We start from the raw sequence: 57671 nt of genomic DNA, 5'->3' as shown, positions 1-57671 counted from the left end.
GCTCTCATCGAAGTCCTCGGCAGCCCCGAGCGGGTCGTGACTCTCGCCGACCGCGATGCCGCAAAGCACGACGTTGCGTTCAGTCCCGGAGGCAGCGGCAACCGCGACCACCGCCCTGTCCAGGAGGCGCTGGACCTGATCGCCGCGGGTGCATGGACCGCGCGGGTCGGCCGGAGCTTCCCACTCGCCAAGGCCGCGGACGCCCACCGTCTCGTCGCCACGGGCCACACCCACGGCAAAGTCATCATCCTTCCCTGACCCGGCCGACCGGCCATCCGACCACGACAACAATCAATTGGAGAATCCGAAATGCCTGCAGTTCTCGTCCACGGTGTACCCGACACTCACCGGCTCTGGGACACCGTCCGTTCCCACCTTCGACGCGAAGACATCGTGACGATCGATCTCCCCGGGTTCGGCGTACCCCTCCCCGCAGGATTCACGTCGACGAAAGAGGAGTATCTCGATTGGCTCATCAAGAAGATCGAAGAGATCGGCGAACCCGTCGACCTCGTCGGTCATGACTGGGGGTCTCTGCTCACGGGCCGTCTCGCATCTGTCCGGCCGGATCTGGTGCGGACCTGGACAGGCATCAGCGGGCCCATCGATCCCGAGTACCCGTGGCACTATCTCGCCAAGATCTGGCAAACGCCGGGCGAAGGCGAGCAGTGGATGGCGGACCTCGACCTCGCGGAGTTCGCCGCCAGCCTCCACGAAGCGCAGATGCCGCGCGACGCGGCAGAAGAATCGGTCCGGCATCTCGATGCCACGATGAGGGCGAGCATCCTCGCCCTCTACCGTTCCGCGATCGAGGTCGGGGCAGAGTGGAAGCCCGGCTTGAGCGATGTGACCGCGCCGGCGCTGGTGATCTGGGGTCTGGATGATCCCTTCCTTCCTCACCGTTTCGCCGATGAGCTCGGAAATGCCACACGCGCACGTGCCGTCTTCAAGCTGCGCAGCTCGCACTGGCCGATGATCGAGCGTCCCGCCGATGTCGCGCGCGAACTCGAGGCGCACTGGGCTCAGGCGTAACACCTCCACCTCGGGCACTCGGGTTCACACCCCCACGGCCTCCGTGCGAACGACGAAGTCGGCCGCCTGCGTCTGTGAGCCCGGGTGCCCATTCATTCATCAGCACCAGGCAGGAGTATCGATATGACGAATTCAGCAGGGACCCGGATCGGCGTCGGCCTCGTCGGGGCCAGTGCCGACCGGGGCTGGGGTGGAATCGCTCACGTGCCGGCGCTGCGAGCGCTCGATGCGTTCCAGATCCGCGCCGTCAGCACGACGCGTATGGAGAGTGCGAGTGCGACCGCTCGTCGGCTCGGCGCCGATCTCGCCTTCGACACGCACGAGGCTCTAGTCGTGCGGCCGGAGGTCGACCTGGTGGTGGTGGCGGTCAAGGTGCCCGACCACAGGCGGATCGTCACCGACGCGCTGGCCGCGGGCAAGATGGTCTACGCCGAATGGCCGCTCGCGCGAAACCTGGCGGAAGCGGAAGAGCTCGAGCGGCTCGCCCGCCAGAAGGGGCTGCGGACGGTCGTCGGGCTGCAGGGCGGCCTGCACCCGCCGATCCGCTTCCTTCGCGACCTGATCGCGCAGGGCGTGATCGGCAAACCACTAAGCACGAGCATCCGAGCGCACCTGACCGACGACATGTGGTTCGGCCGATACGACCCGTCGCTCGAGTACATGGCTCAGGCGGAGCACGGCGCGACGCTTCTGAGCATCATGCTCGGCCACGGACTCGAACCGCTCGCGCGCGTGCTCGGCACGTTCGAGAGTGTGTCCGCCGTCGTCGCCAATCAGCGCGGTGACGGCGTCCGTCTCTCCGATGGTGCGCCGTTGCCGAAGGACGCGCCCGACGAGATCGTCGTCGCCGGCGTTCTCGAAGGCGGGGTCGTCACGTCGCTGCATTACAGTGCCGGGCACCCTGCCGGCACGGCGACGGTGTGGGAAGTCCAAGGGACCGAGGGCAGCCTGCGTGTGGAGTCGGCGTCGGGCTACATCCATTTCACCGATCTCACCATCACACTGCGCCGCGGCAGCGAGCCCGCCCGAGTGCTTCAGGCGCCGCCTGGTTACGCGGCTCCCGACCTCCAACTCGACGCACCCGCGGCGGGGGTTGCTCGCCTCTATGCTCAGTTCGCTGTCGGCCTTCGCGACGGAACCGCCGAGGCCCCGGATTTCGCGGTCGCGCTCGAACGCCACCGGGTGCTCGATGCGATCACACAAGCCGCGGAAACCGGTCGTCGGCAGGATCTGGCCCGCCCCGACCGAATGAACTCCAATCTCTAAACCCGGGAGAGGCTCGGCAGCCGGACCCGAGGAGATGGCCGTACGCGGCGCCGACAGCGTCGCTCGCCCACCGCTTGCCCGCGCCCTGCAGCGCTCATCTACATCGCCTACTCGTGCCGATGTGCGCCCCACGACGCGGGCTCTGCGATGAGATCTTCCAGGCACTCGCACGGGGGGCGGAACTCAGCCTCCGCCGCGGCGATCGCGTTCGGGCGCAGCGCCTTCCTCGGTGCGTCACGTCCATCCAGGTCGGGGTGCAGCGAGGTCGTCCGTCCACGCGCGCGTCAGCCCGTGAAACAGCATTGATTCACGCGCGCTACGGTCCACCGGTTGCCTCCGGAGCGTAAACGTCGGTCGCTCCCGCGCAGGCAAAGCAGAAGGCCCGGAACCATGCGATTCCGGGCCTTCATTTTGTTGCGGGGGCAGGATTTGAACCTACGACCTCTGGGTTATGAGCCCAGCGAGCTACCGAGCTGCTCCACCCCGCGGCACAAGAGATAACTCTAGCACGGCATAGAACGGCTGGCCAATCGGGGCCGACACCCGCGCGTCCCGGGCGTGTCATCCGACGTTCATCCGGCATTCGCCTGGGCACGCGAAGGGGACAGGACGATCCTCGCGGATCCATCCTGCCCCGTCGCTGAGACGCGTCGCAGACTTACTGCTGCTGCTCGAGCTCCAGCAGCCGCTCGACCGCGTCGGTGAGCGCGTTGTCGGCCTCGGCGTAGGCGACCAGGTCGTCGGCTTCGAGGGCCGCCCGCTTCTCGTCGAGCGCCGTCTGCACTGCCTCGAGGGCCTGCGCGTAGGCGTCGCCCTCGGCCGGCGGCGTGGTGCCCGGCTGCTCCGTCGGCGGCGTGGTGGCGCCCGGGGTGGGCTCCTCCCCCGGCTCCACCGGCGTCACGCCGTCGTCGCCGGTCGGCGCGCCCGAGTCGCCCTCGAACAGCGAGTCGAGCGCCTCGGCAAGCGTGTCCTCGAAGGCGAGCTGGTCACCGAACGCGACCAGCACCTTGCGCAGCAGCGGGAAGCTCGTGCCACCGCCGGTCGACTGGACGAAGACCGGCTGCACGTAGAGCAGACCGCCGCCGACCGGAAGGGTCAGCAGGTTGCCCAGGCGGACATCCGAGTTTCCGATCTTGAGCACGTTCAGTTGATCGGCGATCACGGTATCCGTGTTGAACGAGTTCTGCACCTGGCCCGGTCCGGGCACCGTCGTGTCGGCCGAGATCTCCAGCAGCCGCAGCTTGCCGTAGTCCTCGCGCTTCGTCCCCGCCTCGGCACCGGCATCCGAATCCACGGACAGGTATCCCATCAGCACGTCGCGCTGGCCGCCTCCCGGGATGAAGGTCGTGAACATCGAGAAGGTCGGCTCGTCCTGCCCTGGCATCCGCATCGACAGGTAGTACGGCGGCTGCAGCACCTCGTTGTTCGCCGGATCGGCGGGCGTCGTCCAGGCGTTGTCACGCTGGTAGAACTGGCTCGCCGTGTCGACGTGGTACGTGCCGAGCATCGCCCGCTGCACCTTGAACAGGTCGGTCGGGTAGCGCACGTGGCTCATCAGCTCGCCTGACATCTCGCTGATCGGCTCAACCGTGGAGGGGTAGACCTTCTGCCAGGCCTGCAGCACCGGATCCTGCTCATCCCAGGCGTACAGCGTCACCTTGCCGTCGTACGCATCGACGGTGGCCTTGACCGAGTTGCGGATGTAGTTGATGTCGTCGATCCGCAGGTTCGGCTGCGGGTTGGTCGAGTCGCTGATCGCGCTCGACAGGCTCACGCCCGACGAGTACGGGTACGTCGCGCTCGTCGTGTACGCGTCGACGATCCACACGATCCGGCCGTCCACGACGCTCGGGTACGGGTCGCTGTCGACCGTGAGGTACGGGGCGACCTTCTGCACGCGCGTCTTGGGGTCGCGGTCGTAGAGGATCTGCGACTCCGAGTTCACGTTGTCCGAGAACAGGATCTGCTCCGACTGGAACTTCATCGCGTACAGCAGCTTGTGGAAGAAGTTGCCGATGTTCGGCCCGCCGTCGCCCTCGAAGGTCGTGCGCGTCTCCGTCGCGCCGTCCTGGCCGCGCGGGTAGTCGAGCTCGAGGGGGTCGGTGCCCTCCGGCGCGCCCACGATCGAGTAGAGCGGCGAGTTCTCGCCGAAGTACACCCGCGGCTCGTAGTCGAGCTCCGTCAGGAAGCCCGCCGAGGGGATGCTCCCCTCGATGAACACGGGCTCGCCCTCGTTTGTGCGCTCGTTGCCCTTCGCCGCGACGAGACCATAGCCGTGGGTGTAGACCATGGTGGTGTTCTGCCAGGTCTGCGCGCCGGCATCCAGGCCCGCCTGATCCAGTTCGCGCACGGTGACAACCGTGTCCTGCGTCTCACCGTCGATCTCGTACCGGTCGACGTCGAGCGAGTCGGCGAAGCCGTAGTACGGCCGGTACTGCTGAAGCTGGCGCACCGTCGGGCTGATGATCGCCGGGTCCATCAGGCGCAGCGACGCGGTGGTGTCGGCGTCGTCGCGCAGCTGCCCCGCCTCGACCTCGGTCTCGGCGCTGAACTCGGTCTTCTCGATCCCGTCGAGCGCGTACGCCGCGCGGGTGCCGTCGACGTTGCGCTGGAAGTAGTCCATCTCGAGCTCGCGCTCGTTCGGTCGCACCTGGAACGTCTGCACCGCCCACGGGTAGCCGACGCCCACGACGAGCGAGGTCACCACGAGCAGCGCGGTCGCGATGAGCGGGTAGCGCCAGCGCCCGATGACGGCGGTGACGAAGAACAGGATGGCCACGAGCGCGGCCACGACGGCCATGATCGTCTGACCGGGGATGACCGCGTTGACGCCGGTGTACGCGGGGCCGGTGATGCGCCCGTCGACCTCGACGAGGGTCTTGAAGCGGTCGAGGAACAGGCTGGCCGACTGCACAAGCAGGTAGACGCCCGCGATGACGGCGAGCTGGATGCGCGCGGCCTTGGAGATGCGCAGCTCGCCCTGACCGATCCGCACCGACCCGTAGAGGTAGGTCACGAGCGCGGTCATCAGGAGGCTGATCAGCACGACGGCCGAGAGGTAGCCGGCCAGCGCCGAGTAGAACGGCATCGCGAACATGTAGAAGCCGGTGTCGAGGCCGAACTCGGGGTCGGTCTGGCCCGTGGGAACGCCGCTGATCCAGAGCCAGGTCGTCTCCCACTGGGCGGACGCGGCGAAGCCGGCGAAGAAGCCGAAGAAGACCGGGATGCCCCACATCGCCAGGCGGCGCAGCGGCTCGACGACCTCCTGGTAGCGGTCGAGCTGCGAGCTCAGCCGCGCGTAAACGGGACGCAGCCGGTACGCGAGGAAGATCGCGAGCCAGACCGGCACAGCCATGCCGACGAAGCCGATGACGAACATCACCACTCGTGCGAGCCACTGCGTCGTCAGCACGCTCTCGAAGCCGAGCTGGTCGAACCAGAGGTACTCGGCGTAGAGGTTCGAGAACGCGAAGAACGCGACGACGAGAGCGGCGATCACCGCCAGCGTGATCGTGACGATACGTCGGAAGGGGGACGGCGCGGCCGCCCTGGGCGCGGAGGTCGTGGTCACCCTTGTGAGCCTACCCAGTGACTCTTATGGGCCAGCCGGGAGCGGCCGCCTGTTCGCGCAGGGAGGAACCGGCGCGGACCTCAGCCGCTGCAGGTGGGGAGGTCGGCCGTGTCGCCCGAGGAGATGCCCTCCAGCGCCTTCAGCGAGTCGTCGAGCGTCGCCACCGAGAACACGTGAAGCCCGTCGGGCACGTGGCCCACGACCTCGTTGCAGTTCGCCGCGGGGGCGAGGAACCACTCCGCGCCCGCATCCCGCGCGCCGTACAGCTTCTGCCGGATGCCGCCGATCGGGCCGACGGTGCCGTCCGCGGCGATCGTGCCGGTGCCGGCGATCTGCTCGCCGCCGTTGAGTGCCCCGGGCGTGAGCACATCCACGATCCCGAGCGCGAACATCATGCCGGCGCTCGGTCCGCCGACGTTGTCGAGCTGGATCTTCACGTCGAACGGGAAGTCGAATGCGGTGGTCAGCGTGATCCCGATGATCCACGCCTGCTCCCCCGCGATCTGCCCGTCCTCGGGGGTGACCTCGACGGAGCCGCGCTCGCCGTCGCGCTCGTACTCGATCTCGACGGGAGCGCCGCCGCCCTCCTGGATCAGCTCGCGCAGCTGCGTCGCCTCGGTGATCGCGGTGCCGTTCGCAGCCAGGATGCGGTCGCCTGGCTCGATGAGGCCGGCCGCCGGAGCGTCGTCGCTCGCGAGCCCCGCGACCTCGACGACCGCGCCGACGTCGTGCCCGAGCTCGCTGAGCGCCGCCGCCGTGGCCTCGGCCTGCGAGTCGACCATCAGCACCGCGTTCTGCTCCTCGCGCTGCTCGGTCGTCACCCCCTGCGGGAACACCGCGTCGAGCGGCACGACCGCGCGCGCGGGGTCGAGCCACGCGACCGCGAGCTCGAACCACGACGGGGTCCGCTCGCGGTTCCCCACCACCTGCACGGTGGTGAGATCGAGCGTGCCCTCCGTGGGGTACGTCTCGGCGCCGTCGATCTCGATGAGCGGCATCTCCTCGCCATCGGCCGACTCGGCCGTCCCGATCGTGTCGTAGACCGGGCCGGGACGCTGGATGACGTACGCCGTCGGCAGGAACGTCAGGACGACGAGCACGGCCACGGCGACGACGATCGCCCACATCCCCACGAGCGTGCGGCGCGGCAGCGACCGGCTGCGACTCGGGGTGGCGTCATCGAACAGCGTCACGTCATCTCCCTCAGGTCCCCGGGCAACGGCCCCGCGCCGTCGTTCGCGGGCGGCGTAAGAGTGCTGCGGCGAAGCCCCGGGTGGGCGAAGACGGGTGAGACTAGCGTAGTTCTCAATCGTGTGACCGGCTGAAAGGCGGCTGACGTGGCGGATGACGATCGCTCCCCCGAAGAGGAGTTCCAGGAGCTGATGCGCCAGCTGTTCGGGGCCTCCGGCAGCCAGGTGGATCCAGAGCAGCTGTCCCGGATGGACTTCTCGAAGATGGATCCCGAGCAGCTCGCCCGGCTGACGGGCATGCCGATCGACCCGGCGACCCTGTCGCAGGTGATGCAGAACCTGCAGAGCGCGTTCCGGACGTCCGGAAACGGCATCGACTGGGATGTCACCAAGCGCCAGGCGCTGCACATCGCGAACCAGGACGGCCAGAGCGTCACGGCCGGACAGCGCGCCGACCTCGACCAGGCGTTCCACCTCGCCGATCTCTGGCTGTCGGAGGCGACGACCATCGCCGACCTCGCCGAGGCGCCGCGCGCGATCACCCGCGGCGAGTGGGTCGAGAAGACGCTCGCCGTCTGGCAGGAGCTCGCCGAGCCGGTCGCCACCAGCGTCGCCGACGCCCTCACCGAGAGCCTCAGCCAGCAGGTGCCCGAGGAGATGCAGGGCCTCGTCGCGAACGCCGGCCAGATGATGCGCGGGATCGGCGGCTCGCTGTTCGCCACGCAGCTCGGGCAGGTCGTCGGCAAGCTCGCGCTCGAGGTCGTCTCGGGCGGCGACGTCGGCATCCCCGCCCTGCCCGCCGGCACCGCCGCGATCCTGCCGCAGAACTTCGCCGACCTCGGGCGCGGACTCGAGGTCCCGGACGACCAGCTCGCCCTGTACGTCGCGGCGCGCGAGCTCGCCCACGCGCGCCTGTTCCGGCACGCCAAGTGGCTGCGCCTCCACGTGCTCTCCCAGGTGACCGAGTACGCCCGCGGCGTGCACATCGACACCGAGCGCCTCGAGGAGATGGCGTCGCGGTTCGACCCGTCCGACCTCGACGAGCTGCGGGCCGCGCTCGAGAGCGGCGCCCTGCTGCCGCAGCAGACCGAGGCGCAGAAGACCGCCCTCCACCGCCTCGAGAACATGCTCGCCCTCATCGAGGGTTGGGTCGACGTCGTGACCGCCGACGCGACGAGCCGCATCCCGAACCTCGACCGCATCGCCGAGGCGATCCGCCGCCGGCGTGCGGTGGGCGGGCCTGCGGAGGACGCGCTCGGTGCGCTCGTGGGGCTCAAGCTGCGCCCCCGGCGCCTGCGCGAGGCCGCGGCGATGTGGCGCGCGGTGACCGACGCCGTCGGCATCGAGGCGCGCGACGCGCTGTGGGACTCCCCCGACTTCGTGCCCGAGGCCGCCGACATCGACGACCCCTCGCGCCTCATCGCCCGTCTCGAGGCCACCGCGCGCGGCGAGGCGCCGGCACGGGACGAGATGGACGACGCGCTCGAGCGCCTGCTTGCCGAAGCCGAGGGTGGAACTCCGGGACCGGATGGCGGGGCGGGCGAAGCGGACGACGGAGCCAGCGGATCCGAGGACGAGAACCCCGGCGAGGGCGACGACGCTCCCGAGGGTCCGAAGCCGGTCTGACCCGTCCACAGGCCGCCCCGCGTCCGCGGACCGGACCCGCCTGTGGAGAGCGGCCGCGCCGGGCGCGCCGGGCGCGCACCATAAACGCATGACGTTCCTTCGGCTGGATCCGGCACATCCCGCGCTGTGGCGCGACGCGACAACGCTGCAGCTGGGCGCGCATCCGGTCGTGACCGTGCGCGATCCGGCGCCCTGGCAGGAGCGGGTGCTCGACGCGATGGAGCACGGCGTCGACTCCGGCACGCTCGAGCGGCTGACCGCGGCGCTGGATGTCCCCGCCTCGGAACTCGAGCGCTTCCTTGTACTTCTCGAGGGCGCTCTGCACCGCCCGGCGGCCGCCCGATCCGTGCAGCTCCGTGCCGCCGACGGCGTCGACGCGACGACGTGCAGCGATGTCGCCGAGGCGCTCGGCGCCGCCGGGATCGCCGCCACCTGGGCGGCATCCGGCTCCCCGTCCGCGGGCGATGCGGTGGTGCTGATCGCGCAGCATCATGTTCCCCCGCACGTTCCAGCTCAGCTGATGGCCGGCGACGTGACGCACGTGCCCGTTGTGTTCGACGGCGGCGGCGTGACGGTGGGTCCGGTCGTCGAGCCGGGGCGCACCGCGTGCCTGGCGTGCCTCGCGGCGCACGAGCGCGATCGAGATCCCGCGTGGCCGGCGCTTGTCGCTCAGCTCGTGGCGCGGCGGCCCGTCGCCGTGCCGCGGGCCCGAGCGATGGAGGCGGGAATGCTGGTCGCCCGTCTCCTGCGCGACCGGACGGGCGACCGCGTCAGCGCGTCGACGTCCGTGCACTCGAGCGGGGACGCCCGGCGGGCGTGGCGCTCGCATCGTCCGCACCCGGAGTGCCTCTGCTGCCCGGCGACGGCCGTCCCTGAGCGAGCTGCGGGCCGATCTCGGCGAGGAACCTCGACGGCGCCCGCTCCCCTCGTCCCGCTGCCGACTGCCGAGCCCACGAGATCGACAGGGTTCGCGCGGCGCGCGTGATGCCGACGTAGGCGAGGCGCCGTTCCTCGTCGACGCCCTCGAGCGTCGAGGCGTAGGAGATCGGCAGGAGCCCTTCCGAGAAGCCGATGATGTGCACGTGCGGCCATTCGAGGCCCTTCGCCGCGTGCAGGGTGGACAGCGTGACGGTGCGCATCGACAGCTCGTGCTGATCCTTCGCCCGCGCCATGAGGTCGTCGGCGAACGAGCGGAGCGTGGTTCCCTCGGGCGCCTCCTCTGCCAGGCGCAGGATGGCGCTGCGCGCCTCCCACGCGTCGCGCACCGCACCGCCCGCGGCCGGCGCCTCGTCCTGATGCCCGAGGCCGCGCAGCGCCGTGCGCACCTCGTCGACGAACCCGTTGCCGTGCGGCGCCACCGCGGCCGCGCGGATCGCGAGCACCGCCTGACGCACCTCCGGCATGTCGAAGAAGCGCCTGCCGCCGAGCACCGTCGTCGCGATCCCCCGTGCCGCCAGCGCCTGCTGGATTCCCGCCGACTGCGCGTGCGAGCGGTACAGCACCGCGATCTCGTCGGCGCGGGCGTTCTGCATCCGGCGCGCGATGGTGTCGGCGACGCCCTCCGCCTCTGCCTGGTCGTCGGCGTAGGCGACGACCTCCGGCTTCGGCGCGGTCGACTCTCCCGCGCCCGACACGAGCGTCAGGGCTCCAGGGCGGCCGCGCATCAGCGCGTTCGCGACATCCAGCACGGCGGCATCCGAGCGGTAGTTGCGCTCGAGGCGCACGACCGTGGCGTCGGGGTAGCGGGTCGGGAACTCCAGCAGATACCGCGAGTCGGCGCCGATGAACGAGTAGATCGTCTGGCTCGCGTCGCCTACCACGCACAGGTCACGCCGGTCGCCGAGCCACAGCTCGAGCAGGCGGTTCTGCAGGGGCGAGACATCCTGGAACTCGTCGACCGTGAAGTGGCGGTACTGCTCCCGCACCGCGACGGCGACGCGCGGCTCCGCCTCGAGCATTCCCGCGCAGGCGAGCAGGATGTCCTCGAAGTCGAGCTGCCTCCGCTCGTCCTTGAGCTTCTCGTACTGCGTCATGAGCTCGACGAGCGCCTCGGTCCTGATGGTGCCCACGCTGCGGCCGAGGCGCCCGTACTGCTCGATCGAGCGCATGGTGACCTTGCGCCACTCGATCTGCGCGGCGACGTCGCGCAGGGTCGCGCGATCGGGACGCAGGCGCAGCGCGTCGGCCGCGTGGGCGAGCAGCTTGACCTTGTTGTCGACGATGCGGGGCGCCTCGTCGCCCGCGACCTGAGGCCAGAAGTAGTTCAGCTGCGCGAGAGCGGCGGCGTGGAACGTCTTCGCCGAGACCCCCTCGATGCCGAGCGCTCGCAGCCGTCCCCGCAGCTCGCCCGCGGCCTTCGTCGTGAACGTCACGGCCATCACCCGCTGCGGCGAGTAGGCGCCCGTGTCGACACCGTGCGCGATCCGGTGCGTGATCACGCGCGTCTTGCCGGCGCCGGCTCCGGCGAGCACGACGACGGGGCCGCGCAGCGTCGCGGCGGCCTCGCGCTGATACTCGTCGAGCCCGTCCAGCGCGCTCATCGCTCCTCCTCGTACCACCCGCGGATCAGCCCGTGGGCGATCGACGCGGGGCCGGGAAGGCCGACCTCGCCGTCGCCCGCGAGCGCGGCGCCGACCTCCTCACGGGTCAGCCAGCGGACATCCACGATCTCCGTGCCGTCGGGCCGCGCCTCGGCCGGATCGATCGCGGTCGCCTCGAACCCGAGCATCAGCGAGTGCGGGTACGGCCAGGGCTGGGAGCTCACGTAGCGGAGATCCGTCAGGCGGACGCCCGCCTCCTCGAAGAGCTCGCGGTGGATCGCCGTCTCGAGCGACTCCCCCGCCTCGACGAACCCGGCGAACGCCGAGTGCATCCGGCCGCCCCAGTTCGCGTTCGCCCCGAGCAGCAGACGACGGCGCTGCGGATCGGTGATCGCGACGATCACGGCGGGGTCGTTGCGCGGGAAGTGCTCGCGGCCGCACACCGTACAGCGCCGCGACCAGCCGGCCTGGCGCAGGGCGGCGGGCCCGCCGCACGTCGGGCAGAAGCGGTGCCCGGTCAGCCACCGGCCGAGGCTCACCGCCGCGACGAGGGTGTCTGCCTCCTCGGGAGAGAGCAGGGCGCCGAGGTCGCGCGGGCCGCCCCAGCCGCCCGGGGCCGCGACGGGCGCCGGCGCATCCGCGTCGAACGCCGCCACGAGCACGGCGGCGCCGAGGGACGTGCGACCGAGGAAGCCCCACTCCGCACCCTCGGGCACCTGGGCGGGGGCGAGGGCGTGAAGGCGGGCGGGCTCGCCCTCTGCCCGCGCCGCGACGGCGCCGTGGACGACGAGCACGCGCGTCGGGGCCTCCGAGCGGAGGTGCTCGAGCAGGCGCGGATCGTCGCGCTCGGCCGGGGCGCGATCGATCGCGGCGACCAAATCGGCGGCGGCGACGGCGGAATCCGAGCGGCCTGTCTCGTCTCGCTCCGCTGGCTCACTACGGCGCATCGAGGCTCCTGAACTTCATCGGAGGGAAGCGCGGCGTGCGCTCTCGCGGGCGTGGCGCGGGTGGTTCGCCCGTGCCTGCGACCTACCCTGAGGGCATGGCACGCTCTCCTCTCACTCTAGCGGCGGCCGCCACGGCGGCCGTCCCGGATGCCGAGGTGGTCGGCGCTCGACGGCTCACGGCCGGCGGTGGCGGACGGTTCGACTCCGCCGTCGCGACGCTCGTCGACGGCCGCGAGATCGTCGTCCGCGTGGCGAACGAGGACGACGTGGACCAGGAGCTCGCCGCCGAGGTCGTCGCGCTGCGGGCCCTCACGCCCGGCGTGCGGGAGATGCTGCCCTTCCAGGCGCCGGAGTACATCGGCGCGACCGGCATCACCGGCGGGCGCGCCATCGTGACGAGCTTCGTTCCCGGCTACCTCATCGACGCCGTCGAGCTGCCCCCGGGCGAGGGAGCCGCGACCTCGATCGGCCACGCCCTCGCCGCGCTTCACGCACTGCCGCCCTCCGTGGTCCGCTCGGCCGGGCTGCGCGAGCGCACCCCCGAGCAATCCCGCGCCGAGGTCCGCCGCGTCGTCGAGGCGGCCTCGCACAGCGGTCGGCTTCCCGTGCGGCTGACGGTGCGCTGGCGCGACGCCCTCGACGACGACCGCCTCTGGGCGTTCGAGCCGTCCGTGTGCCTCGGCGGCACCCAGGCCGCGTCGTTCCTGTTCACCGACGACGAGCGCCGCGCGCCCCGCGTCTCCGGCGTGCTCGACTGGCACGGCCTCTCGATCGACGACCCCGCGGTCGACCTGCGCTGGGTCGCCTCGGCTCCGGACGCGGCGCGGGACATCTTCCGCGCGTACGGCGAGGCCGCGCACCGCGCCCCCGACGCCGCCGTGCGCGTGCGCGCGCGCCTGCACGCCGAGCTCGAGTTCGCGCGCTGGCTCGTGCACGGGCTCGAGGCGCATCGCTCCGACGTCGTCGACGATGCCGCCGCGCTGCTCGAGTCGCTGGCGGAGGGTGTGAAGGACGACGTGCTGCTCGCCGACATCGACGACGAGGGCCGCACCGACATCGACGACGCGCTCACCGTGCTGGCCAACGTGCCGCAGCGCGCCGAGGCCCCGGCCGTCGACACGTCGATGCAGACCGACGCGTTCGATCCGGATGAGCTCACGCTCGGCCCCGACGCGTCGTGGAGCGACGAGAAGCGGGCGCGCTCGACGGCGGCGGCCCACGAGACGCAGCCGATCGACCCGTCCGAGTTCGTCGGGATCGCGACGACGCCGGACGGCTCCGCACACGACGGGACCGACACGGATGCGATCGCCGTCGCGAAAACCGACGACGCCGGCGACGATCAGACCGCCGAGACCCGCCGTTCGGCCCGCGCGGCGTTCCAGCGCTGGACCAGCTCATCCTCCGAGTAGACCCGGTCGCCGCGGATGACGAGGTCGTCCGCCACGTAGTACAGCGCGACGTCGATCCGCTCCAGGGGCACCCCGTGCCGCCGGTGGTAGGCGACGCGGTACAGCGCGAGCTGGAGCATCCGCTCCTCCTTCTCGGCCGCGGTGCGCGGGGCCTTGCCAGTCTTCCAGTCAACGATCTCGATCCGGCCCTCCCGCTCGTAGACCGCGTCGAGCTTGCAGATCACGATGTGCCCCGGTTCGCCGTCGGCGGCGGGCATCGCGAAGTCGATCTCGGTCTCGACCTCGAGCGGCTTCAGGTGTGCCCACTCGCTGCGCAGGAACGTCTCACGCAGCCGAGAGAGCGCCACCTCGTCCTCGGCCGACACCTCGGTCTCGGGGCCGATTTCGGCGAACGCGTCCTCGCCCCACAGCTCCTCGTCGCTCTCCCAGAGCGCGTCGTCGGTGGACGAGCCGGGGCCGACGATGCCGGAACGCTGCTCGACCCACTGGTGGAACAGCGTGCCGATGCGGGTCTGCGTGTACGGACGTTCGGGCAGCGGCCTGTCGATCTGGGACACCGTGCCGGCGAAGTCGGTCACGTAGTCCTTGAACCGCGACGCCGGGATGCGGGTCGGTGCGGCGAGCAGGCGCCCGCGACCGCGCTCCTCCCGCTCGGCGAGCAGGCGCGCCGCCTGCAGCGTGGGCTCGGCGGGCGCGGTCTCGCGCACAAGCTCGGCGGCCGCGGCGACCGGATCGCGCCGGTGCCCGAGGGGATCGAGCGGCCACTGCCGGGTGAGCGCCGTCCCCTCGTACGGGTTGTCGTCCTTGTCCACCTCGCGGATCGGCTCGAGGCCGAGCTCGTCGATCACGTCGAGCAGGTATGGGCTGGGCTTGCGGGGCGACTTCTGGCCGGCCCAGTGCGCGCCGGTCAGCAGCAGGTCGCCGCGCGCGCGGGTGACCGCGACGTAGGCGAGGCGGCGCTCCTCCTCCTGCTGATACGCGCGGTAGGCGTCCTTGAAGCGCATGAGCGCGCCGCCGTGAGGGTAGGCCTTGGTCTTGCCGGCGGCGAGCGAATCGAGCGCCGCCTTGTGACGCTTGACGGGGTCCTCCCCCGCCTCGACCATCGCCCCGGCGGGGTCCCAGGTGAACCGCGGGAGGGCGGCCGCATCCCCGCGCAGGGAGAAGGGGGCGACGCCGAAGCCGAACCAGCCGGACGTGTCGCTGACGCGGCTCGGCAGTTCGTCGTCGACCATGCGCACGACCGCGACTGCATCCCACTCGAGGCCCTTCGATCCGTGGATCGTCAGCAGCTGCACAACGCCGGGCTCGGGCGGCTCGGTGCGCGGCATGAGCTCGTCGGTCGACTCGGCCTTGTCGAGCCAGGCGAGCAGGCTGCCGATCGTGCCGCGCTCGTCGGCGGAGAGGAAGGCGCGCACCTCGTCGACGAACGCCCGCAGCTGCGTCGACGCGACGCGGGCGGGACCGCGCGTCTCGTTGGCGGCGAGCTCGATGTCGAGGCGCAGCTCGAGCTCGATCAGCCGGATCAGCTCGGGGATCGGCTGCCCCACCGCGCGGCGCAGGCGGGTGAGCATCTCGCCCGCCAGGCGCAGGCGGCGGCGTCCCTCCGGCGTGATGTCCTGCAGCAGCCGGTAGTCGTCGCGGGCCGTGCGGACGAAGTCGACCGCGTCGACGATCGACACCGCCTCATCCGCGCCCGCGGAGCCGCGCAGGCGCGCCTCGAGCTCGTCCGACAGCGGCGTCAGGCCGCCGTCCCGGCGGGCGAGCTCGGTCGCCAGGTCGTACAGGGCCGCCATGTCGGCGACGCCGATACGGAATCGGGGGCCGACGAGCAGCCGGATGAGCGCCGATCCGGCCGTCGGATCGTGAAGCACCCGCAGCATCGCCACCACGTCGGTGACCTCGGGCGTCGTCAGCAGACCGCCGAGTCCCAGGATGCGATGCGGGATGCCCCGGTCGCCGAGGGCCTTGGCGAAGGTCTGCATGTGCTTCTTCGAGCGGAACAGGATCGCGCCGGTGTGGGGCCGTCCCGCGCTGTGCGCCGCGCGCACCTCGGCGAACCATTCGGCCACGGCGGCGGCCTCGTCGTCGACCGTGAGCTCGAACCGGGACGACACCCGCCCCTCGCCCGCCCCGGGGCGCGGCTCGAGTTCGGGCACCGTGAAGCTCCCCCGCCCCTGGAGGGGACGCAGGATGCGGTTCGCGGTGGCGAGGATGCGCTCGTCGTTGCGCCAGCTCGTCATGAGGCTGAAGTGCACGGCGGGAAGCTCGCGGGCGAAGGCCGCGTCGAACGCGTAGAGGTTGTCGGCGCTGGCGCCACGCCAGCCGTAGATCGACTGGTGCGGATCACCGACGGCCATCACTGTCGTGTCGCGGAACAGCTCGGCGAGGAAGCGCGTCTGGATGACCGACGTGTCCTGGTACTCGTCGAGGAGGACGACCCGGTACTGCTCGCGCAGGTCGGCCCGCACCTGAGGAGCCCGCTCGACGATGTCGTAGGCGCCGTTCACCTGGTCGGCGAAGTCGAGCACGCCGCGACGCTCCTTCTCGGCGATGTAGTCGCGAACGAGCTGGACGAGGATGGGCATCGCCAGCAGGTTCGCGGCGGCCTTGTCGACGTCGCCCTTCTCGCGGTACGGCTCGAATGCGGCGGCCTGGTCGAGCGCGACCCGCTGCAGCTCGTCGAGGTCGATGCGGTGATCGAGCACCTCCGCCGCGAGACGCTGCACCGCGTCGACCACGCCGTTGAGGGCGCGGTCGACCTCCTCGAGCCCGGGGATGTCGGCGCGCAGCACCACGTGCCGGGCGATCAGCCACGAGGCCGACTGGCTGAGCATCGCGGCATCCGGGTCGCGTCCGATCCGCGCGGCGTGCTCGCGCACGATCGAGTCGGCGAACGCGTTGTAGGTGCCGACCCGGGGGCGGATCATGAGGTCGTCGACCGTGCGCGGAGCGGCCGGATCCCAGCCGGTGCCGAGCGACGCGGCGAGCCCGTCCAGCACCTCGCGGCGCACCGCCTCACGCTGCGCGGGCGTCGCCGCGGCGGCGACGCGGGCGAGGGCGCCGTCGCGCACGATCTCGTGAACGTGCGGAAGCAGCCCGCGACGCCCGAACTCGTCGATCAGGGCGAGGCGCGCGCCGATGCGCTCGGCGAGCTCGCCCGCCGCCTTGCGGGTGAAGGTGAGGCCGAGGATCTCGTCGCGCCGCACATGCTCGTTGGCGACGAGCCAGACGACGCGTCCCGCCATGGTCTCGGTCTTGCCGCTGCCCGCGCCCGCCACGACGAGCGCGGGGCTCGGCGGCGCCTCGATCACGCGCTGCTGCGCGGGCGTGGGCGTCGGCAGCCCCAGGGCCGCGGCGATGTCCGTCGCCGTGATGCCGTGGCCGCCGTCCCATCCGGAGGCGGGCAGGATCCGCTCGGTCTGCGTCTGCATGCTCATGCGCTCACCGACTCCCCTACGCGCTCACGGAATCGATGGTGTGGATCCGGCACGGCTTCACGAACATCCCCTCGGTGCAGTGGGCGTCGACCTGCGCGATGAAGCTGCTCGCCGACATCCCGCGCGCGGCGTCTGCGACCCGCCGCAGGAACTGCGCGCGCGACTCGTCGACGAGCCGGTGCTGGTGCGCGACGCGGTAGTCGCTCTTGGCGAGCGTCTGCGACACGATCACGAGCCGGGCACCGGCGAGGCCGCCCGCGGGAGCACCCTCGACGAGGCCCTGCTGGACGGCGACCTGATAGGCGGACAGCTGGCCGTGCTGCAGCACGTCGTTGTCGCCGGGCTTCTCGTAGCGGCCGCTCTTCAGGTCGACGACGACCACATGCTCGGCCGCCTCGGTGTCGGCGCAGTCCATCGCCACCCAGCCGCGCGAGCGCCCGGGGCCGTGCTCGCCGGCGCCGACGGGGTACGTCTCGACCCGGTCGATCACGCCGCTGACGATCGCCCGGCGCGGGCCCTCGACCTCGTCGCCGACGTAGACGGGGGGCGGCGAGTCGGGGTCGTCGTCGTCGATCCCGACGGCGAAGCGGAAGGGTGCCTCGGACACCACGTGCGCTCCCCCGTCCGCGCGCACCGCGCGGAGGTACGAATGAAGCCGCTCGACGTAGAGGTCGGCGCGGGCGCGCTCCTTCGTCGCGATCCAGGGCGTCTCGAAGTCGAGCTCGGGCCAGCGCTCGTCGACCACCGAGCGGAGCCCCTCCAGGTCGCCGTCGGGGAAGCGCTCGAGGGCGGCGTGCAGGATCGTGCCGATGCCGGCGCTCGGCGGCGTGACGGTGCTGCCACCGAGGCCGTCGATCACCCAGCCGAGGCCGCACTCCTCGAATGCCTCCATGCGCGAGGGCGACACGCGTGCCGGGCCGGCATCGAGGTCGCGCAGCGGCCGGTCCGTCGACGGTGCGAGCACTCCGTACCACTCGTCGGGGGCTGCACCCGGCACCTGCGCGGTCGCCAGCATGCTGAGCTGTCCCGCGGCCTCGACGCGCTCGCGCGCGTCCGCCGACTCGGTCAGCGTGCGACGGTGCCGGGCGACGAGGCCCCGCAGCGTGAGCGGGTGCGCGGCGCGGTTGTCGTCGTGAGGCGGATCGGGAAGGAACGAGAAGAGCGCGCTCGGCCCGGTGTCGTCGTCGTCGACCGCCGTGACGAGCAGCCGCGCACGGGCGCGGGACACGGCCCGCACGAACAGGCGCAGCTCGTCGTGCATGGCGGCGCGGCGGCGGTCGAGCACCCCGGCGGGCTCGGCGCCGGGCAGCCCCGCGCGGTGCGCGGCGACGGTCTCGGCGAGGCGCCACGACTCGAGCAGCCCGCCGCGCAGGCGGACGTTCGGCCACACGCCGTCCTGGACGCCCGCGATCACGACGGCGTCGAACTCGACGCCCAGCGCGTTCGCCGGCGTCAGCAGCGTCACCGAGCCCGGCCGATCCGGTGCCGAGAGGGTGTCCTCGGGCACGTCGCTGTCGAGGATCTCGCGGATGAACGGGAGCGGCCCCTCCTCGGGGTTGCGCTCCACCGCGCGCTTCGCCGCGGCGAACAGCGCCACGAGGCCGTCGAGGGCGCGGCCCGTCTCGGCGGCGATGGGCCCCTCGCCCTGAGCGGTCTCATGCCACGCGCGCTCGAGCTTGCGGCCGTCGGCGGTGCGCGCCCGGTCCCACACGAGCCAGAGCAGCTCGTGGACCGTGGCACCCCGGGCTCCCTCCTCGTGCAGCAGGCGCAGCGTCTCGGCGAGACGCCGACCGGTGCGGGCCTCGGGGGTGTCGATCAGGTCGAACGCCGCGGGATGCCCGAGGGCCTCGTGCAGCAGCTCGCGGGCCGGCCGGTTGCCGCCGTCCGCGAGTTCCGCGTGGCGCATGTGCGCGCGAAGGCGCCGCAGTCCGACGCCGTCGAGGCCGCCGAACGGCGAGCGCAGCGCCTCGATCAGCAGCTCGGGCTGCCGCTCCGCGTGATCCTGCAGGCCCAGACGCACGATCTCCACGATGTCGTGGACCACCGCTTCACTGCCCAGAGGCCGCTGCACGCCGGCGGCGCGGGTGGGGACCTCCCGGGCCGCGAGCTCGGCCTCGAGCATCGTCAGCTGCCGGGTGTCGTGCGCGATCACCGCCATCCGCGACCAGGGGACGCCGCCCAGCAGGTGCCAGTCGCGCAGCGCCCACGCGATCTGGTCGACCTCCTCGTACGGGGAGGCGGCGAGCCGGGTCTCGACGACCCCGTGCTCCTGCACCTCGGGGCCGGGGGCGCGTCGGTGCGCGACGACGCCGGCCGCGCCGATAGCCTGCGTCACCGAGCGGGTCAGGCGGGTGAGGGCCGGGGCGGCGCGGTGAGCGCCGTCGAGGACGTGTCGCTCGCCGAGCACCGCCGACAGGCGCAGGAACAGCTCGGGCGTGACGCCGCGGAAGGCTCCCGATCCGATGTCGGGGTCGCCGAACGAGAGCACCGCGATGCCGCGCTGTCGCAGTGCCTCGACAACAGCGATGCCGCCGCGGGTGAGCTCCTGCGCGTCGTCGATCAGCACAACCCGCAGGCGCTCGAGCCCGGCGATGACCGCGCCGTCGCGCAGCGCGACGGCGGCCTCGGCGTACAGCTCGGCGACATCGCGATGCGGCGAGCGCATGCCGTCGAGCACGCCGCGGTACTCGCGCATGAAGCGGGCGACAGCGGTCCACGCCGGCACGTCGAGCGAGGTGAGCTCGGCCGGGCCGACGCCGAGCTCGGTCAGCTCGCTCAGGAAGGCGCGCAGCTCGGAGCGGAAGCCCTTGGACGCCCGCACGGGCGCGCCGAGCTCATCCGGCCAGAGCGACAGGCCCTCGCGCTCGTCCTCCTCGTGACCTGCGAGCAGGTCGGCGACGATCCGGTCCTGATCCGCTCCCGTGAGCAGCTTGGGGGGCTCCTCGCCACGGCGCACCGCTTCGGCCCGCACGACCTGGAACGCGAAGGACCCGATCGACCGCGCCAGCGGCCCCGGGGTCGCCACCCGCACCCGGACGCCGAGCTCGTCGCGGAGCCGCGTGGCCGAGACGCGCGTCGGGGTCAGCACCACGAGCTCGTCGGCCGCGACGCCCTCGTCGATGAGGCGCGCGACGCGCTCGACGAGCACCGCCGTCTTGCCCGTGCCGGGCGCCCCGACCACGGTGCCGGAGGCGTCCGCCGGCAGGCTCAGCACCGCGCGCTGAGGCTCGTCCCATTCCGTGACACCCATGCGCTCAACGCTAACCGCGGCCTCCGACACCCGGCCGCTCACGCGAGCGCCAGGGTCGCGCGCGCCGCCCGTGCGAGCTGCACCCCGTAGCCGCGTCCGTGGCCGGCGGCGTGCACCGCGAGCGGGTGCAGCTGGTGCACCGGCACCCGCTCGCGCCAGCCGTCGTGCAGCGGATGCTCCGACGCGTAGCCGGCGAGCATCTCCTCCAGGAACGGTGCCCCGAACAGGGCGAGCATCGCGAGGTCGGTCTCCCGGTGCCCGCCGTGCGCGGCCGGGTCGATCAGCACAACACCGTCCGGCGAGAACAGCACGTTCCCGGCCCACAGGTCGCCGTGGATCCGAGCCGGCGGATCCGCGTCATCGAAGGCGCCCCCGGCGATCAGCGCGCAGGCATCCTCGACGGTGCGACGCTCATCCGCCGTCAGGTTGCCGGCTTCCACCGCGATGCCGAGGAACGGCAGCACGCGGGTGCGGGCGTAGAAGCCGCCCCACCGCTGCTCGCGCGCGTACGCCTGGGGCCGCTTGCCGATGAACCCCGGACCGTTCCAGCCGTCCGGGGCGGCGCCGAAAGCGTCCGCGCCCGCCGCGTGCGTGCGGGCGAGAGCGACCCCGAACCCGCGCGCCGCGCCGGGCGTCGGCGCCGCCTCGCGAATGCGCTCCAGCTCGATCCGTCCCACGTCCACCGAGACGACGCGCGCGATCCGCGCTCCCCCGTCCGTCTCCGCCTCGGCGAGCCAGCGCAGACCGGCCGCCTCCGACTCGAAGAATCCGGCCGGCGCGTCCGCGTTCTCCTTCAGGATGGTCTCGGTCACGCCTCCAGTGTCGCCGCCGTTTCGCTGTCAGCGTTCAGCCGCCTGCCGTGTCGACCCCCTGCCATAGAGTTGTGACACGGCCCCGCTGATCCACCCGAGCGGGCTTCTGGCGCGACGAAAGGCAGTCACCCGTGGACATCCGCATCGGCATCACCAACACCGGCCGCGAGCTCAGCTTCGAGTCGTCGGAGAGCGCCGAGGACGTCAAGACGACCGTCGCCGCGGCCCTCGACAGCGGCCAGAGCCACCTCTCGTTCACGGACGTGAAGGGGAACTCCTACATCGTCCCGACCGCGAACCTCGCGTTCGTCGAGGTCGGCAGCGAGGAGACCCGCCGCGTCGGCTTCGTCGCCTGACGCCGATGTACATCGTCCTCGCGCTCGTGGCCGCCGTCGCGATCGGCGTCGGCATCCACTTCGCCCTGCCGCGCCGCGGCCTGCGGGGCGTGGCGCTCGCTCCCGCCATCGCGGGCGCGACCGCCGCGGTCGTCTACGCGATCTGCACGTGGACCGGCCTCGGCGAGGGGAACCCCGTGACGTGGCTCGTCACGCTCGCGGTCTCGTTCCTGCTCTGCTGGGTCGGCACCGATGCGCTCAGCCGCCTGCGCGCGTCCCGCGATGCCGCGACCGAGAAGCGCCTCGGCCTGGCCTGAACCGATTCGCCCGCTGCGCTCTCAGCCGACGCAGGATCCGGTCGAGACCGGCTCGGTCGCGCCGTCGAGCTGTGCGAGCACCGGCCGCAGCTCGGCGGTCGTCATCGCGTAGCCGACGTTCTGCTGCACCTCGTCCCGCGCGAAGATCACGCCGGCGACGGCGCCTTCGGGCGTGAGCAGCGGGCCGCCGGAGTTGCCCGGGTGCACCGCGGCCGACAGGGCGTAGACCTCGCGCGGCGCGACGGAGCCGCCGTGGATGTCCGTGATGGGAGCGGAGCCCGTCGCCGCGACCGTGGCGGGCACCGTCTTGAACGGTCCCCCGTACGGGAAGCCCTGCACCGCCGCGGGGGCGCCGGGGCTCAGCGTCTCGGCGATCGGCAGGGCGGCCGCCGCGACATCCACGGCGATGACCGCGAGGTCGTCCACCGGATCGAAGTACACGACCCGGCCGTCACGCGCGGGCTCGCCGGGCAGCTCGACGATCGGCGTCTCCACGCCGGCGACCACGTGCGCGTTGGTGACGATGCGGTCCTCGGCGGCCACGAAGCCGGTGCCCGTGAGGCTACGGCTGCAGGAGCTGGCGATGCCTCGGATGCGCGCAACCGACTGCGCCGACGTCCGCAGCGCCGGCAGGCTCGTGTCGACGGACTCGGCGCCGGCGGGCGCCTCCACGTCGCCGAGCAGCCCGTCGATCGTGGGAAGCACGGTCTCGCCAAGCGTCGCGGCGTGAAGGCGCGCCATCGCCTCCGACACCGGAGCCGGCGTCACGCGGTCGATCGTGCGCAGCACGCTCGAGGATGCCACCGAGGACGACACCACGGGGATGCCGGCAGTGGCGATTCCCGAGCCGGTGAGGACGAGGGCCAGGCCCGCGGCGACGACGGCGACGACGCCGCCGAGGAGTCGCTCGACGGCCTTGAGCTTCAGCAGATCCGCGCCGTGGCGGATGACGCGGCCGATCGCCGATCCGAGCGCGGCGCCCAGCGCGAGCAGCGCGACCGCGCTGCCGATCACGGCGAGCGGCCGCCAGCCGGCATCGGTGACCGCACGCGCCACGATCGGCAGGACCCACGGCGCGGCGAGACCGCCGGCGACGAGGCCCGCGAGGGCGCCGAGGGCCGAGAACAGCCCGACGCGCAGGCCGGTGATGAGCGCGGCGATGAGCAGCACCACGATCACGATGTCGACGATGGGGAGCACGCGTTCCTCTCCGGGCGAACGAGCACTCACCGCCCGCCGCTCAGGGTACGGCGCGCGTCTGCGCCGACGCCGTGAGCCGCGCGGATCAGGCGGCCGAGGCCGTGACGGGAGCCCCGCGGTCGAGCTGCGGGAACGCGCGCAGCACCATGTCGACGAGGCGGCCGAGAGGGCGCGTCAGCGGGTCGGTCGCCGGGAGTCCGTGCGCGAGTTCGATCTCGTCGATCGCGTCGCCGATCTCGGCGTCCGTCATCCGCTCGTGGTTGACCGTGATGCCGATCACGCGGGTGTCGGCGAAGGCCTCGATCAGCGCCACCTCGCTCGCCAGGGTCGGCATCGCGACCATCGGGAAGTCGCCGAGCACCTCGCGACGCGGCGCGTGCTGCACGATGACGCCGGCCGGGCGGCTGCCGCGGAGGATGTGCGCCGAGGTGAGGTAGGCCGGGTGGCTGAGGGCGCCCTGCCCCTCCACGATGATGACGTCGGGGTCCTCGCCCTCGAACGCGGCGACGACCTGGTTCTCGACCTCGCCCGAGCAGAACTGCGGCACGAGCGCGTCGAGCGCGACGCCGTAGCGTCCGCCCTGGATGATCGTCGTCTGGCCCGTCCCGACCATCACGGCGTGGATCCCGCGATCGTTCAGTGCCTTCACGAGCAGCGTGGCCGTCGTCCTCTTGCCGATCGCGCCATCCGTGCCGAGCACCGCGATCCGGGGGCAGGTGACGTCGAAGATCCGGCCCGAGAAGAGGTGCAGGTCCTTCTTCTCCCGGGGGCGGCGGATGTCGGTGATCGTCACGTCCGCCAGGATGCTCGCGGCGGCGAACTCCGCGTCGTCGCTGAGGAACTCGTGCAGGCCGTTGATGATGTGCATGCCCCGGGCGATGCCGTCGAGCAGCACAACGCGCTGAGCCGAGGACAGCAGCCCGTCGGCGGGGGCGACGCCGCAGATCAGGTAGTCGGGCACCGTGCCGGCGTGCGCGATAGCCTCGGCGAGATCCGCCAGGATCGGGATGCCCGCGGGCTCGCCGTCGAGGAACGTGCCCGCATCGGCGCCGGCGTGACGGCTGTCGATCACGCTGAGGATCTCGTACTTCTCGGAGTGGCGGACGAGACCGTTGGCGGTCTTTCCGTCCTGCTCGCCGAACTGGCCTTCGCAGTACACGATCGCGGTCGACCCGGTCGGAAGGGCGACGAGCGGCGCCGGAACGACCTCGGGATGGGCGGATGCGGCGTGGATGTCTCGGTCGGCGGGCACGGGTGCCTCCTTGCAGTCACTCACAGAGCGGGCGACTGAAAAACGACGAGGCCCGTGGGGCTGCCGGCAGACGAGAAGTCTTCCCTGATCGCCGGCGAGCTGCCGGCCCTGGCGACGGTACCAGCCGGACATGGGCATCCGCCGGTCTCGGGTGGACGGTCCGCACGCGGGCCCGGTGCGCCCCTCTAGGAGGCGAGACCGAGGGCGTCCATGCGGCGCGCGTGCGCGGCCATCAGGGCCGTGAAGACCGGCTCGACCTTCTTCTCGTCGTCGATGCCGAGGCGCTGCGGGCGCAGCGCCGCCCTTGCCACGAGCAGCGTGTCGCCGACGAGGCGGCGGGCCCACATCGACAGCAGCGAGCGCATCTCGTCGTCGGCGTCGATCGTGGCGCGGATCAGGTCGACGATCAGTTCGCGGTCGCTGTCGACGTTCAGAATGCGCGCGATGCGGCGGCCGGTGTCGCCGTAGCTGGCGGCGAGGGCGCGGTAGAAGTCGTCGAGCATCCCGGCGGTGATGTGCACCGAGAGCATCGTCTCGCGCGGGCGGGCGCCGATCGTCGCGCGACGGAACGTGTCGAGCTGCTCCTGGAACGGGCGCATGATCTCGGCGGGGTCGTCGCCGCGGTCGCGGATCACGTCGATGATCGCGCGGTGCTTGACGAGCGCGGCGCCGGCGGCGAGCGACAGCGCCTCCTTCTCCTCGAGCTCCGGCGTGGCGCGGATGAGGCGGCTGAGGGTCTCGAAGTACCCGAGCTGGAGGTACGCCGCCTGCCCCAGGAACGTCTCGACGGCGGGAGCGAGCTCCTCGAAGTCGACGCGCGTCGCATCGCCCATGTCGCCGCGCGATCGCAGGCGCAGGATCCGCGCGGGCGGACGCTGCTGCCAGAACTTCCAGTTCACCACGCGCTACAGCCTACGGGCCCGGCACGACCGCGTCCGTGAAGGATCATCGCGGGTGCAAGGGCCGTGTCAGGAGGCTCCGGTAGGCTGGTGCGGTCCCCGGCGTCGGATCGGGGCCGCCGCGCCTGGAGCAGACCGAAGGCGTGGACCGCATCTCCCAGGCAGCGCTGGCTGCCGGACAGGCTCGAGCACACATCGTGACCACTTTCACCGACCTCGGCGTCGACCAGGACATCGTCGACGCCCTCGCCGCGAAGGGGATCGTCGACGCGTTCCCCATCCAGGAGCAGACGATCCCGCTCGCCCTCCCGGGCCAGGACCTCATCGGCCAGGCGAAGACCGGCACCGGCAAGACCTTCGGCTTCGGCATCCCCGTGGTGCAGCGCCTCGGCCAGAACCCCGAGCCGGGCGTCAAGGCGCTCATCGTCGTGCCCACCCGAGAGCTCGCCGTGCAGGTGTACGAGGACCTCGACCTGCTGACGTCGAACCGCGCGACGAGCGTCGTCGCGATCTACGGCGGCAAGGCCTACGAGGGCCAGATCGACCAGCTCAAGGCGGGCGCGCAGATCGTCGTCGGCACGCCCGGACGTCTGATCGACCTCGCCGGCCAGCGCCTGCTCGACCTGTCGAACGCGACCGAGGTCGTGCTCGACGAGGCCGACAAGATGCTGGATCTCGGCTTCCTCGCCGACATCGAGAAGATCTTCCAGAAGGTCGCGCAGGTGCGTCACACGCAGCTCTTCAGCGCGACGATGCCCGGCCCGATCGTGGCCCTCGCGCGCCGCTTCATGTCGAACCCGATCCACATCCGCGCGACGGATCCGGACGAGGGCCTGACGCAGGCGAACATCAAGCACATCGTCTACCGCGCGCACTCGCTCGACAAGGACGAGATCATCGCCCGCATCCTGCAGGCGGAGGGCGCGGGAAAGACCGTGATCTTCACCCGCACGAAGCGCGCGGCGCAGCGCCTCGTCGACGAGCTCGGCGACCGCGGATTCAGCGTCGGCGGCGTGCACGGCGACATGGGCCAGGAGCAGCGCGAGCGCTCGATGGCGGCCTTCAAGGCCGGCAAGGTCCAGGTCCTCGTCGCCACGGACGTCGCGGCCCGCGGCATCGACGTCGACGACATCACGCACGTGATCAACCACACGATCCCGGATGACGACAAGACGTACCTCCACCGTGCGGGCCGCACCGGCCGCGCCGGCAAGACGGGCATCGCCGTGACGTTCGTCGACTGGGACGACCTGCACAAGTGGGCGCTCATCAACCGCGCCCTCGAGTTCGGTCAGCCCGAGCCGACCGAGACCTACTCCTCGAGCCCGCACCTGTACACCGACCTGAACATCCCGGCCGGCACGAAGGGCCGTCTCACGACCGCCCCGAAGTCGGAGCGCCCGCGCCCCGAGCGTCGCTCGCAGGGCGGCGAGGGCCGAGGAGGCGACCGCGGCGGACGCACGCGCACGCGCCGCCCCGCAGGCGCGACCGGCACCGCGACCGAGCCGGTGGCCGAACACGGCCAGCCCGCCACGCCGACCGAGCAGGTCGAGGGCTCCGGCACGCACGACGGCGAAGGCAAGGAGCACCACGACGGCAAGCCCGCCCCGGCGCGCCGCCGCCGTCGTCGTCGCCCCTCGGGTCAGAGCCCGCAGGGAGCTTGATCTTCTCCCGCTTCGCGGGGTAGTCAGCGCACGTCATCGATCGCTCGCCCGGCACAGTGCTTTTTCGGGCCGCGCGCTGATCGATCGCTCACCCGACGCCGTGCTTTCCGGGCCGCGCGCTGATCGATCACTCGCCCGACGCCGTGCTTTCCGGGCCGCGCGCTGATCGATCACTCGCCCGACGCCGTGCTTTCCGGGCCGCGCGCTGATCGATCGCTCACCCGACGCTCCGCGCCGGGACTCGTGCTCGATGGACGTCGCTGACGCTCCGTCCGGGCGCGCTGGTTGGTCGCTCCGCTCCACGCTCGCTTCGCTCGCAGAGGGGGCACAGCCGCGCCCGCCCGACGGGCGCTCTACGCCGGGTAGACCGGCGGGGTGCCCGTCGCGCGGGCGATGATGCGCGCGACCATGGCGTCGCTCGTCGTGTTCTCGCCCGGGAGGTTCGGCTTGCCCCGGCCGTGGTAGTCGCTCGACCCCGTGACGATGAGGTCGCGGTCGGCCGCGATGCGGCGCAGGATCCGCTTTCCGTCCGCGGTGTTCTCGCGGTGGTCGATCTCGAACCCGGCGAGCCCCGCGTCGATCAGCGCGTGCAGCACCGACTCCGGCATCATCCGCGACCGACCGTGGGGCGTGGGGTGCGCGATGATCACGACTCCCCCGGCCGCCGTGACCAGCTCGACGACGCGGAACGGGTCGGGGGCGTAATGGGGCTCGTAGTAGCCCTCGCGGGGATGCAGGATGCCGTCGAAGGCCTCTCCGCGATCGCGGGCGAGCCCACGCGCAACGAGGGCGTCGGCGATGTGCGGGCGTCCCACGGTCGCATCCAGCGTCGTCTGGGCGAGCACGTCCTCCCACGTGAGGTCGTAGTCGCGGGCGATGTTCGCCACGATCCGCTCGGCACGGCCCATCCGATCGCCGCGGATACGCTCCGTCTCGGCCCGCAGCTCCGGATCGTCCGGATCGAACAGGTACGAGAGCAGGTGGACGCTGCGCCACTCGTGCTTCGCCGAGAACTCCATGCCGGGAAGCAGCGTCATGCCGAGCGACGTCGCCGCCTCCGCCGCCTCCGCCCATCCGGCCGTCGTGTCGTGGTCGGTGAGCGCGACGGTGCGCAGCCCGTGACGGTGCGCCGCGGCCATCACGTCCGCCGGCGGCTCGGTGCCGTCCGAGCGCGTGGAGTGGAGGTGCAGGTCGCTGGGGCCCCTGAACCGCTCGCCTCCGACATCGCCCACAGGCCGATCGTAGTCCGGATGGCGACGGGCCCCCACACACGCGATACACGCGTCGGTTTCGCCGGTTTCTCAGCGGAGCAACTTAGGGTCGAAGGCGTGCTGCGCGTGTTGGGGATCCTCGTGACGGTGCTGTTCGCCATCGCGACGGCACTGGTGTCATGGCCGCAGTTCTTCCGCCTCGAGCAGACGATGCCGTTCGCTCACATCGTGTCGATGCGCGGCATCCTGGTGGCGGCGTTCGCGATCCTGACCGTCCTCTTCCTGCTGATGGCGCTCGCCCGCCCGATGCGCGGCTTCGCCATGTCGATGGCCCTCGTCGCGGCCCTCGGGGCGACCGCCGGCGGCGTCACGCTGGGCGTGCGCGGCTACGGCGACACGCTTCCGGAGGCGACGGAGACCAGCGTGCGCGTCATGACCTGGAACACCGCGGGCGATGCGACCGGCGCCTATCAGATCGCGCAGTCGGCGGTCGCGATGGACGCCGACATCATCGCGCTGCCCGAAACGGCGCAGAACGTGGGCGAGGACGTCGCGATCGAGATGCGCGAGCTCGGGCGCCCGATGTGGGTGCATCACGTGCAGTACAACGAGGAGATCGAGCGCGGTCCGCAGTCGTGGGTGACGACCATCCTGATCTCCCCCGATCTCGGCGACTACGCGGTCATCGAGTCATCCGACGACGGCTCGAGCAACACCGCCCTGCTGCCGAGCGCGGTCGTCATGCCGGTCGACGGCACCGGCCCGACGGTGGTCGCGGTGCACGCGATCGCTCCGCGGCCGGCGTACATGGACGTCTGGCGCAACGATCTCCGCTGGATCGCGGATCAGTGCCCCGAGGGCGAGAACGTGATCATCGCGGGCGACTTCAACGCCACGCTCGACCACATGGCCTCGCTCGCCGCGGGCGGCGCCGACCTCGGCTACTGCCACGACGCGGCGGCGGAGACGGGCAACGGCGGCGTGGGGACATGGCCCACGGACGTGCCCGCGCTGCTGTCGGCGCCGATCGACCACGTGATGCACTCCGACGCGTGGCGCGCGACCGGATCCATCGTGCTCACCAACCTCGACGGCGCCGGTGGCGACCACCGGCCGCTCGTCGTGCAGCTCGAGCCGGTCGGCTAGCTAGGCGCGGCGCACGAGGCGGGCGATCAGGCGCCAGCCGATCAGGAACACCGCCAGGTTGATCGCCGCGACGATGATGAACGCCACGGCCGCCGTCCCGCCCGCGGCGACCCGCAGCACCATCCCGATGACGAGGGTCGCGAACCACACCATCCCGCCGGCCAGGATGCCCGTCGCAGGAGTGCGCGTCAGCAGGATCACGGCCCAGCCGATGAGCATCCCGACCGCGAACGGCCACGCGGTGACGAGGGACGCGGGATCGAACACCGGCTCGGCGTGCGTCGCCCGCCCGATCGCCAGGAACACCAGCACGAGCACGAGGTCGATCGCGAAGGCGAGGGCGGGATGCGGGGCACGGGCGGGAGCGCTGGTCACTCCCCCAGGGTAGGTCGGCTGCCTGTGCCGGGTGAGAGACTGGAAGGCATGAGCGACGCCACCGAGACCACCGAGACCGCGGCCGAGAAGCAGCCCCAGGGCGTGACGAACCGCCGCCAGCCGTACCCGCAGGGGTTCCTCGACACGATCTCGCAGGGCTGGGCCGAGCGCCCCGAGCAGCGTCCGGCGCTGCGCGAGCAGGCCCTGTTCGCCGCCGCCCGCCGCGCCGCGGTGTCGGCCGCGTTCCCGGGCCAGCGCCTCGTCGTCCCGGCGGGCCCGCTCAAGCAGCGCAGCAACGACACCGATTACCCGTTCCGCGTTCACTCCGCCTTCGCGCATCTGACCGGATGGGCCTCCGACTCCGAGCCCGAATCGCTGCTCGTGTTCGAGCCGACCGACGGCGGCCACGAGATCACGCTGTACTTCCGCGAGCGCGCCGACCGCACGACGGCCGAGTTCTACTCCGACGCCACGATCGGCGAGTTCTGGATCGGCCCGCGCCCCGCGCTTCCCGGCGTCGCCGGGGAGCTCGGCGTGGCGACCGCGCATGTCGACACGTTCGAATCGCGAGAGGGCGACCTCGTCGTCGACCAGGACGAGGAGCTGACCCGCTTCGTGTCCGAGCTGCGGCTGCGCAAGGACGAGTACGAGGTCGCGCAGATGCGCCTCGCGGTCAAGGTCACGGCCGACGGCTTCGACGACATCGTCCGCGAGCTGCCGCGCGTCATCGAGCACCCCCGCGGCGAGCGGATCGTCGAGGGAGTGTTCCACCAGCGCGCCCGCAGCGACGGCAACTGGGAGGGCTACGACACGATCGCCGCCTCGGGCCCGCACGCGTGCTACCTGCACTGGACCCGCAACGACGGGGCCGTGCTTCCCGGCGACCTCATCCTGGTCGACGCCGGCGCCGAGGTCGACAGCCTGTACACGGCCGACATCACGCGCACGCTCCCCGTCAGCGGCACCTTCACGCCGATCCAGCGCAAGATCTACGAGACCGTCCGCGAGGCGGCCGACGCCGCGTTCGCCGCGGCGAAGCCCGGGGTGAAGTTCCGCGAGGTGCACGAGGCCGCCATGCAGGTGCTCGCCCGCCGCACGGCGGAGTGGGGCCTGCTGCCGGTCACGGCCGAGGAGGCCCTCGACGCCGACAAGGGCGGCCACCACCGCCGGTACATGGTGCACGGCACGAGCCACCACCTCGGCATCGACGTCCACGACTGCGCGCAGGCGCGCCGCGAGATGTACTACGACGGCCTGCTTGAGCCCGGCATGGTGTTCACGATCGAGCCCGGCCTGTACTTCCAGATCGACGACGTGACGGTGCCCGAGGAGTATCGCGGCATCGGCGTGCGCATCGAGGACGACATCCTGATGACCGAGGACGGCCCCGTCAACCTGTCGGCGGACATCCCGCGCACGGCCGACGAGGTCGAGGCCTGGATCGCACGGCTGCGCGCCTGACCCGCCCGCGTCTCAGCGGACGAAGGCCGACAGGATGGGCGCGAGCTCGGCGCCGATCCTGTCGGCCGGACGCTTGCGCCCCTTCACCTCGAACGAGTGATTGCCGCCCTCGATCCACTCGACGCGCGCGTCGCGGCACGTCGCGACCACCTCGCGGAACTGATCGAGCGGCTGGATGAACGGGTCGAGGTCGCCCTCGACGAACAGCTGCGGCTGCGCGACCTGCGGCAGGTGCTCGGCACGCGGCTTCTCGGGCTTTCCCGGCGCGTGCAGCGGGTAGCCGAGGTAGATCAGCCCCGCGACGGGGAGGTCTCCCTCCGCGGCGGCCATCGAGGCCATCCGTCCGCCGTAGGACTTGCCCGCCGCCCAGACCGGCAGTCCCTCGCTCTCGGCGTGGGCGGCCACCGCCCGCCACGTCGCGATCGCGTCGGCCGGGCGCCCCGGCATCCGCCGGCCCGCCTCGACGTACGGGAAGTTGAACCGCATCACGGTGACGCCGCCATCGGCGAGCGCGGCCGCGAGGCCGGCGAGGAACGGATGCCGCATGCCGGCGCCGGCGCCGTGCGCGAGCACAAGCACCGCCCGGGCGTCGGCGGCCGGGTCTACCGCGAGCGTCACGTCTACCGGCCCGGACGCGAGCGGCACCTCGAGGGTCGACTCGGTCGCGCTCACGCGCGGTCGGGATCCTTCGGGGCGTCGCCGTCGTCGCGGCGCGAGCCCGACGCGTCGCCCTCGGGCGTCCAGGCCTGCGGCTCGGGCTCGGGCGCCGGAGCGACGTGCGGCTCGGGGGCGACGTGCGATTCCGGCGTCGGCCGCTGCGCGGGCGCGGCGGGATCGATCCGCACCCCGTAGCGCGGGGGCTCCTGCGACACGGGCGGGGCGACGACGGCGGCCTCGGGGGCGGGACGCGGCGCGGCGGTCGCGCCCATCACCTGGCGCGCCTTGGCGACGCTGCGCGGAAGCACCGTGACCTCGTAGTGATCGGCGGAGACCTGCATCACGCTCGCGAAGTCACGACGACGGCGCAAGATCGAGTACGCGATGAGGCGGAACAGCATGCCGAGGGCGATGCCGACGAGCAGGTAGCCCGCGAACATCGAGATCGGGACCCCGGGCGTCCAGATCGCGAGCATCGCCGCGAACAGCAGGCCGAGGAGCACGCCGTTGACCGCGCCCGACCAGGCGGCCTGCGCGTAGCCGAGCCGGCCCGTGACCTTCTCCACCGAGCGCAGCGCCGTGCCGACGATCGCGATGTCAGCGGCGGGGATGTCCGACGAGATCAGCTTCGACACCGCCTTCTGCGCCGCGTCGTAGTCCTTGAAGCTCGCCACCGTCTGCCCGACCTCGAACGGCTTGTTCAGCCCGCTCACCATGCTCACTTCGACTCACTCCGTTCGCTCAGTGCATCGCACCGCGACTCGTTCCGTCCGCTCATGCATCGCACCGCGCCATTCTCGCACGCGGCCTCCCCACGACACGGCGCGTTCGCTCGCGGCGCGATCGGCCCGTGCCGAGGCGGCTCGTGCCGCCGGGGGCGCGGACTACGCTGGGAGGCATGAGCACGCAGAGGGTTTTCGCGGCGCGGCTGGCCGGCTGCCCCGTCTTCGACCCCGCGGGCGACCGGCTCGGCAAGGTCCGGGACGTCGTCGTCGTGTATCGAAGTAAGGCCGCGCCCCGCGTGATCGGCCTCGTGTGCGAGATCCCCGGCCGTCGGCAGGTGTTCGTGAACATCGGCCGGGTCACCTCCATCTCCTCGGGACAGGTCATCACCACCGGCCTGATCAACGTGCGCCGGTTCCAGCCGCGCGCCGATGAGGTGCGCGTGCTCGCCGAGGTCGTCGGCCGCCGCGTGCACTTCGTGGACGGCAGCGGCTCGGCCGTGATCGAGGACGTCGGGATCGAGCCGAACCGCGTCGGCGAGTGGGCGATCGGGCAGCTGTTCCTGCGCAAGCCGAAGACCAGCGCGTCTCCGTTCGCGAAGGGACCCACGACGTTCGCGACGTGGCACGAGGTGCGAGAGCACCACGCCCCCGGCGAGGCGCAGTCGGCCGAGGCCCTCGCGGCGAGCTATGCCGAGCTGCGTCCCGCCGACCTGGCGAACACGCTGCTCGACCTGCCGGAGGAGCGCATGCTCGAGGTCGCCGAGGAGCTCTCGGACGAGCGCCTCGCCGACGCGCTCGAGGAGATGCCCGAGGAGGAGCAGGCGCACATCCTGGAGAAGCTCGGCGACGAGCGCGCCGCCGACGTCCTCGACGCGATGGATCCGGATGATGCGGCCGACCTGCTCGCCGAGCTCGAGCCGGAGCGCTCCGAGGAGCTGCTGCAGCTCATGGAGCCGGAGGAGGCCGAAGACGTCCGCATGCTGCTGCGCTACGGCGCGGACACCGCGGGCGGTCTGATGACCCCCGAGCCGATCATCATGTCGGCCGACGCGACCATCGCGGAGGCCCTCGCGACGATCCGCCGTCACGAACTGCATCCGGCCCTCGCGGCGAGTGTGTTCGTGACCCTGCCGCCGTACGAGACGCCCACCGGCCGCTTCCTGGGCGCGGTGCACTTCCAGCGCATGCTGCGCTACCCGCCGCACGAGCGGATCGGCGCGATCCTCGACGACACGATCGAGCCCGTGCTGGTGACGTCGAGCGCGGCCGAGGTCGCGCGCCACCTGGCGAGCTACGACCTCGTGTCGCTCCCCGTCGTCGACCAGGCGCGGCGCCTCGTGGGCGCGATCAGCGTCGACGACATGCTCGACTACCTGCTTCCCGACGACTGGCGCTCGCACGACACCGACGCGCCGCTGCCTCCCGCGCCCGGGACCGGCACGATCCCGACGGTGGGGCTCGGATGATGGCCGGGCGCGACATGTCGCGGCCGGACGTGGTGCGCGGGCGCACGCCGATGCTCGCTCCGTCGACCACACGCGACCGCGACCGCTTCGGCCGCGCGACCGAGTGGATCGCCCGTGCGATGGGCACGCCGGCGTTCCTGATCGGACTGACGCTGTTCGTGCTGCTCTGGATGGTGTGGAACTCGGTGACCCCCGAAGGGCTGCGGTTCGACTCCGCCGACCTCGGTTTCACCGCCCTGACGCTCGCCCTCTCGCTGCAGGCGTCGTACGCGGCTCCGCTCATCCTGCTCGCCCAGAACCGGCAGGATGACCGCGACCGCGTGCAGATCGAGCAGGATCGTCAGCGCGCCGAGCGCAACCTCGCCGACACCGAGTACCTCGCGCGCGAGATCGTCGCGCTGCGCCTGGCGCTGGACGACATCGAGGACCGCGTCGTGAACCGCGAGGTGCTGCGGGAGGAGCTGAAGGCGATGCTCGAGCAGCTCGACTCCCGCGACGCCCGGCGCCGCGACGACGCCGACGCCCCGGCGCCCGAGGGATCGTGACGGACGCGACGCTCGTCGAGCGGGTTCGTGAGGCGGTCGGCCGGGTCTCCGATCCCGAGCTGCGCCGCCCGCTGTCCGAGCTCGACATGGTGCGGGGCGTCGAGGCCGAGGGCGCGGATGTGCGCGTCGGCATCGCTCTGACGATCGTCGGATGCCCCGCCGCCGACCGCATCGAGTCGGACGTCCGGCGGGCGGCCGAGTCGGTCGAGGGCGTCGGCGCGGTGACGATCGACGTCGGCGTGATGACCCCGGCCGAGCGCACGGCGCTGACGTCGCGCCTGCGGCCGGTGCGCGGGATGCCGTTCGGCCCGGAGTCGCTCACCCGCGTCATCGCGGTCACCAGCGGCAAGGGCGGGGTCGGCAAGTCGACCGTCACGGCGAACCTCGCCGTGGCGCTCGCGCAGCGCGGCCTGGCGGTCGGCCTGATCGACGCAGACGTGCACGGGTTCTCGATCCCTCCCCTGCTCGGACTGGCGAAGGACGGCGAGATCGCGCAGCCCACACGCGTCGACCAGCTGATGCTGCCCCCCGTCGCCCACGGTGTGAAGGCGATCTCGATCGGGATGTTCCTGCAGGACGACGGCACCGGATCCGGCGCGCGCACCGGCGCCGTGGCGTGGCGCGGACCCATGCTCCACCGCACCGTCCAGCAGTTCCTGACCGACGTGTACTTCGGCGACCTCGACGTGCTGCTGCTCGACATGCCCCCTGGGACGGGAGACGTGGCGATCTCGGTCGGTCAGCTGCTGCCCCACGCGGACGTCCTGGTCGTGACCACGCCGCAGGCGGCGGCCTCCGACGTCGCCGTCCGCAGCGGTCTCGTCGCGCGGCAGACCGGCCAGCGGGTGATCGGCGTCGTCGAGAACATGGCGGCGATGACGCTTCCCGACGGCACCGTGATGGACCTATTCGGCTCGGGTGGCGGCGCCGAAGTGGCCGCAGCCCTGTCCGCGGACGGCGACCACAACGTGCCCGTGCTGGCGTCGATCCCGCTCAGCCCCGCCCTGCGCGCCTCGGGCGACGCCGGCGATCCGATCGTCGTCGCGCATCCGGATGACCCCGCCGCCATGGAGGTCGCGCGCCTCGCGGAGCGCATCGCCTCCCAGCCCCGCCGCCTCGCTGGCCGCCTGCTGCCTTTCGCCCCCGCGCGCTGATTCTTCGCTCACGCCTCCCATCTCGACTCGCTTCGCTCGCTCGATAACCGTCCCCGGTTGCTGAGCGAGCGAAGCGAGTCGAAGCGACGCAGCGACCGCAGCGTCTGCAGCTGTGTCTCCGTGCGAGCGAAGCGAGCGTGCGGGCGCTCGTGCGCCCGCCACCTCACGCCCCGATGGAGCGAAGCGACAGCGCGAGAACGGCGAGCGGCGCCGCGAAGCGGTGCCCGAGCCGGTCGAGAGGCGTGAGAAAAGAAACTACGTGGCTTCAGCGTCGAAGGGCGGGGGCGTCTCGGCCGTGAACGTGTGCCGGATCATCGGGCCAGACGGGCGCGGCGGCGCGATGACCGTGGGATTCGGGGCGGGCGCCGGGGTCTCGTCCTCGAGCAGCGCCTCGCGGATGATGCGCCGCGGGTCGTACTGCCGGGGGTCGAGCTTGCGCCAGTCGACCTCGTCGAACTCTGGCCCCATCTCCTCGCGCACGCGGTTCTGGGCGCCCTGCGCGAAGTCCCGTGCGCGCTTCACGAGTCGCGCGAGCATCTCGGCGTAACGAGGGAGTCGCTCGGGCCCGATGAGGAAGGCGGCGACCGCGGCGATCACCAGAACCTTCTCGAAGGTGAGCCCGAGATTCATGGCTTACAGCCTACCGGCCGTGCCTGCGCGGTCCGTCCGGCCGGGAACCGTACGCTGGAGGGGAATCCATGGAGGTGTCATGAGCGAGCACGACGCGATCGCGCGTTTCGCGCGGGAGACGGTGGTGGAGCCGGAGCACATCTCGCGGGCCCGCCAGCATGCCCTCGAACTCGGCGCGGCTCCCATCAGCGCCGGTGTCGGCGCGCAGTGCGCCCTGATCGCTGCGGCCACCGGAGCGCGCTCGATCATCGAGATCGGCACGGGTGCGGGCGTCTCGGGCCTCTGGCTGCTGCACGGCGCACCGAAGGCTGTGCTCACCACGATCGACCACGAGCCCGAGCACCTCGCCGTCGCGCGTCAGGCGTTCACGCAGTCGCGCATCCCGGCGGCGCGCGTGCGCCTGATCACGGGCAGGGCCGCCGACGTGCTCCCTCGCATGAACGAGGCGTCATACGACATCGTCCTCGTCGATGCCGACCCCGAGAACGTCATCGACTACGTCGAGCACGGCCTGCGACTGGCGCGCGCGGGCGGCACGGTCCTCGTGCCGCGGGTGCTCAACGGCAGGGTCGCGGATCCGGTCGCCCGCGATGCCGTGACGACGGCGTACCGCACGCTCCTGCAGGAGACGCAGGCATCTCCGGCGGTCATCCCCGCGATCTCGACGATCGGCGAGGGCCTGCTGCAGCTCACCACCGTCGCGGAGTAGTTCTCCCCGACACAGAGAAGAGGTCCGGATCCCGTGGGATCCGGACCTCTTTCGAGTTCGTATGGCTCAGGCGCCGACGACCTCGCCGAGGACGCCGTGCAGCTCCTTGGCCTCGTCGTCGTTCACCGAGACGACCAGACGGCCGCCGCCCTCGAGCGGCACGCGCACGATGATCAGGCGCCCCTCCTTCACGGCCTCCATCGGTCCGTCACCGGTTCTGGGCTTCATGGCTGCCATCGTGGCTTCCTTTCGTCGAGGTCTCCCTCATCGAGTTTACCGGTCGCGCCGACGCTGGCCCACTTCCGAGACATTCCTCGACGCGATATTCCAGCAGATCAGTCAGCAATCGCGGTGGGAATCACGGCACCTGCCAGTAGGTATTCCCACTGCCGTACATGGTGGCGATCCACCACCACTGCCCGGCCAGGCACAGGACGAGCGCGAGCCCCCTCCCGACCCGCGAGCGCGGCGCGGCTCCCCACAGCGGGGACAGCGGCACCAGCAGCCGGAACGTGCTCGACTGCGGGAAGAACACCGCCAGCAGGTAGAGGATGTAGCTCGCCGACCACAGCCGCACCTCCGGGCCGAGCCGGCGCGCGGGTGCCGAGAACAAGGCGGCCGCCGCACCGAGGACGAGCACGACGAGCGCCACGATGCCGAGCCATTCGGGCAGGCCCCACAGCGAGAACCAGAACGGCGCCGCCCTGATCCATCCCTCGAAGGGGACGAACGCCTCGATCCCGGGGATCCAGCCCCGGCGCCAGGCGAGCTCGGTCTCGAGATAGGCATCGGGGACGCCGGTCGCGAGCGCCGCGAAGAGCTGCCACGAGAAGCCGACGGCCACTGCCAGGGCGCCGAGCACCACGATGTGGATCACCTCGCGGGCGGGAAGCGGATCGTCTCGTCGACGGAACCAGCGGAAGATGCCGTAGAGGCCCAGCAGCAGGGCGAACGCCAGCACGCCGGGGCGCGTGTACCCCATCAGCGGGATCAGCAGGTACAGCCACCACCACCGGCGCGCGCTCAGGGCGAGCAGCGCGCACATCAGGAACGCGAGGAAGAGCGCCTCGGCGTAGCCGACCTGGAACAGCGCCGCCAGCGGCGCGTTGGCGAACAGGACGACGGCCCAGGTCGCGGCGCCCTCGCCGATCCGGCGACGCAGCAGCGCGTGAAGCGCGAGGCACGCGACGTATCCACCGAGGAGCGAGACGATCAGCGCGCCGACGCCCCACGTGCCGAAGCCGAGGATGTTCGCGAGGTGCGCGTAGACGGGCATGAACGCCCAGGCGTTCTCCGTCGCGGTGCCGGCCTCATCCAGCGGCAGCTCGCTCGGGTACCCAGAGAACGCGACGGTCCAGTACCACTGCGCATCCCAGCCGAGCACGTAGTCGGCGAGGTCGGGGTCGGCGCCGAAGCGGGAATCGACCGGCGAGTTCGCGGCGACGGCGAGCATGATCGCCGTGGTGGCGAGTCGGGCGACGACGTAGACGACAAGGATGCGCAGGGCGACGGGCCAGGAGCGCCACACGGTGCCGGCGCCCTCCGCCTGCTGTGTCAGAGCGTCGTGAGCCACGCCCGGAGCCCTCGCTCGACCTCCTCGATCTGCGAGACGGCCACCCGCTCCTCGTCGTGATGGGCGAGAAGAGGGTCGCCGGGTCCGTAGTTCACCGCCGGCACGCCGAGCTTCGAGAACCGCGCGACATCCGTCCAGCCGTACTTGGGCTTCGGGGTGCCGCCGACGGCGCGCACGAAGTCCTGGGCCAGCGGGGCATCGAGGCCGGGCCTCGCGCCCCCGGAGAGGTCGGTGATCTCGACCTCGAAGCCCGAGAACAGCGCGCGCACATGCGCGACGGCGTCGTCCTCCGAGCGGCTCGGCGCGAAGCGGAAGTTGACCTCGACCTCGCACAGGTCGGGGATGACGTTGCCCGCCACGCCGCCCGTGATCGCCACCGCGTTGAGGCCCTCGCGGTACTCGAGGCCGTCGACCGCGATGGTGCGCGGGCGGTACTCGGCGAGCCGGGCCAGGATCGGCGCCGCCGCGTGGATCGCGTTCTCGCCGATCCATGCGCGGGCGCTGTGGGAGCGCACCCCATGGGTGCGCACCATCGCGCGGAGCGTGCCGTTGCAGCCGCCCTCGACGACGCCCGCCGTGGGCTCCCCGAGGATGGCGAAGTCGCCCGCGAACAGGTCGGGGCGGGTCGCCGCGAGGCGCGTGAGCCCGCTCAGCTCGGCCGCGACCTCCTCGTGGTCGTACCAGATCCAGGTGATGTCGACCGCGGGGTTCGTGAGCTCGGCCGCGAGCTTCAGCTGCACCGCAACGCCGGCCTTCATGTCGACCGTGCCGCGACCCCAGATGAACGCCTCGCCGTCGATCTCGATGTCGCGCGTCGGCACGTTGGCGTTGATCGGCACCGTGTCGATGTGGCCGGCGATCACCACGCGCTGCGCACGACCGAGGTTCGTGCGGGCGACGATGGTGTCGCCGTCCCGGTGCAGCTCGAGGTGGGCGAGCGGCGCGATCGCCGCCTCGACCGCGTCCGCCAGCGTCCGCTCGTCGTCCGACACGCTCGGGATGTCGCAGATCGCGCGCGTGATGTCCGGCGAGGAGGCGGTCAGATCGAGGGGCATGCCTCAACCCTATTTCGTTCGCGCCGCCTCGCCCGAGCCGGGACGATCCCGAGCGATCGTGACGTCACCCGAGCGCGCGAGCGGCGGGCCCTCCCTAGAATCGAGACATGGATGCTGAGCGCTGGGTGTCAGGAGTCGGACTCGCCACGGTCGCCGCGGACGGAACCGTGCTCGACACCTGGTTCCCGTCGCCGCACGCGGGCCGCGGAGGCGACCTGAGCGATGACGTCGAGCGCCTCGACCGGCTCGCGGCGCCCGACGACCGCCGCAACGTGACGGTCGAGGTGGTGACCCTCGAGATCGACCTCGACGTCGCCCCCGCATCGACGCCGGACGCGTACCTTCGTCTCCACGCGCTGTCGCACCGCCTGGTGCGGCCCAACGAGCTGAACCTCGACGGGATCTTCGCGCACCTGCCGACCGTCGCCTGGACCAACGCGGGCCCGATGCACCCCGACGACGCGGTGCGCCTGCGCCCCTACCTCCAGCGCGACGGCGTGCAGATCGTCTCGCTCGACAAGTTCCCGCGCCTGACCGACTACGTCGCGCCCGAGGGCGTGCGCATCGCCGACGCGTCGCGCGTGCGGCTCGGCGCCTACCTCTCCCCCGGCACCGTCGTGATGCACGAGGGCTTCGTCAACTTCAACGCCGGCACGCTCGGCGTCTCGATGATCGAGGGACGCATCTCGCAGGGCGTCGTCATCGGCGACGGCTCCGACATCGGCGGCGGCTCGTCGATCATGGGAACCCTCTCGGGCGGCGGCAAGCACCGCGTCTCGTTCGGCGAGCGCTCGCTGCTCGGCGCCAACGCGGGCGTCGGCATCTCGATCGGCGACGACTGCGTCGTCGAGGCGGGCCTCTACATCACGGCCGGCACGAAGATCCTCCTCGTCGACGAGCCCCCGCTGGAGGACGGATCCGTCCGCGTCGCCAAGGGCGCGCAGCTCTCGGGATCGAGCGGCCTCCTCTACATCCGCAACTCGCTCACCGGCGCGATCGAGGCCCGCCGCCGCTCCGGCGTCGGCGTGACGCTGAACCCGGCGCTGCACTGATTTTCTTTGGCCGCGCGCGATCGATCGCTCGGCCGGCCGCTTCGCGGCGGCACTCGCGCTCGATGTGACGTCGCTTCGCTCCGTCCGGGCGCGCTGGTTGGCCGCATCCGCGGCACGCTCCCTTCGGTCGCACGTGGGGCGCTTCGGTAGGTGCTTGCTGCCCCACCATTGCTGGTTGAGCGAGCGAAGCGAGTCGAAACCGCCCGGACCCAGCCAGGGGCGAAGCCGAGGAGCGGCTCTACCGTTTCGACTCCCTCGCTGGCGCTCGGTCGCTCAACGACCGGAGGGGGTCGATGCGGGTGCTCCCCCATTGCTGGTTGAGCGAGCGGAGCGAGTCGAAACCGACCGGACCCCACCAGGGGCGAAGCCGCGGGCCGGCTCTACCGTTTCGACTCCCTCGCTGGCGCTCGGTCGCTCAACGACCGGAGGGGGTCGATGCGGGTGCTGCCCCCATTGCTGGTTGAGCGAGCGAAGCGAGTCGAAACCGCCCGGACCCCACCAGGGCCGAAGCCGAGGAGCGGCTCTACCGTTTCGACTCCCTCGCTGGCGCTCGGTCGCTCAACGACCGGAGGGGGTCGATGCGGGTGCTCCCCCATTGCTGGTTGAGCGAGCGGAGCGAGTCGAAACCGCCCGGACCCCACCAGGGGCGAAGCCGCGGGCCGGCTCTACCGTTTCGACTCCCTCGCTGGCGCTCGGTCGCTCAACGACCGGACGGGGCACAGAAGAACGGCCGCAGCCCCGAGGGGTTGCGGCCGTTCTCATCACCGTTTCAGGCGCCGGGGTACGAGCGCTCCGGCGAGCCCGTGTAGAGCTGCTGCGGGCGACCGATCTTGGTCTTGGGGTCCTGGTGAAGCTCGCGCCAGTGCGCGAGCCAGCCGGGAAGGCGGCCGATCGCGAAGAGCACGGTGAACATCCGGGTCGGGAAGCCCATCGCCTTGTAAATGACGCCCGTGTAGAAGTCGACGTTCGGGTAGAGGCGACGCTCCTTGAAGTAGTCGTCCTCCAGCGCGATCGTCTCGAGCTCCTTGGCGAGGTCGAGCAGCGGGTCGTGCACACCGAGCTGCTCGAGCACCTCGTCGGCCGACTGCTTCACGATCGTGGCGCGCGGGTCGTAGTTCTTGTAGACGCGGTGCCCGAAGCCCATGAGCTTCACGCCGTCTTCCTTGTTCTTGACCTTCTCGACGAAGCGCTTGACGCCGCCGCCCGACTCCTGGATCTGCGCGAGCATCGTCAGCACGGCCTCGTTGGCGCCGCCGTGCAGCGGGCCGGAGAGAGCGTGGATGCCGGCCGAGATCGACGCGAACTGGTCAGCACCGGTCGAGCCGACGAGGCGCACGGTCGAGGTCGAGGCGTTCTGCTCGTGGTCCTCGTGAAGGATGAGCAGGCGCTCGAGCGCGCGCGACATGACCGGGTCGACCTGGTAGTCCTCGCTGCGGACGCCGAAGTTCAGCTTCAGGAAGTTGTCGACGAAGCTCAGCGAGTTGTCCGGGTAGAGGAACGCCTGACCGACACTCTTCTTGTGGGCATACGCGGCGATGACCGGCAGCTTCGCGAGCAGGCGGATCATGTTGAGCTCGACGTGCTCGGGGTTGTTCGGGTCGGACTCGTTCTCGTAGTAGGTCGAGAGAGCCGAGACGCCCGAGGAGAGCACCGCCATCGGGTGCGCGGTGTGCGGCAGCGCCGTGAAGAACCGGTCCTTCAGGTCCTCGTGGAGCAGCGTGTGGTGGCGGATCTTGTCGTCGAACTCCGCCAGCTGGTCGGCGGTGGGAAGCTCGCCGTAGATCAGCAGCCAGGCGACCTCGAGGTAGCTCGAGTGCGTGGCGAGGTGGTCGATCGGATAGCCGCGGTAGCGCAGGATGCCCTTGTCGCCGTCGATGTAGGTGATGTCCGACTTCGTCGCCGCGGTGTTCACGAACCCGTAGTCGAGGGTCGTGAACCCGGTCTGACGGGTCAGGGTGGAGACGTCGATGCTCGACGCCCCGTTGGTCGCCGGCAGCACCGGGAATTCGGCGGTCTTGTCACCGATGGTCAGGGTGGCCTTGTCGGGCAGCTGTCCCGCGTCGCTCACGGCGCCTCCTTGCGATATGCAGTCGCGAATCGTGTCGCTGTCAAGGGAGTCTCGGCCCGCCGCCGTCGTTCACGACAGCGCGCCTTGTCGGCCCCCGGTCTGCCGGATGGCCTCGTACAGCCTATCCGCCGCGAACCACACCTGTGACACCCGCCGAACTCCGGGCGGATCCGTTGACGGATCCGACGAAATCCGGCGCTCGGCGGCCGAGAAAAGGTCAGCGGGCGGCGCGAAGACGCGCGGCTGCCGCGGCGATCCGCTCGTCGCTCGCCGTGAGCGACAGGCGCACATGCTGCGGGAAGAACGGGCCGTAGAAGACCCCGGGGCCGGCCAGGATGCCGAGGTCGGCGAGGCGTCCCATCGACTCCCAGGCGTCGCGTCCCTCGGTCGCCCAGAGGTACAGCCCCGCCTCGCTGCGGTCGATCGTGAAGCCCGCGGCTTCCAGCGCCGGCCGCAGGATGTCGCGCCGCGCGCGGTAGCGCTCCTTCTGCTCGGCGACGTGCGCGTCGTCGCCGAGCGCCGCGGCCATCGCGTGCTGCACGGGACCGGGAGGCATGAGACCGAGGTGCTTGCGGGCCGTGAGCAGGTCGCCGACGATGCGCGCGCATCCGGCGACGAACGCCGCGCGGTAGCCCGCGAGGTTCGATTGCTTGCTCAGGGAGTACACGCTCAGCACGTTCGCGCGGCTGTCGCCGATGACACGCGGATCCAGGATGCTCGGCACCGGCTCGACATCCCAGGGCGCGTCCCAGCCGAGTTCGGCGTAGCACTCGTCGCCGGCGATCACCGCGCCGAGCTCGCGTGCCCGCGCCACCGCACGGCGCAGCTCGTCGACGCTCCAGACGCGGCCGTCGGGGTTGCCGGGCGAGTTGATCCAGATCAGCTTCGTGCCCTCGGGCCACTCGTCGGGCTCATCCGACGCGAGAGGCGTCGCGCCGGCGACCCGGGCGCCCACCTCGTAGGTCGGGTACGCCGCGCGGGGATACACGACGATGTCACCCTCGCCGAGGCCCAGCAGCGTCGGCAGCAGCGCCACCAGCTCCTTCGAGCCGATGGTCGGCAGCACGTTGCGCGGCTCGAGGCCCGGCACTCCCCGGCGTCGGTCGAACCAGGCGGCGATCGCCTCGCGCAGCTGCGGCGTGCCGACCGTCTGCGGGTAGGCGTGCGCGTCGGTCGCCTCGGCGAGGGCGCGGCGCACGACGTCGGGGGTGGGGTCGACCGGCGAGCCGATCGACAGGTCGCAGATCCCGTCGGCGTGCGCGCGGGCGCGCTCGGCGTAGGGGGCGACGGCGTCCCAGGGGTAGTCGGCGAGGTCCTTGACGCTCACGACGCCGCGCTCAGTGGGCGTCGGCCTGCGGGGGCAGGGCGGCGATGATCGGGTGGTCCTTGGGGATCACGCCGACCTTCGCGGCGCCGCCCGGGGAGCCGATCTCGTCGAAGAACTCGACGTTCGCCTTGTAGTAGTCCTGCCACTCGTCGGGGAGGTCGTCCTCGTAGTAGATCGCCTCGACCGGGCACACCGGCTCGCACGCGCCGCAGTCGACGCACTCGTCCGGGTGGATGTAGAGGCTGCGCTCACCCTCGTAGATGCAGTCGACCGGACACTCGTCGATGCACGCGCGATCCTTGACATCCACACACGGCAACGCGATCACATAAGTCACGGATCGATTCTACGCGTCCCCGGAGACCCGTCCTCGGCACCACCGGTCGTCGCGCCCGGCGGCGCCATCCGCAGACGCGACATGTCGGGCCACGCGCCGGCGAGCAGCACCACCCCGGTCAGCGCGTAGGTCCACACGATGCCGATCGGGAAGGCGCCCTCGGCGGGCTCCGGAACCACAACGGATCCGCCCGGTCCCCTTCCCGAGTACACGAGCAGCATCGCGAGCATGCCGAGCCCGGCGATCCAGGTGATCCAGCGGTCCTCCAGCAGCAGGCGCAGGCCGATCAGCAGGGCGGCGCAGCCGAGCAGCGCCAGGATGAGCCCGACCGGGATCACACCGAGCACGTATGCGTGCGCGATCGTCCCCGCCACCCCGAAGATCCCGCCCGTGACGAGGGCGAGGACGGCGAGGGCGAGGCGATTCAGCCAGGGACGGCGCATCGTTCCAGGCTACGCGGCCCAGCCGACAAGACGCAGGAGGGCGGCGACCAGCGCCGCGGCGACGACCACGACGAGGAAGGGGGCACGCAGCCAGAGCAGGATGCCCGCGACGAGGACGGCCGGCACGCGCGCGTCGACGACGACGGCCATCCCCGACCCGAGGGTCTGCACGGCCACGAGCGAGGCGAGCAGCGCGACGGTCAGGAGGTCGGTGATGCGCGCCGGCCGCTCGCGCTCGAGCCAGTCGGTCGGCACGAGGTATCCCGCGAGCTTCAGGACGACGCAGGCGATCGCGGCGATCAGGACGGCGGTCCACATCGTCATCGCCTCTCCTCCCCCGCCGGGCCGCCGCTCACATCTCGGGCGCCGAGCCAGTTGAACCAGCCGACGACGAGCGCGACCAGCGCGGCGATCATCACGGGCAGGCCCGGCATGAGCCAGGGTGTCAGCGACGCGGCGACGATCGCGGCGGCGACCCCGACGGCGACCGCCTGTCGCGACCGCAGGCGCGGCCACAGCAGCGCGAGGAATGCGGCGGCCGCCGCGGCGTCGAGCCCGTACGCGCGGACGTCGCCCAGCACGTCGCCGAGGAGCGCTCCGGCGAGGGTGGTGGCGTTCCAGCCGAGATAGATGCCGATGCCGGTCACCCAGAACCCGATGCGGCGGGCGCGGGGCTCGGTGTGCGCGAGTGCGACGGCGGTGGACTCGTCGATCGTGAACTGCGCCGCGGCGAGCCGGTGCCACCACGACAGGCCGACGATCGGGTTCATCCGCACGGCGTACGCCACGTTGCGAAGGCCCAGCAGCACGGCCGAGCCGATCGCGGCGGGCGCGGCGGCGAGGCCGCCGGAGGCGATCACGCCCACGAACGCGAACTGCGATCCGCCGGTGAACATCAGCAGGCTCAGCACGCACGTCTGCCAGACGTCGAGCCCGGCGAGGACCGACAGCGCGCCGAACGAGACGCCGTAGGCGCCGGTCGCCACCGCAACCGCGACGCCCTGGCGCCACGCGCCCCGCTCCTCGGGGGTCGCGACCCGCTGTACGGGTCGCGTTCGCTGAACTGAACGCACATCCATCATTCTGAACACCCCGTCCATGTCCGTCAAACCGAACGAGCGTTTGGCATGATGAACGGCATGGAGGATCTCCGACCGCGAATCGCCCGCACGCTGCGCCGTGAGCGCGAGGCCGCCGGGCTGTCCGTCTCCGAGCTCGCCCGTCGCGCCGGCATCTCGAAGGCGACGGTTTCGCAGCTCGAGAACGGCGCGGGGAACCCGAGCGTCGAGACGCTCTGGGCGCTCGGCGTCGCGCTCGGCGTGCCGTTCGCGGTGCTTGTCGACCAGCAGGCGAGCGCGCCGACGCTGATCCGCGCGTCGGACCACTCCGGCGTCCCCTCGGCGGCCGCGGCGTACAGCGCGACGCTGCTCGCTGCCTCTCCCCCCGGCGCGCGGCGTGACGTGTACCTGATCCACGCCGACCCGGGCGAGCCGCGGCGCTCCGACCCCCACCATCAGGGGACGACCGAGCACGTCATCCTGGTCTCCGGCCGGGCGGCGGTCGGCCCCGCCGACGCCCCCATCGAGCTCGAGCCCGGCGACTACCTCGCCTACGCCGGCGACGTTCCCCACGTCTTCGAGGCCCTCGCGCCGGGCACCAGCGCCGTGCTCATCTCCGAGCTGCGCTAACGCTCGAAGCGGGCCGCGCCCGGGTTCGAGGCGGCGAGCAGGATGCGCTCGCGCATCTCGGCGCTCACATCGGCCAGGTCATCCAGCCTCCGCCACAGCGCCTCGGAGTTCTCGCCGTCCGCCGGGTGAGGCTCCCCCGAGACGTACCGGCAGCGGAACACGATGTCGAGGTACTGCGCCTGGTCGCCGTTGTCGTACTCCATCGGCGGCAGGGTGTGCACCCACACGAGCGACTCGGCCTCGGCGACGACACCCGCCTCCTCGAGCACCTCGCGCTCGGCGGCGACCGCCGGCTCCTCACCGGGGTCGATGATCCCCGTCACGGGCGTGAGGTGCCCGTTGTCCGCGCGGCGGACGAGCAGCACCTCGTCGCCGCGCAGCACGACCGCGGTCACCCCGCTCAGCCACAGCGGATCCGTCCCGATCTTCGCGCGCAGGGACAGGACGAACTCGGGAGTCGGCATATCCCGATCCTACGGACGCCGGAGACGCCGAACGGCCGGACGGAGAACCGTCCGGCCGTTCGCGATGCGGGTCAGGCGTTGGCGTCCTGGCGCTTCAGGCGCGAGGCGGCGCGGCCGCGCTCGGTCGCGTCGAGGACCACCTTGCGGATGCGCACTGCCTCCGGCGTGACCTCGACGCACTCGTCCTCGCGGGCGAACTCGAGCGACTCCTCCAGCGAGAGCAGGCGCGGCGGCGTCATCGACTCGAAGGAGTCGGCCGTCGCGGAGCGCATGTTGGTGAGCTTCTTCTCCTTGGTGATGTTCACGTCCATGTCGTCGGCGCGCGAGTTCTCGCCCACGACCATGCCCTCGTAGACCTCTTCGGTCGGGCGGACGAAGAACGACATGCGCTCCTGCAGGCCGATGATGGCGAATGGCGTCACGACGCCGGCGCGGTCGGCGACGATCGAGCCGTTCTGGCGCGCGACGATCTGGCCCGCCCAGTCGTCGTAGCCGTGCGAGATGGCGTTGGCGATGCCCGTGCCGCGCGTGATCGAGAGGAACTCGGTGCGGAAGCCGATGAGACCGCGCGACGGAACGATGAACTCCATGCGGATCCAGCCGGTGCCGTGGTTGACCATGTTCTCCATGCGGCCCTTGCGGTTCGCCATGAGCTGGGTCACGGCGCCGAGGTGCTCCTCGGGGACGTCGATCGTCAGGTGCTCGAAGGGCTCTTGGACCTTGCCGTTCTCGCCCTTGCGGGTGACAACCTGGGGCTTGCCCACGGTGAGCTCGAAGCCCTCGCGGCGCATGTTCTCGACCAGGATGGCGAGCTGCAGCTCGCCGCGGCCCTGCACCTCCCACGCGTCGGGGCGGCCGATGTCCTTCACGCGGATGGACACGTTTCCGATGAGCTCGCGGTCGAGGCGCTCCTTGACCATGCGGGCGGTGAGCTTATGGCCCTTCACCTTGCCGACGAGCGGCGAGGTGTTGGTGCCGATCGTCATCGAGATCGACGGCTCGTCGACCTCGATGCGCGGCAGCGGGCGCACGTCGTTGGGGTCGGCGATGGTCTCGCCGATCATGATGTCCTCGAAGCCCGCGATCACGGCGATGTCGCCGGGGCCGGCCTTCTCGGCCGGGTAGCGGTCGAGCGCCTTGGTCATCAGCAGCTCGGTGATGCGGGCGTTCTGCACGGTGCCGTCGGCGCGCACCCAGGCGACGGTCTGGCCCTTCTTCAGCTCGCCGTTGAAGACGCGCAGCAGCGCGAGGCGGCCGAGGAACGACGAGGAGTCGAGGTTCGTGACCCAGGCCTGCAGGGGCGCCTCGTCGTCGTACGACGGGGCCGGCACGTGCTGGAGGATCGCCTCGAACAGCGGCTCGAGGTCGTCGTTGTCGGGAAGCGAGCCGTCGGCCGGGCGGTTGCGGGAGGCGGCTCCCGCGCGGCCCGAGGCGTAGACGACCGGGACGTCGAGCAGCGCGTCGACGTCGAGGTCGGGCACGTCGTCCTGGAGGTCGCTGGCAAGGCCCAGCAGCAGGTCGTGGGCCTCCTCCTCGACGGCGGCGATGCGCGCGTCGGGGCGGTCGGTCTTGTTCACGAGCAGGATGACCGGCAGCTTCGCCTCGAGCGCCTTGCGCAGCACGAAGCGGGTCTGCGGGAGGGGGCCCTCCGACGCGTCGACGAGCAGCACGACGCCGTCGACCATCGACAGGCCGCGCTCGACCTCGCCGCCGAAGTCGGCGTGGCCCGGGGTGTCGATCACGTTGATGGTGATCGGGGCGTCGGTGTGCTTGCCCTTGTACGTGATCGCCGTGTTCTTGGCGAGGATCGTGATGCCCTTCTCACGCTCGAGGTCGTTCGAGTCCATCGCGCGCTCTTCGAGGTGCTCGTGCGATCCGAACGATCCGGTCTGGCGCAGCATGGCGTCGACGAGGGTCGTCTTGCCGTGGTCGACGTGCGCGACGATCGCGACGTTGCGGAGGTCGGAACGGAGGGCGCGCGCCATGGATGATCCTTAGCTGGAGAGGAAGTGTGTGGCTCAGAAATGAGGATGGCCCGGAACCGAGCACCTCAATAGTACCGCGCGACGGCATCCGGGCCCTGAACGGACGCCGGTGACAGGGCGGGCGAGGCTGCGATCAGCCGGCGATGAGCATCGCGGCGACGCACGCGACGACGATCGCGGCCCCGATGGCGATCGTCCGCAGGTCCCAGGTCACCGTGGGACGCGCACCGGGCTGACGGCCCGCCGATGCGTGGAGGCCGCGGATCACGTCGAGCGTGACGGCGGTGTCGTCGGTGCGCTTCGCGCCCGCTCCGCGCCAGCGGCGGGAGAACGACCAGGCCTCCACGATCCCCTTGCGCCCGCCGACGCCGGTCGCGGCCGCGTCGGCGGAGAGGTGAAGCTCGAGCTGCCAGCGCATCACGACGTCGTCGACCGTCGACCAGGGAAGGTCGATCGTGCGCAGGATGTTGTGCACCCGGATCCGCTCCTCGTCGACCGCGATGTGCGGGGCGTAGAGGAACGCGTAGACGGCCCACACCGGGATGAGCAGCCACGGCGCGATCAGCAGCGCCTGCAGCCAGCCCCCCCGCACGACGACGTCGCCGAGCAGGAACAGCACGACCGCCGCCACGGCCACGAGCCAGATGAGGCCCGTGGCCGAGCGGAGGATGCGGGTGCCGGTCACGCTCAGCGGCCGGCGAGGTCGACCGAGGCGCCGGGGATCGCGTCGAGCAGGCGCTGCGTGTACGCCTCCTTGGGCGACGCGAAGATCTCGTCGACGGTTCCCTGCTCGACGACGCGCCCCTGCTCCATGACGCAGACCAGGTCGGCCGCGACGCGCACGACCGCGAGGTCGTGCGTGATGAACAGGTACGTCAGGCCCAGTTCGGCCTGCAGCTCCGCGAGGAGCTTCAGGATCTGGTCCTGCACGAGCACGTCGAGCGCCGAGACGGCCTCGTCGAGCACGACGATCGAGGGCTTCAGCGCGAGGGCGCGCGCGATCGCGATGCGCTGGCGCTGTCCGCCCGAGAGCTCGTTCGGGTAGCGCCAGGCGAGCTCACGCGGGAGCGACACCTGCTCGAGCAGCTCGAACACGCGCGCCTGGCGGGACTTCTCGTCGCCGACGCCGTGCACCTTGAGGGGCTCGGCGATCAGGTGGCCGATGCTGCGCAGCGGATCCAGGGAGCCGTACGGGTCCTGGAACACCGGCTGCATGCGGCTGCGGAGCGCGAAGACGTCCTTCGCCCCCATCGTCGTTGTGTCCTTGCCGTCGAACAGGATCTCGCCGCTCGTGACCGACTCGAGCTGGAGCACCATCTTCGCGACCGTCGACTTGCCCGATCCCGACTCGCCGACGAGGGCGAGGGTCTTGCCGCGCGGGATCTTGAACGAGACGCCGTCGACCGCGCGGAAGGGCTCGCTGCGGAAGCCGCCCTTGCGGATCCGGTAGTCCTTCACGAGGTCGCGCACCTCGACGACGGGGTGGGCGTCGGTGACCTCCTCGAGCGTCTCCACGCCGCGCTCCTGGACGTCGGCCTGGATGCGCTGCGAGGCGAGGCTCGGCGCGGCCGCCACGAGGCGCTGCGTGTAGGGGTGCTGCGGGTTCTCGAGGATGAGCCGGCTCGGGCCCGCCTCGACGATCTCGCCCTGGTTCATCACGATGATCCGGTCGGCGCGGTCTGCCGCGAGTCCCAGGTCGTGCGTGATGAACAGCACCGCGGTGCCCTTCTCACGCGTGAGCGAGGCGAGGTGATCCAGGATCACGCGCTGGACGGTCACATCCAGGGCGCTCGTCGGCTCGTCCGCGATGAGCAGCTTCGGGTCGGCCGCGAGGCCGATGCCGATGAGCGCGCGCTGGCGCATGCCGCCCGAGAACTGGTGCGGGAACTGGTGAAGGCGCCGCTCGGCGTCGGCGAGGCCGGCCTGCTTCAGCACCTCGATCGCACGGGCGCGGACCTCCTTGCGGCCGGTGGCGAGCCCGTTCGCACGGACCGCCTCCTCCACCTGGAAGCCGATCGACCACACGGGGTTGAGGTTCGACATCGGGTCCTGCGGCACGTAGCCGATCTCGCGGCCACGGATCGATTCCATCTCGCGGCGGCTCGCCGTCGTCAGCTCGACGCCGTCGAGCATGATGCTGCCGCCCGTCACCTGTCCGGTGCCGGGGAGCAGGTCGATGACCGCGGCGGCCGTCGTCGACTTACCGGAGCCCGACTCGCCGACGATCGCGACGGTCTCGCCCGGGTGGATCTCCAGGTCGACGCCGTGCAGGACCTCGCGGGCCTTCTTTCCGGTGCCGAACGAGACCTTCAGGTCCCGGATCTTCAGAAGCGGCTCGGACACGGTGCCTCCCGACACAGGGTTCTCCTTGGTGGCCGCGCGCACGCCGGCGCGCGTCATCGGGACATCGGATGCGCTCATCGCTGGGCCCTCGCCTTCGGGTCGAGCGCGTCGCGCATCAGCTCACCGAGCGTGACGAACGCGAGCACGGTGACGGTCAGGGCGAGCGACGGCCAGAACAGCGCCATGGGAGAGGTGCGGATCGAGCTCTGCGCGTTCGCGATGTCGGCGCCCCACGAGACGCCGCCGAGGCCGACGCCGAGGAACGACAGGGTCGCCTCCGCCACGATCGCCTGGCCGAGGCCGACGGTCGCCACGACGATGATCGGCGCGAGGGCGTTGGGCATGACGTGGACGAGCAGCGTCTTGAAGCGGGTCAGGCCGAGCGAGATCGACGCCATCACGAAGTCCGACTGCTTCACGCGCAGCACCTCGGCGCGCATCAGGCGGGCGGTCGACGCCCACGAGAAGCCGCCGATCGCGAAGGCGAGGACGAGCTCGCTGCGGTGCTCCTTCAGCACCGTCATGACCACGATCGCCGCGACGATGTAGGGGATCGTGAAGAAGATGTCGCCGACGCGCGAGAGCAGCGAGTCGAGGAAGCCGCCGTAGAAGCCGGCGAGGGCGCCCATGATCACGCCGATGACGGTGCCGATGATGGTCGCCATCACGCCGACGGCGATCGACACGCTGGCGCCGTGCACGAGGCGCGACCAGACGTCGCAGCCCTGGAAGGTGTAGCCGAGCGGGTGCCCGGCCGTCGGGCCGCCGTTGCTGTTGCTGAGGTCGCACGCCTGCGGCCCGGAGGGCGGGAAGGCGGTGAACATGCTCGGCAGGGTCGCCACGATGATGACCAGGACGCACACGACGACCGAGAGCCAGAACAGCGGGCGGTGACGCAGGTCGCGCCATGCGTCGAGCCAGAGGTTGCTCTTCTTGTCGCTGAGCCGGACGGCGTCGACGACGACGTCGGCCTTGACGGGGGCGACGTAGTGGGTGCTGTTACTTGACATAGCGGATCCTCGGGTCGAGCAGGCCGTAGAGAAGATCGACGAGCAGGTTGACGAGCACGTACACGACGACGAACACGGTGACGAACGACACCACGGTCGGGGTCTCGTGCTTCGTGACGGCCATAAAGAGCTGGTTGCCGACGCCGGGGACGTTGAAGATTCCCTCGGTCACGGTCGCGCCGACCATCAGGATGCCGAAGTTCGTGGCGGTGTCGGTGACCATCGGGATGAGCGAGTTGCGCAGCACGTGAACGGGGATGACCCGGCGGCGGGGCAGGCCCTTCGAGTACGCGGTGCGCACCCAGTCCTGGCCGAGCGACTCGATCATCGACGAGCGCGTGAGGCGCATGCTCGCCGCGTAGACGCTGAAGCCGAGCACGAGGGCCGGCAGCCAGAGGTCGCCCCACCCGTTCTGCGCGCCCACCGTGGGACGGAACCACTCGAGCCGGACGGCGAGGAAGTACTGCGCGAGGAAGGCGAGCACGAAGATCGGCACGGCGATGAAGATCAGCGCGATGACAAGCTGGAAGTGGTCGTACCACGTGCCCTTCAGGAGCGCCGACGTGGCGCCGATCACGATCGAGAGCACGAAGGCGATCACGATGGCCAGCGTCGCGAGGCGCAGCGTCACCGGGAACGTGCGACCGAGGATCTCGATCACGCTCTGACCGGAGAACGTCGTGCCGAAGTCGAGGCGCAGGATGCCCATCAGGTAGTGGAAGTACTGCACGATCAGCGGCTGGTCGAGCATGTACCGCGCGCGGATCTGCTCGAGCACCGCGGGCGGCGGCTGCTTGTCGCCGAACAGTGCGGCGACCGGGTCGCCGGGCATGCCGAAGACCATGAAGTAGATCAGCGCGGTGGCGCCGATGAAAACGGGGATCAGCTGCAGGATCCGTCTGAGGATGTAGGTGGCCATCCTCCCCCTCCTTCCGGGGAAAGCTCAGCGCGTCGTTCGGGTTGGTCGACGCACGGAAAAGGGGCCCGGCATCCGGGCGCCCTCAGCGGCCAATCCTCTGCCCGCGATCCTGGGAACGCGGTGTGAGAGGCCGACCGCACATGGGGCGAGGCGGTGACGCGAACGCCACCGCCTCGCGGGTGGGATTGCTCCCGGCCTGTCTTACTCGGCCTTGGTGATCTCGTGGAAGAGCGGCACCGAGTTCCAGCCGAACTCGACGTTCTCGACGCCCTCAGCCCAGCCGCCGTTGACGTTCGAGTACCACAGCGGGATGGCGGGCAGGTCGGTGAACAGCACGGTCTGCGCCTCCTGGAACTTGGCGTTGGCGACCTCGGGGTCCGTCGCGCTGATGCCCTCGGCGATCAGCGAGTCGAACTCCTCGCTCGAGTACTTGCCGTCGTTCGAGCCGGCACCCGTTGCGTACAGCGGGCCGAGGAAGTTGTACAGACCCGGGTAGTCGGCCTGCCAACCGGCGCGGAAGGCGCCGACCTGCTCGTTGTCACGAGCGTCGAGGTACGAGGCGAAGTCCGGGAACGGCTCGCCCGAGGCCTCGATGCCCAGCGTGTTCGAGATCGACTGCGCGACCGCGTCGACCCAGGTCTGGTGACCGCCGTCGGCGTTGTACGCGATGGTGAACTCGCCCTCGTAGGGCTTGATGGCGTCGGCCTGGGCCCACAGCTCCTTGGCGAGCTCCGGGTCGTACTCGAGGACCTCGCTGCCCGGGACCTCGTCGCTCCAGCCGTCGATGACGGGCGAGGTGTAGTCGGTCGCGGGCGTGCGGGTGCCCTTGAAGACGACCTCGGTGATCTGCGCGCGGTCGATCGAGTGCGAGATCGCCGCACGACGCAGACGACCCTCCTCGTCGGTGGCGAAGCCGGGCAGCCACTCGGGGATGGTCATCGACTGGAAGATCGCGGCCGGCTGGTTGACCGAGCGGTCACCCAGGTCGGACTCGTAGGTCTCCAGGCTCGCGTCCGGGATGCCGTCGATCACGTCGACGTTGCCCGAGAGCAGGTCGGCGTACGCCGCGTCCTGCGTGGCGTAGAAGACGATGTCGAGGCCGCCGTTCTGCGGCTCGCGCGGACCGTCGTAGTCGGGGTTGACCGCCAGGTCGATGCGGACGTCGTGCTGCCACGCGCCCTCGCCGTCGAGCATGTAGGGGCCGTTGCCGATCGGGTTCTGACCGAACGCCTCCATGTCCTCGAACGCGACGTCCGGGAGCGGGAAGAAGGCCGAGTAGCCGAGACGCTGTGCGAAGTCGGAGGCCGGCTTGTTCAGCGTGATCGTGAAGGTGTAGTCGTCGACCTGCTTGAGGCCGGACATGTCGCCCTCGGCGCCGTACACGTCGCCCTCGGCGACGAAGCCCTCGATGTCCTCGAAGAAGTAGCCCGCGTTGTGCGCGCTCTCCGCCTGGGCGGCGAAGTTCCACGCCTTGATGAAGTTGTCGGCCGTGACCTCTTCACCGTCGGTGAACTTCAGGCCCTCGCGGATCTTGACGGTCAGCTGCGTCGGGGAGTCGGTCGTGATCTCCTCGGCGACGTCGTTGACGACCGAGCCGTCGGCCTCGTACGTGATCAGGCCGGCGAAGATCGAGTCGAGGATCTTGCCGCCGCCGGTCTCGTTGGTCATGGCGGGCAGCAGCGGGTTCTGCGGCTCCGAGCCGTTGGTCGTGATGACGGCGGTCGACGAGCCCTCGGCCGGGCTCTCGGAGCCGGCGGGCTCGCCGTTGCCGCCAGTCGCGCAGCCGGCGAGAAGCAGGCTGCTCGCACCGAGCAGCGTGATGCCCGCCAGGGCGATCTTGTTGCGCTTCAAAGGTTCCTCCTGGGGAAGGTGTGGGTAGTGCCCGGCGCCGAAGCGACGCGTGAGCGATAGCGAAGACTCTAAGCGGCTTGACGGACTGACCCAAATGTTGCGCACAACCGTTACATAGCCTTTACCGCGGCGTGCCTTCACTGGGCAATCTGACCGGTCCCGAGCACGAGCGTGCGGAATATCCCGATCCGCCCCTGTGGCAGGCTTGCCAGGTGAGTGCCGTCGAACCGTTCCCGCCCGCCGCTCCGCCTCACGCACGCGCCCGGCTGCGGGTCGAACTCGCGCTCATCCTGGCGATCACCGTCGGCCAGTCGGCGCTGTACGCGGTGCTCTCGCTCGTGCGCCGCCTGCTCGACCCGCTGCCCCTGTCGGAGCAGACGGCGAAGCTCAACACGCCGTTCGACGCGGCCGTCGCGTGGGACATCCTGTATCGGCTCCTCGACGTGCTGTTCGACCTCGCGCTCGTGGGGCTCGTCCTCTACCTGCTGTGGGAGCCCGGCCGCAGCGCGCTGCGGCGCCTCGGCCTCGACTTCGCGCGCTTCGGCGGCGACGCGCTGCGGGGGCTCGCGCTCGTCGCGGCGATCGGCGTCCCGGGGCTCGCGCTGTACGCGGCCGGGCGGTCGCTCGGCGTGACGGTCGCCGTCGAGGCGTCCCCCGCGGGCCTCGACTGGTGGACGGTGCCGCTCCTCGTGCTGTCGGCCCTGCGTGCCGGCCTCATCGAGGAGGTCATCGTGATCGGCTACCTCGGCGACCGCCTGTCTCGCCTCGGCTGGGGAACCTGGCGGATCATCGTCGCCGCGGCGCTGCTGCGTGGCGCGTACCACGCGTACCAGGGCTTCGGCGCGATCGTCGGGAACGTCGCGATGGGCATCGTCTTCGGCTGGTGCTACCGGCGCTGGGGGCGGCTCATGCCGCTCGTCGTCGCGCACACGGTGATCGACGTGATCGCCTTCGTCGGGTATCCGCTCGCGGCGGCGGCGTTCCCCGATCTGTTCTGATCGGTCGTCCACAGCCGCCGAGAGTGGTCATTTGAGCCCTTGCTCCCGCGTGGCGCGTGCGTTTCGCGCCCGCGTAGGCGAATCTGACCTCATGTTCCTGCTTGCTCGTCGCTCCGGACACGCGTTCGGACTCCTGGTGGCCGAGGAAGCCCGCCAGAACGGCTGGCTCCCGAGGCTCGAGCGCGCCGTCGGCAAGGGTGCCGCGGTCGCCGTGCGCCCCGGCGTGTACCTCTCGGCGCGGCGGTGGCGCACGCTCTCGCGCACCGACCGCACGCTCGCGCGGATCTACGCCGTCTCGCTGACCCAGCCCGACCTCGTGTTCGCCGCGCACTCGGCCGCCGCCCTGTACCGCCTGCCGCTCCCGGAGGACGACCTCGAGGACGTCCACGTGCTGGAGGCGCCGGAGGGCGTGGCCGGGCTCGTCGCGCATCCGGATTCGGCGGCCGGCGAGGTCGTCACCGTGTTCGGGCTGCCGGCCACCTCGCCCGTGCAGACGGTGCTCGACATGGCTGTGCTGCTCGACTACGACGATGCGCTGGCGCTGCTGCGCGCGGCGATCCATCTCCCGTCGGCGCTTCACGACGAGCCGGCTCTGTGCACGAAGGCCGAGCTGCTCGAGGCCGCCGAGGCAGAGGCCGCCCGCACGGGCGATGGCGCCATCGTCGAGCTCGCCCGCGCGATCGGGCCCGAGCGCCTCTCTGCCGCCGCCTGACGCGGATCCGCTCGCTCAGCGCCCCGCGAGGCGGTGGAGCAGGCCTGCGCGCACGGCGGGCCACTCGGTGTTCAGGATGGAGAACACCACGGTGTCGCGGACGATGCCGTCGGGCATGATCGTGTGGCTACGCAGCACGCCGTCCTGCTTCGCCCCGAGCCGCGCGATCGCCGCGCGCGACTGGTGGTTGTGCCAGTGCGTGCGCAGCTCGACGCCGAGGCAGTCGAGCGCCTGGAACGCCCGCTCGAGCAGCAGCAGCTTCGCGGCGGGGTTGATCCCCGTCCCCTGCGCGGCTTGTCCGAGCCAGGTGGATCCGATCTCGAGGCGCCGGTGCGCCGGCTCGAGGTGCAGGTAGGTCGTCATGCCGACGGCGCGCCCGGTGCGGGCGTCGACCACGGCCCAGGGTGCCACCCGGCCCGCCTCGTGCTCCTCGAGCCGACGGTCGATCTCGGCGGCCATCGTGTCGGGCGACGGGATGCGCGTGTACCAGGTGCCGCCGAGGTCGCCGACGGCCTCGGCGAGGTCGTCGCGGTGGTCCTGCGACAGCGGCTCCAGCCGCACGATGTGGTTCTCGAGGACGGGGGTCGCGCTGTAGGTCACCGGCTCAATCTATCGGCGGGGTCCGGGCGGCTTCGACTCGCTCGTCCCTCGCTCGCTCAGCCCGTTTCGACGTCCGTTCGCTGGCGCTCACTCCCGCTCAACGACCGGAGGGCCTGACCGTTTCGACTCGCTTCGCTCGCTCAACGACCGGAGGGGGAACAGCTCCCCTCCGGTCGGGTCCCGGCGCTTCGCTTCCCCGCATGTACGGCCCATGTGGGAGCGAAGCGACCGTGGAGCGCAGCGACTGCCGACCACCTCGTGAACCCGACGTCCATCGTCGGATGGAGCGTCAGCGACGTTGATACTGATAACGCCCCGCTCGGGTCTGACCCTGCCAGCGACTGACGCGATGTCTACCGGCTGATCCGTCGGCCCGGGCGGGGTGTCCTCCATGTGGCCGGCCAGGCGGACATGACC

Annotated in this window: 50 protein-coding genes and 1 tRNA gene (1 of these 51 running past the window's edge); 18 read left to right on the top strand and 33 right to left on the bottom strand. The window is 71.4% G+C overall.

Annotated features, from left to right (window positions below):
* The 3 genes from IR155_RS03860 to IR155_RS03850 form a co-directional block, all read left to right on the top strand.
* On the top strand, positions 1 to 258 hold the 3' end of the coding sequence (locus IR155_RS03860) for an NADP-dependent oxidoreductase (protein WP_135113370.1). The gene continues 648 nt to the left of window position 1, outside the view; the window shows 258 of its 906 coding nt (coding positions 649-906); its start codon lies beyond the left edge, outside the window; the stop codon is at positions 256 to 258.
* A 51-nt stretch (positions 259 to 309) separates the two neighbouring features.
* On the top strand, positions 310 to 1032 hold the full coding sequence (locus IR155_RS03855; protein ID WP_135113368.1) for an alpha/beta fold hydrolase: 723 nt from the start codon (positions 310 to 312) through the stop codon (positions 1030 to 1032).
* Positions 1033 to 1155: 123 nt separating this feature from the next.
* Complete coding sequence (locus tag IR155_RS03850; protein WP_135113367.1) at positions 1156 to 2298, top strand: Gfo/Idh/MocA family protein; 1143 nt, start codon at positions 1156 to 1158, stop codon at positions 2296 to 2298.
* A gap of 414 nt (positions 2299 to 2712) precedes the next feature.
* On the opposite strand, the gene IR155_RS03845 is transcribed toward IR155_RS03850, so the two are convergent.
* The 3 genes from IR155_RS03845 to IR155_RS03835 form a co-directional block, all read right to left on the bottom strand.
* Positions 2713 to 2786, bottom strand: a tRNA-Met gene (locus IR155_RS03845).
* Between the two features lie 170 nt (positions 2787 to 2956).
* The gene (locus IR155_RS03840; protein ID WP_135113366.1) at positions 2957 to 5869 is read right to left on the bottom strand and encodes a UPF0182 family membrane protein; all 2913 of its coding nucleotides are present in this window, start codon (positions 5867 to 5869) and stop codon (positions 2957 to 2959) included.
* A gap of 80 nt (positions 5870 to 5949) precedes the next feature.
* On the bottom strand, positions 5950 to 7062 hold the full coding sequence (locus IR155_RS03835) for a YlbL family protein (RefSeq protein ID WP_233441092.1): 1113 nt from the start codon (positions 7060 to 7062) through the stop codon (positions 5950 to 5952).
* A gap of 144 nt (positions 7063 to 7206) precedes the next feature.
* On the opposite strand from IR155_RS03835, the gene IR155_RS03830 reads away from it, so the two are divergent.
* Positions 7207 to 8685 (top strand): zinc-dependent metalloprotease, encoded by a 1479-nt coding sequence (locus tag IR155_RS03830; RefSeq protein ID WP_135113365.1) that lies wholly within the window; start codon positions 7207 to 7209, stop codon positions 8683 to 8685.
* 770 nt (positions 8686 to 9455) lie between these two features.
* Here the strand turns inward: IR155_RS03830 and IR155_RS03825 are convergent.
* Both IR155_RS03825 and nudC read right to left on the bottom strand, forming a co-directional pair.
* The gene (locus tag IR155_RS03825) at positions 9456 to 11225 is read right to left on the bottom strand and encodes an ATP-dependent helicase (protein ID WP_135113364.1); all 1770 of its coding nucleotides are present in this window, start codon (positions 11223 to 11225) and stop codon (positions 9456 to 9458) included.
* The gene (nudC, locus tag IR155_RS03820) at positions 11222 to 12172 is read right to left on the bottom strand and encodes an NAD(+) diphosphatase (RefSeq protein ID WP_135113363.1); all 951 of its coding nucleotides are present in this window, start codon (positions 12170 to 12172) and stop codon (positions 11222 to 11224) included. Before nudC ends, IR155_RS03825 begins: the two co-directional genes overlap by 4 nt.
* Positions 12173 to 12267: 95 nt before the next feature.
* On the opposite strand from nudC, the gene IR155_RS03815 reads away from it, so the two are divergent.
* Positions 12268 to 13584 (top strand): phosphotransferase, encoded by a 1317-nt coding sequence (locus tag IR155_RS03815; RefSeq protein WP_135113362.1) that lies wholly within the window; start codon positions 12268 to 12270, stop codon positions 13582 to 13584.
* Here IR155_RS03815 and IR155_RS03810 read toward each other — a convergent pair.
* From IR155_RS03810 to IR155_RS03800, 3 genes are read right to left on the bottom strand one after another with little or no spacing between them, the layout of a single operon-like run.
* The gene (locus IR155_RS03810; RefSeq protein ID WP_135113472.1) at positions 13515 to 17015 is read right to left on the bottom strand and encodes an ATP-dependent DNA helicase; all 3501 of its coding nucleotides are present in this window, start codon (positions 17013 to 17015) and stop codon (positions 13515 to 13517) included. The two genes, IR155_RS03815 and IR155_RS03810, sit on opposite strands and share 70 nt — an antisense overlap.
* Before the next feature lie 22 nt (positions 17016 to 17037).
* Positions 17038 to 20271: an ATP-dependent DNA helicase gene (locus IR155_RS03805; RefSeq protein ID WP_135113361.1), complete on the bottom strand. Its 3234-nt coding sequence runs from the start codon at positions 20269 to 20271 to the stop codon at positions 17038 to 17040.
* 38 nt (positions 20272 to 20309) lie between these two features.
* Complete coding sequence (locus IR155_RS03800; protein ID WP_135113359.1) at positions 20310 to 21083, bottom strand: fructosamine kinase family protein; 774 nt, start codon at positions 21081 to 21083, stop codon at positions 20310 to 20312.
* A 131-nt stretch (positions 21084 to 21214) separates the two neighbouring features.
* On the opposite strand from IR155_RS03800, the gene IR155_RS03795 reads away from it, so the two are divergent.
* Both IR155_RS03795 and IR155_RS03790 read left to right on the top strand, forming a co-directional pair.
* A complete protein-coding gene (locus tag IR155_RS03795) occupies positions 21215 to 21439 on the top strand; it encodes a DUF3107 domain-containing protein (protein ID WP_135113357.1) in 225 nt (74 codons plus the stop codon).
* Positions 21440 to 21444: 5 nt separating this feature from the next.
* Positions 21445 to 21735 (top strand): hypothetical protein, encoded by a 291-nt coding sequence (locus tag IR155_RS03790; protein WP_135113355.1) that lies wholly within the window; start codon positions 21445 to 21447, stop codon positions 21733 to 21735.
* A 21-nt stretch (positions 21736 to 21756) separates the two neighbouring features.
* On the opposite strand, the gene IR155_RS03785 is transcribed toward IR155_RS03790, so the two are convergent.
* The 3 genes from IR155_RS03785 to IR155_RS03775 form a co-directional block, all read right to left on the bottom strand.
* Positions 21757 to 22935, bottom strand: a complete 1179-nt coding sequence (locus tag IR155_RS03785) for a MarP family serine protease (protein WP_135113354.1) — start codon at positions 22933 to 22935, stop codon at positions 21757 to 21759.
* 85 nt (positions 22936 to 23020) lie between these two features.
* Complete coding sequence (locus tag IR155_RS03780; protein ID WP_233441091.1) at positions 23021 to 24187, bottom strand: DUF1611 domain-containing protein; 1167 nt, start codon at positions 24185 to 24187, stop codon at positions 23021 to 23023.
* Positions 24188 to 24372: 185 nt separating this feature from the next.
* Positions 24373 to 25089, bottom strand: coding sequence for a ferritin-like fold-containing protein (locus tag IR155_RS03775; RefSeq protein WP_135113352.1), 717 nt, complete (start codon positions 25087 to 25089; stop codon positions 24373 to 24375).
* 194 nt (positions 25090 to 25283) lie between these two features.
* Between IR155_RS03775 and IR155_RS03770 the strand changes: the two genes are divergently transcribed.
* Positions 25284 to 26750, top strand: a complete 1467-nt coding sequence (locus IR155_RS03770) for a DEAD/DEAH box helicase (RefSeq protein ID WP_135113350.1) — start codon at positions 25284 to 25286, stop codon at positions 26748 to 26750.
* A gap of 353 nt (positions 26751 to 27103) precedes the next feature.
* On the opposite strand, the gene IR155_RS03765 is transcribed toward IR155_RS03770, so the two are convergent.
* The gene (locus IR155_RS03765) at positions 27104 to 27982 is read right to left on the bottom strand and encodes a PHP domain-containing protein (protein WP_135113348.1); all 879 of its coding nucleotides are present in this window, start codon (positions 27980 to 27982) and stop codon (positions 27104 to 27106) included.
* 96 nt (positions 27983 to 28078) lie between these two features.
* Here IR155_RS03765 and IR155_RS03760 point away from each other — a divergent pair, with 96 nt between their 5' ends.
* Positions 28079 to 29107: an endonuclease/exonuclease/phosphatase family protein gene (locus IR155_RS03760; RefSeq protein ID WP_135113346.1), complete on the top strand. Its 1029-nt coding sequence runs from the start codon at positions 28079 to 28081 to the stop codon at positions 29105 to 29107.
* On the opposite strand, the gene IR155_RS03755 is transcribed toward IR155_RS03760, so the two are convergent.
* A complete protein-coding gene (locus tag IR155_RS03755) occupies positions 29108 to 29482 on the bottom strand; it encodes a DUF3054 domain-containing protein (RefSeq protein ID WP_135113345.1) in 375 nt (124 codons plus the stop codon).
* 48 nt (positions 29483 to 29530) lie between these two features.
* On the opposite strand from IR155_RS03755, the gene IR155_RS03750 reads away from it, so the two are divergent.
* A complete protein-coding gene (locus IR155_RS03750; protein WP_135113343.1) occupies positions 29531 to 30943 on the top strand; it encodes an aminopeptidase P family protein in 1413 nt (470 codons plus the stop codon).
* Between the two features lie 12 nt (positions 30944 to 30955).
* Here the strand turns inward: IR155_RS03750 and IR155_RS03745 are convergent, their stop codons facing one another.
* Both IR155_RS03745 and IR155_RS03740 read right to left on the bottom strand, forming a co-directional pair.
* On the bottom strand, positions 30956 to 31615 hold the full coding sequence (locus tag IR155_RS03745) for an alpha/beta hydrolase family protein (RefSeq protein ID WP_135113341.1): 660 nt from the start codon (positions 31613 to 31615) through the stop codon (positions 30956 to 30958).
* On the bottom strand, positions 31612 to 32316 hold the full coding sequence (locus IR155_RS03740) for a general stress protein (RefSeq protein ID WP_228066619.1): 705 nt from the start codon (positions 32314 to 32316) through the stop codon (positions 31612 to 31614). Before IR155_RS03740 ends, IR155_RS03745 begins: the two co-directional genes overlap by 4 nt.
* A gap of 182 nt (positions 32317 to 32498) precedes the next feature.
* Here IR155_RS03740 and IR155_RS03735 point away from each other — a divergent pair, with 182 nt between their 5' ends.
* Genes IR155_RS03735 through IR155_RS03725 form a run of 3 tightly spaced genes read left to right on the top strand, consistent with a single transcriptional unit; the run spans position 32499 to position 35490 of the window.
* Entirely contained in the window at positions 32499 to 33791 is a 1293-nt protein-coding gene (locus IR155_RS03735) for a magnesium transporter MgtE N-terminal domain-containing protein (RefSeq protein WP_135113339.1), read from the top strand.
* Positions 33788 to 34336 carry a DUF1003 domain-containing protein gene (locus IR155_RS03730; RefSeq protein ID WP_135113337.1) on the top strand — a complete coding sequence of 183 codons (549 nt, stop codon included), beginning with the start codon at positions 33788 to 33790 and terminating at the stop codon, positions 34334 to 34336. The genes IR155_RS03735 and IR155_RS03730 overlap by 4 nt, the downstream gene beginning before the upstream one ends.
* Positions 34330 to 35490, top strand: coding sequence for an Mrp/NBP35 family ATP-binding protein (locus IR155_RS03725; protein ID WP_135113335.1), 1161 nt, complete (start codon positions 34330 to 34332; stop codon positions 35488 to 35490). The genes IR155_RS03730 and IR155_RS03725 overlap by 7 nt, the downstream gene beginning before the upstream one ends.
* 255 nt (positions 35491 to 35745) lie before the next feature.
* Here the strand turns inward: IR155_RS03725 and IR155_RS03720 are convergent, their stop codons facing one another.
* A complete protein-coding gene (locus IR155_RS03720) occupies positions 35746 to 36120 on the bottom strand; it encodes a Sec-independent protein translocase family protein (protein ID WP_135113333.1) in 375 nt (124 codons plus the stop codon).
* 79 nt (positions 36121 to 36199) lie between these two features.
* On the opposite strand from IR155_RS03720, the gene IR155_RS03715 reads away from it, so the two are divergent.
* Positions 36200 to 36829 (top strand): O-methyltransferase, encoded by a 630-nt coding sequence (locus tag IR155_RS03715; RefSeq protein ID WP_135113331.1) that lies wholly within the window; start codon positions 36200 to 36202, stop codon positions 36827 to 36829.
* Between the two features lie 66 nt (positions 36830 to 36895).
* Here IR155_RS03715 and IR155_RS03710 read toward each other — a convergent pair whose 3' ends face one another.
* The 3 genes from IR155_RS03710 to dapE form a co-directional block, all read right to left on the bottom strand.
* Complete coding sequence (locus tag IR155_RS03710; protein ID WP_135113329.1) at positions 36896 to 37066, bottom strand: DUF3117 domain-containing protein; 171 nt, start codon at positions 37064 to 37066, stop codon at positions 36896 to 36898.
* 121 nt (positions 37067 to 37187) lie between these two features.
* Positions 37188 to 38402: a hypothetical protein gene (locus IR155_RS03705; protein WP_135113327.1), complete on the bottom strand. Its 1215-nt coding sequence runs from the start codon at positions 38400 to 38402 to the stop codon at positions 37188 to 37190.
* On the bottom strand, positions 38384 to 39457 hold the full coding sequence (dapE, locus tag IR155_RS03700; RefSeq protein ID WP_135113325.1) for a succinyl-diaminopimelate desuccinylase: 1074 nt from the start codon (positions 39455 to 39457) through the stop codon (positions 38384 to 38386). Before dapE ends, IR155_RS03705 begins: the two co-directional genes overlap by 19 nt.
* Positions 39458 to 39564: 107 nt before the next feature.
* Between dapE and dapD the strand changes: the two genes are divergently transcribed.
* Positions 39565 to 40509: a 2,3,4,5-tetrahydropyridine-2,6-dicarboxylate N-succinyltransferase gene (gene dapD / locus IR155_RS03695; RefSeq protein ID WP_135113323.1), complete on the top strand. Its 945-nt coding sequence runs from the start codon at positions 39565 to 39567 to the stop codon at positions 40507 to 40509.
* Between the two features lie 769 nt (positions 40510 to 41278).
* On the opposite strand, the gene IR155_RS03690 is transcribed toward dapD, so the two are convergent.
* The 6 genes from IR155_RS03690 to IR155_RS03665 all read right to left on the bottom strand — a co-directional run bounded on the left by IR155_RS03690 (position 41279) and on the right by IR155_RS03665 (position 45763).
* Positions 41279 to 42577, bottom strand: a complete 1299-nt coding sequence (locus tag IR155_RS03690) for a citrate synthase (protein WP_135113321.1) — start codon at positions 42575 to 42577, stop codon at positions 41279 to 41281.
* 217 nt (positions 42578 to 42794) lie between these two features.
* Positions 42795 to 43904, bottom strand: coding sequence for a succinyldiaminopimelate transaminase (dapC, locus tag IR155_RS03685; RefSeq protein WP_135113319.1), 1110 nt, complete (start codon positions 43902 to 43904; stop codon positions 42795 to 42797).
* A 10-nt stretch (positions 43905 to 43914) separates the two neighbouring features.
* Positions 43915 to 44241 carry a ferredoxin gene (gene fdxA / locus IR155_RS03680; protein WP_135113317.1) on the bottom strand — a complete coding sequence of 109 codons (327 nt, stop codon included), beginning with the start codon at positions 44239 to 44241 and terminating at the stop codon, positions 43915 to 43917.
* Positions 44238 to 44684, bottom strand: a complete 447-nt coding sequence (locus IR155_RS03675) for a histidinol dehydrogenase (protein WP_194210289.1) — start codon at positions 44682 to 44684, stop codon at positions 44238 to 44240. Before IR155_RS03675 ends, fdxA begins: the two co-directional genes overlap by 4 nt.
* Before the next feature lie 9 nt (positions 44685 to 44693).
* Entirely contained in the window at positions 44694 to 45008 is a 315-nt protein-coding gene (locus tag IR155_RS03670) for an AzlD domain-containing protein (protein WP_135113315.1), read from the bottom strand.
* Positions 45005 to 45763 (bottom strand): AzlC family ABC transporter permease, encoded by a 759-nt coding sequence (locus IR155_RS03665; RefSeq protein ID WP_135113466.1) that lies wholly within the window; start codon positions 45761 to 45763, stop codon positions 45005 to 45007. The genes IR155_RS03670 and IR155_RS03665 overlap by 4 nt, the downstream gene beginning before the upstream one ends.
* A 60-nt stretch (positions 45764 to 45823) precedes the next feature.
* Between IR155_RS03665 and IR155_RS03660 the strand changes: the two genes are divergently transcribed.
* On the top strand, positions 45824 to 46372 hold the full coding sequence (locus tag IR155_RS03660) for a helix-turn-helix domain-containing protein (protein ID WP_135113313.1): 549 nt from the start codon (positions 45824 to 45826) through the stop codon (positions 46370 to 46372).
* Here IR155_RS03660 and IR155_RS03655 read toward each other — a convergent pair.
* The 7 genes from IR155_RS03655 to IR155_RS03625 form a co-directional block, all read right to left on the bottom strand.
* Positions 46369 to 46836 carry an NUDIX hydrolase gene (locus IR155_RS03655; RefSeq protein ID WP_135113311.1) on the bottom strand — a complete coding sequence of 156 codons (468 nt, stop codon included), beginning with the start codon at positions 46834 to 46836 and terminating at the stop codon, positions 46369 to 46371. The two genes, IR155_RS03660 and IR155_RS03655, sit on opposite strands and share 4 nt — an antisense overlap.
* A gap of 71 nt (positions 46837 to 46907) precedes the next feature.
* Positions 46908 to 48821 carry a translational GTPase TypA gene (gene typA, locus IR155_RS03650; RefSeq protein WP_135113309.1) on the bottom strand — a complete coding sequence of 638 codons (1914 nt, stop codon included), beginning with the start codon at positions 48819 to 48821 and terminating at the stop codon, positions 46908 to 46910.
* Between the two features lie 133 nt (positions 48822 to 48954).
* Positions 48955 to 49506 (bottom strand): PH domain-containing protein, encoded by a 552-nt coding sequence (locus IR155_RS03645; protein WP_135113307.1) that lies wholly within the window; start codon positions 49504 to 49506, stop codon positions 48955 to 48957.
* A gap of 2 nt (positions 49507 to 49508) precedes the next feature.
* Positions 49509 to 51221, bottom strand: a complete 1713-nt coding sequence (locus tag IR155_RS03640; protein WP_409366540.1) for an ABC transporter ATP-binding protein — start codon at positions 51219 to 51221, stop codon at positions 49509 to 49511.
* A 17-nt stretch (positions 51222 to 51238) separates the two neighbouring features.
* Positions 51239 to 52174, bottom strand: a complete 936-nt coding sequence (locus tag IR155_RS03635) for an ABC transporter permease (protein ID WP_135113304.1) — start codon at positions 52172 to 52174, stop codon at positions 51239 to 51241.
* Positions 52164 to 53093: an ABC transporter permease gene (locus tag IR155_RS03630; RefSeq protein WP_135113302.1), complete on the bottom strand. Its 930-nt coding sequence runs from the start codon at positions 53091 to 53093 to the stop codon at positions 52164 to 52166. Before IR155_RS03630 ends, IR155_RS03635 begins: the two co-directional genes overlap by 11 nt.
* A gap of 201 nt (positions 53094 to 53294) precedes the next feature.
* Positions 53295 to 54944: a peptide ABC transporter substrate-binding protein gene (locus tag IR155_RS03625; RefSeq protein ID WP_135113301.1), complete on the bottom strand. Its 1650-nt coding sequence runs from the start codon at positions 54942 to 54944 to the stop codon at positions 53295 to 53297.
* Between the two features lie 212 nt (positions 54945 to 55156).
* Between IR155_RS03625 and IR155_RS03620 the strand changes: the two genes are divergently transcribed.
* Positions 55157 to 55942, top strand: coding sequence for a CPBP family glutamic-type intramembrane protease (locus IR155_RS03620; RefSeq protein WP_209306728.1), 786 nt, complete (start codon positions 55157 to 55159; stop codon positions 55940 to 55942).
* 91 nt (positions 55943 to 56033) lie between these two features.
* Positions 56034 to 56654, top strand: coding sequence for a hypothetical protein (locus IR155_RS03615; protein WP_135113299.1), 621 nt, complete (start codon positions 56034 to 56036; stop codon positions 56652 to 56654).
* 15 nt (positions 56655 to 56669) lie between these two features.
* Here IR155_RS03615 and IR155_RS03610 read toward each other — a convergent pair whose 3' ends face one another.
* On the bottom strand, positions 56670 to 57254 hold the full coding sequence (locus tag IR155_RS03610; RefSeq protein WP_135113297.1) for a GNAT family N-acetyltransferase: 585 nt from the start codon (positions 57252 to 57254) through the stop codon (positions 56670 to 56672).
* Positions 57255 to 57671: the final 417 nt, after the last annotated feature.

Origin of the sequence: Microbacterium paludicola (assembly GCF_015235415.1) — a bacterium.
Taxonomy (GTDB): Bacteria; Actinomycetota; Actinomycetes; order Actinomycetales; family Microbacteriaceae; genus Microbacterium; species Microbacterium paludicola.
This window is presented reverse-complemented; position numbering and strand designations above follow the sequence as displayed.

Bases quoted from the DNA above. Each gene is read 5' to 3' on its own strand.
- IR155_RS03635 (WP_135113304.1), bottom strand. From the start codon at position 52,174: ATGTCAAGTAACAGCACCCACTACGTCGCCCCCGTCAAGGCCGACGTC.
- IR155_RS03655 (WP_135113311.1), bottom strand. From the start codon at position 46,836: ATGCCGACTCCCGAGTTCGTCCTGTCCCTGCGCGCGAAGATCGGGACG.
- IR155_RS03715 (WP_135113331.1), top strand. From the start codon at position 36,200: ATGAGCGAGCACGACGCGATCGCGCGTTTCGCGCGGGAGACGGTGGTG.
- IR155_RS03730 (WP_135113337.1), top strand. From the start codon at position 33,788: ATGATGGCCGGGCGCGACATGTCGCGGCCGGACGTGGTGCGCGGGCGC.
- IR155_RS03670 (WP_135113315.1), bottom strand. From the start codon at position 45,008: ATGACGATGTGGACCGCCGTCCTGATCGCCGCGATCGCCTGCGTCGTC.
- IR155_RS03660 (WP_135113313.1), top strand. From the start codon at position 45,824: ATGGAGGATCTCCGACCGCGAATCGCCCGCACGCTGCGCCGTGAGCGC.
- IR155_RS03665 (WP_135113466.1), bottom strand. From the start codon at position 45,763: ATGGATGTGCGTTCAGTTCAGCGAACGCGACCCGTACAGCGGGTCGCG.
- IR155_RS03630 (WP_135113302.1), bottom strand. From the start codon at position 53,093: ATGGCCACCTACATCCTCAGACGGATCCTGCAGCTGATCCCCGTTTTC.
- IR155_RS03790 (WP_135113355.1), top strand. From the start codon at position 21,445: ATGTACATCGTCCTCGCGCTCGTGGCCGCCGTCGCGATCGGCGTCGGC.
- IR155_RS03810 (WP_135113472.1), bottom strand. From the start codon at position 17,015: ATGCAGACGCAGACCGAGCGGATCCTGCCCGCCTCCGGATGGGACGGC.
- IR155_RS03710 (WP_135113329.1), bottom strand. From the start codon at position 37,066: ATGGCAGCCATGAAGCCCAGAACCGGTGACGGACCGATGGAGGCCGTG.
- IR155_RS03675 (WP_194210289.1), bottom strand. From the start codon at position 44,684: ATGCGCCGTCCCTGGCTGAATCGCCTCGCCCTCGCCGTCCTCGCCCTC.
- IR155_RS03640 (WP_409366540.1), bottom strand. From the start codon at position 51,221: ATGACGCGCGCCGGCGTGCGCGCGGCCACCAAGGAGAACCCTGTGTCG.
- IR155_RS03750 (WP_135113343.1), top strand. From the start codon at position 29,531: ATGAGCGACGCCACCGAGACCACCGAGACCGCGGCCGAGAAGCAGCCC.
- nudC (WP_135113363.1), bottom strand. From the start codon at position 12,172: ATGCGCCGTAGTGAGCCAGCGGAGCGAGACGAGACAGGCCGCTCGGAT.
- IR155_RS03815 (WP_135113362.1), top strand. From the start codon at position 12,268: ATGGCACGCTCTCCTCTCACTCTAGCGGCGGCCGCCACGGCGGCCGTC.
- typA (WP_135113309.1), bottom strand. From the start codon at position 48,821: ATGGCGCGCGCCCTCCGTTCCGACCTCCGCAACGTCGCGATCGTCGCG.
- IR155_RS03720 (WP_135113333.1), bottom strand. From the start codon at position 36,120: ATGAATCTCGGGCTCACCTTCGAGAAGGTTCTGGTGATCGCCGCGGTC.
- dapE (WP_135113325.1), bottom strand. From the start codon at position 39,457: ATGCCCCTCGATCTGACCGCCTCCTCGCCGGACATCACGCGCGCGATC.
- IR155_RS03855 (WP_135113368.1), top strand. From the start codon at position 310: ATGCCTGCAGTTCTCGTCCACGGTGTACCCGACACTCACCGGCTCTGG.
- IR155_RS03740 (WP_228066619.1), bottom strand. From the start codon at position 32,316: ATGGTGAGCGGGCTGAACAAGCCGTTCGAGGTCGGGCAGACGGTGGCG.
- IR155_RS03825 (WP_135113364.1), bottom strand. From the start codon at position 11,225: ATGAGCGCGCTGGACGGGCTCGACGAGTATCAGCGCGAGGCCGCCGCG.
- dapD (WP_135113323.1), top strand. From the start codon at position 39,565: ATGGATGCTGAGCGCTGGGTGTCAGGAGTCGGACTCGCCACGGTCGCC.
- IR155_RS03850 (WP_135113367.1), top strand. From the start codon at position 1,156: ATGACGAATTCAGCAGGGACCCGGATCGGCGTCGGCCTCGTCGGGGCC.
- IR155_RS03615 (WP_135113299.1), top strand. From the start codon at position 56,034: ATGTTCCTGCTTGCTCGTCGCTCCGGACACGCGTTCGGACTCCTGGTG.
- IR155_RS03805 (WP_135113361.1), bottom strand. From the start codon at position 20,271: ATGGGTGTCACGGAATGGGACGAGCCTCAGCGCGCGGTGCTGAGCCTG.
- IR155_RS03735 (WP_135113339.1), top strand. From the start codon at position 32,499: ATGAGCACGCAGAGGGTTTTCGCGGCGCGGCTGGCCGGCTGCCCCGTC.